The 44,679-nt window shown below is 37.4% G+C and carries 33 protein-coding genes; 22 read left to right on the top strand and 11 right to left on the bottom strand.

Features of this window, described 5'->3' with window-relative positions; all coding sequences use genetic code 11:
• Nucleotides 1-167: 167 nt before the first annotated feature.
• Together bamC and dapA are read right to left on the bottom strand one after the other, a co-directional pair.
• On the bottom strand, nucleotides 168-1,172 hold the full coding sequence (gene bamC, locus BKL49_RS10685) for an outer membrane protein assembly factor BamC (RefSeq protein ID WP_077425300.1): 1,005 nt from the start codon (nucleotides 1,170-1,172) through the stop codon (nucleotides 168-170).
• Between the two features lie 90 nt (nucleotides 1,173-1,262).
• Nucleotides 1,263-2,159, bottom strand: coding sequence for a 4-hydroxy-tetrahydrodipicolinate synthase (gene dapA, locus BKL49_RS10680; protein WP_077425298.1), 897 nt, complete (start codon nucleotides 2,157-2,159; stop codon nucleotides 1,263-1,265).
• A gap of 106 nt (nucleotides 2,160-2,265) precedes the next feature.
• On the opposite strand from dapA, the gene bcp reads away from it, so the two are divergent.
• From bcp to BKL49_RS10660, 4 genes are all read left to right on the top strand, one after another.
• Complete coding sequence (gene bcp / locus BKL49_RS10675; protein WP_077425296.1) at nucleotides 2,266-2,733, top strand: thioredoxin-dependent thiol peroxidase; 468 nt, start codon at nucleotides 2,266-2,268, stop codon at nucleotides 2,731-2,733.
• Nucleotides 2,734-2,910: 177 nt separating this feature from the next.
• The gene (gene exbB, locus BKL49_RS10670; protein WP_077425294.1) at nucleotides 2,911-3,363 is read left to right on the top strand and encodes a TonB-system energizer ExbB; all 453 of its coding nucleotides are present in this window, start codon (nucleotides 2,911-2,913) and stop codon (nucleotides 3,361-3,363) included.
• Nucleotides 3,364-3,365: 2 nt separating this feature from the next.
• Nucleotides 3,366-3,776, top strand: coding sequence for a TonB system transport protein ExbD (gene exbD, locus BKL49_RS10665; protein WP_077425292.1), 411 nt, complete (start codon nucleotides 3,366-3,368; stop codon nucleotides 3,774-3,776).
• An 8-nt stretch (nucleotides 3,777-3,784) separates the two neighbouring features.
• The gene (locus tag BKL49_RS10660) at nucleotides 3,785-4,561 is read left to right on the top strand and encodes an energy transducer TonB family protein (RefSeq protein WP_077425289.1); all 777 of its coding nucleotides are present in this window, start codon (nucleotides 3,785-3,787) and stop codon (nucleotides 4,559-4,561) included.
• A 138-nt stretch (nucleotides 4,562-4,699) separates the two neighbouring features.
• Here the strand turns inward: BKL49_RS10660 and BKL49_RS10655 are convergent, their stop codons facing one another.
• Genes BKL49_RS10655 through BKL49_RS10640 form a run of 4 tightly spaced genes read right to left on the bottom strand, consistent with a single transcriptional unit; the run spans nucleotide 4,700 to nucleotide 9,854 of the window.
• Complete coding sequence (locus BKL49_RS10655; RefSeq protein WP_077425287.1) at nucleotides 4,700-6,016, bottom strand: MFS transporter; 1,317 nt, start codon at nucleotides 6,014-6,016, stop codon at nucleotides 4,700-4,702.
• Nucleotides 6,017-6,072: 56 nt separating this feature from the next.
• Nucleotides 6,073-6,828, bottom strand: coding sequence for a 2-succinyl-6-hydroxy-2,4-cyclohexadiene-1-carboxylate synthase (menH, locus tag BKL49_RS10650; RefSeq protein WP_077425285.1), 756 nt, complete (start codon nucleotides 6,826-6,828; stop codon nucleotides 6,073-6,075).
• A gap of 33 nt (nucleotides 6,829-6,861) precedes the next feature.
• The gene (menD, locus tag BKL49_RS10645) at nucleotides 6,862-8,568 is read right to left on the bottom strand and encodes a 2-succinyl-5-enolpyruvyl-6-hydroxy-3-cyclohexene-1-carboxylic-acid synthase (protein ID WP_077425283.1); all 1,707 of its coding nucleotides are present in this window, start codon (nucleotides 8,566-8,568) and stop codon (nucleotides 6,862-6,864) included.
• Entirely contained in the window at nucleotides 8,559-9,854 is a 1,296-nt protein-coding gene (locus BKL49_RS10640; RefSeq protein WP_077425281.1) for an isochorismate synthase, read from the bottom strand. The genes menD and BKL49_RS10640 overlap by 10 nt, the downstream gene beginning before the upstream one ends.
• Before the next feature lie 147 nt (nucleotides 9,855-10,001).
• Between BKL49_RS10640 and BKL49_RS10635 the strand changes: the two genes are divergently transcribed.
• A complete protein-coding gene (locus tag BKL49_RS10635) occupies nucleotides 10,002-11,216 on the top strand; it encodes a pyridoxal phosphate-dependent aminotransferase (protein WP_077425279.1) in 1,215 nt (404 codons plus the stop codon).
• Nucleotides 11,217-11,303: 87 nt separating this feature from the next.
• Here the strand turns inward: BKL49_RS10635 and typA are convergent, their stop codons facing one another.
• Nucleotides 11,304-13,154, bottom strand: coding sequence for a translational GTPase TypA (gene typA, locus BKL49_RS10630; RefSeq protein WP_077425277.1), 1,851 nt, complete (start codon nucleotides 13,152-13,154; stop codon nucleotides 11,304-11,306).
• Nucleotides 13,155-13,421: 267 nt separating this feature from the next.
• On the opposite strand from typA, the gene glnA reads away from it, so the two are divergent.
• From glnA to ndk, 12 genes are all read left to right on the top strand, one after another.
• The gene (gene glnA, locus BKL49_RS10625; RefSeq protein WP_077425275.1) at nucleotides 13,422-14,840 is read left to right on the top strand and encodes a glutamate--ammonia ligase; all 1,419 of its coding nucleotides are present in this window, start codon (nucleotides 13,422-13,424) and stop codon (nucleotides 14,838-14,840) included.
• Nucleotides 14,841-15,009: 169 nt separating this feature from the next.
• Nucleotides 15,010-16,155: an LPS O-antigen chain length determinant protein WzzB gene (locus tag BKL49_RS10620; protein WP_143530843.1), complete on the top strand. Its 1,146-nt coding sequence runs from the start codon at nucleotides 15,010-15,012 to the stop codon at nucleotides 16,153-16,155.
• Complete coding sequence (locus tag BKL49_RS10615) at nucleotides 16,148-17,392, top strand: oligosaccharide flippase family protein (RefSeq protein WP_077425271.1); 1,245 nt, start codon at nucleotides 16,148-16,150, stop codon at nucleotides 17,390-17,392. The genes BKL49_RS10620 and BKL49_RS10615 overlap by 8 nt, the downstream gene beginning before the upstream one ends.
• Nucleotide 17,393: 1 nt before the next feature.
• Complete coding sequence (gene wzy, locus BKL49_RS10610; protein ID WP_077425269.1) at nucleotides 17,394-18,758, top strand: O-antigen polysaccharide polymerase Wzy; 1,365 nt, start codon at nucleotides 17,394-17,396, stop codon at nucleotides 18,756-18,758.
• A 24-nt stretch (nucleotides 18,759-18,782) separates the two neighbouring features.
• On the top strand, nucleotides 18,783-19,814 hold the full coding sequence (locus BKL49_RS10605; protein ID WP_077425267.1) for a Stealth CR1 domain-containing protein: 1,032 nt from the start codon (nucleotides 18,783-18,785) through the stop codon (nucleotides 19,812-19,814).
• Between the two features lie 8 nt (nucleotides 19,815-19,822).
• A complete protein-coding gene (locus tag BKL49_RS10600) occupies nucleotides 19,823-20,635 on the top strand; it encodes a glycosyltransferase (protein WP_244151995.1) in 813 nt (270 codons plus the stop codon).
• A 16-nt stretch (nucleotides 20,636-20,651) separates the two neighbouring features.
• A complete protein-coding gene (locus BKL49_RS10595) occupies nucleotides 20,652-21,863 on the top strand; it encodes a DegT/DnrJ/EryC1/StrS family aminotransferase (protein WP_077425262.1) in 1,212 nt (403 codons plus the stop codon).
• 1 nt (nucleotide 21,864) lies between these two features.
• Nucleotides 21,865-22,452: a sugar transferase gene (locus BKL49_RS10590; protein ID WP_077425260.1), complete on the top strand. Its 588-nt coding sequence runs from the start codon at nucleotides 21,865-21,867 to the stop codon at nucleotides 22,450-22,452.
• Nucleotides 22,453-22,479: 27 nt separating this feature from the next.
• The gene (locus tag BKL49_RS10585) at nucleotides 22,480-24,378 is read left to right on the top strand and encodes a polysaccharide biosynthesis protein (protein ID WP_077425258.1); all 1,899 of its coding nucleotides are present in this window, start codon (nucleotides 22,480-22,482) and stop codon (nucleotides 24,376-24,378) included.
• 5 nt (nucleotides 24,379-24,383) lie between these two features.
• A complete protein-coding gene (locus BKL49_RS10580) occupies nucleotides 24,384-25,634 on the top strand; it encodes an O-antigen ligase family protein (RefSeq protein WP_077425256.1) in 1,251 nt (416 codons plus the stop codon).
• Between the two features lie 1,444 nt (nucleotides 25,635-27,078).
• Entirely contained in the window at nucleotides 27,079-28,380 is a 1,302-nt protein-coding gene (gene pepB, locus BKL49_RS10575) for an aminopeptidase PepB (protein WP_077425255.1), read from the top strand.
• 13 nt (nucleotides 28,381-28,393) lie between these two features.
• Nucleotides 28,394-28,816, top strand: a complete 423-nt coding sequence (ndk, locus tag BKL49_RS10570; protein ID WP_077425253.1) for a nucleoside-diphosphate kinase — start codon at nucleotides 28,394-28,396, stop codon at nucleotides 28,814-28,816.
• Between the two features lie 71 nt (nucleotides 28,817-28,887).
• Here the strand turns inward: ndk and frdD are convergent, their stop codons facing one another.
• The 4 genes from frdD to frdA are packed head-to-tail and all read right to left on the bottom strand — an operon-like array spanning nucleotide 28,888 to nucleotide 32,227.
• Nucleotides 28,888-29,232 (bottom strand): fumarate reductase subunit FrdD, encoded by a 345-nt coding sequence (gene frdD / locus BKL49_RS10565; RefSeq protein ID WP_077425250.1) that lies wholly within the window; start codon nucleotides 29,230-29,232, stop codon nucleotides 28,888-28,890.
• Nucleotides 29,233-29,243: 11 nt separating this feature from the next.
• Nucleotides 29,244-29,654, bottom strand: coding sequence for a fumarate reductase subunit FrdC (gene frdC / locus BKL49_RS10560; RefSeq protein ID WP_077425247.1), 411 nt, complete (start codon nucleotides 29,652-29,654; stop codon nucleotides 29,244-29,246).
• 10 nt (nucleotides 29,655-29,664) lie between these two features.
• Nucleotides 29,665-30,435, bottom strand: a complete 771-nt coding sequence (locus tag BKL49_RS10555; RefSeq protein WP_077425245.1) for a succinate dehydrogenase/fumarate reductase iron-sulfur subunit — start codon at nucleotides 30,433-30,435, stop codon at nucleotides 29,665-29,667.
• Complete coding sequence (frdA, locus tag BKL49_RS10550) at nucleotides 30,428-32,227, bottom strand: fumarate reductase (quinol) flavoprotein subunit (RefSeq protein ID WP_077425243.1); 1,800 nt, start codon at nucleotides 32,225-32,227, stop codon at nucleotides 30,428-30,430. Before frdA ends, BKL49_RS10555 begins: the two co-directional genes overlap by 8 nt.
• A 309-nt stretch (nucleotides 32,228-32,536) precedes the next feature.
• On the opposite strand from frdA, the gene epmA reads away from it, so the two are divergent.
• The 5 genes from epmA to BKL49_RS10525 all read left to right on the top strand — a co-directional run.
• Complete coding sequence (gene epmA / locus BKL49_RS10545) at nucleotides 32,537-33,520, top strand: elongation factor P--(R)-beta-lysine ligase (protein WP_077425241.1); 984 nt, start codon at nucleotides 32,537-32,539, stop codon at nucleotides 33,518-33,520.
• 234 nt (nucleotides 33,521-33,754) lie between these two features.
• Nucleotides 33,755-34,984: an HAAAP family serine/threonine permease gene (locus BKL49_RS10540; RefSeq protein WP_077425238.1), complete on the top strand. Its 1,230-nt coding sequence runs from the start codon at nucleotides 33,755-33,757 to the stop codon at nucleotides 34,982-34,984.
• A 34-nt stretch (nucleotides 34,985-35,018) separates the two neighbouring features.
• Complete coding sequence (locus BKL49_RS10535; protein ID WP_077425236.1) at nucleotides 35,019-36,386, top strand: L-serine ammonia-lyase; 1,368 nt, start codon at nucleotides 35,019-35,021, stop codon at nucleotides 36,384-36,386.
• Nucleotides 36,387-36,879: 493 nt separating this feature from the next.
• Nucleotides 36,880-38,595, top strand: a complete 1,716-nt coding sequence (locus tag BKL49_RS10530; RefSeq protein WP_077425234.1) for a ShlB/FhaC/HecB family hemolysin secretion/activation protein — start codon at nucleotides 36,880-36,882, stop codon at nucleotides 38,593-38,595.
• Nucleotides 38,596-38,624: 29 nt separating this feature from the next.
• Nucleotides 38,625-44,679 (top strand): two-partner secretion domain-containing protein (locus tag BKL49_RS10525; RefSeq protein ID WP_077425232.1); only part of this gene is annotated, 6,055 nt, incomplete at its 3' end.

Raw genomic sequence — 44,679 nt, 5'->3', positions numbered from 1 at the left:
GTGCAAAGGCGATAAGGTGTCCGAAGTAAAGATGTTGGGGTTGATTGGAATAGGAGAGTTGATAATAACCAACCCAGAGTTGAGGTTCTGTCATGGTTTGTGTGCTCCGAAAAGTGTAGTGATGAAAAGTGCGGTTGAAATTTTAAAAGAAAATCAGCCGCACTTTTCTATTTGGCGAGTAAAGTACCTAATGCGGTATAAATCGCTTGAGCGGTTTCACCACTTAATGCTTTACCGTCCTCATCGGTAATGACAACGGCACTTTGTTTGCCTATGGCGGAAATTTGCATAAGATAAGTGCCTTTTTCAAGCTCCGGTTCGTTCACGCCTAAACGTAACCATTCTTCTTTCTCTAACGGTGAGTATTTTAATTCACGTTGTCCGCGGCCTGCGGTTTCCGATTTAATCTCAAAGCCGACTTTTGGTAATGCCGAACCTAATTTTTCCCAAGCGTGGTTAAAGCCGGCATTCATTCCTAATGCCATTCTGCCATTTGTGTCGGTGATCAAACCGGATTGAAAAGCACCGGCGGTGGTATTATTCAAATCCTGTTGTTGTTTGTTATAGTTAGATGTCAATGCAGAAACAAACCGGTTCAAACGATCGGAAGTATAACGTTGTTTTTCCACTACACTTGGCGTGAAAAGAATACCTTCACGGCGCATTTGATTAACGGAAACCGCTAATGCACTTGCTCCTTGAGCGGAAACCTGTTCAACCTGATAGCGGATTTCTGTATTGGCTTTGTCATCGGCACGACCGGAATTATGCCAATCGGTGGTTAAAATCGCCCCGTTGATGGTGGAATCAATCCCTTCTTCTTTTAATAAACGTTGGACTTGTTGTAAGTTATAAAGGGAGGCTTGGGATTCAGGATAGACAATTAATGCACGCTCGCCATCAAATTGTGTTAAGGAGTTTTTGATGAGTGCCAATGGGGTTGATGGTGGGCGAATATCCACGGTTTCGCCTTTTTTGATAGCAATGTTAGGTAATTCATAGGCGGTATCTTGTTTTGGCAGGGTTACGCCACCGCTTGCCAAAGGAGAAAAACTTGGTGTTGATGAATCTGATTTTTGATAGGTATCATTTGCCGTTTGCAATTTTTCAGGATCGCCGGAACAAGCGGATAATAGACTCATCGAGATAAATCCTAAGAGAAATTTTTTCATTGGTCATCCTTAAAAACAAATAAAAAATTGACCGCACTTTGACAGTCAAATCCATAAAAAGTTTGGGACTAAAATCAGCCCTAAACACAATTAAATTAATCCTGCGGTTTTTAATGCCGCTTCCACTTTTACTTGCGCGGTTTCACTGAGTTCCGTTAAAGGCAAGCGAAGGAATGAGGATTTAATTAACCCCAAACGGTATGCCGCCCATTTCACCGGAATCGGGTTGGATTCAATGAATAAATCACGGTGTAATGCCATCAAACGGGCGTTAATTTCTTCCGCTTTGGCAAAGTCTCCGGCACGTGCCAAGCGACACATTTCTGCCATCTCTTTTGCCGCGAGGTTATTCGTGACGGAAATGACCCCTTCCGCACCTAATTTCATCGCTTCCAAACCGGTCGCATCATCACCGCTTAAGACAATGAAATCCTTGCCTGCCAATTGCTTAATTTCGGTCACACGGTTCACTTCACCGGTGGCTTCTTTAATGCCTACAATATTTTTGATTTTTGCCAAACGAGCCACGGTTTCCGGTTTCATATCACTACCTGTTCTGCCCGGTACGTTATAAAGAATTTGCGGTAAATCGGTACATTCCGCAATTGCTTTAAAGTGTTGATACATCCCTTCTTGAGTCGGTTTGTTGTAATAAGGCACCACAGAGAGGCAACCGGCAACGCCACTATCACGCAACAGTTTGGTCATCACGATGGCTTCGCTGGTGGCATTTGCACCGGTGCCGGCAATCACAGGAATACGACCTTTTGCCAGTTCTACCGTCTTTTCAATCACCTTCACATTTTCTTCAATGCTTAATGTTGCGGACTCCCCTGTTGTCCCTACCGAAACAATAGCATCGGTGCCGGCTGCAATATGAAATTCAACAAGTTTTTCCAATGTTTCAAAATCAACACTGCCGTGGCTATCCATTGGCGTCACTAAAGCAACAATACTGCCGAAAAATAAAGGATTTTGCATAGACATAGAACCTCCGTTATAGAAATGACGATTAAATATGGGAAAATTGTTCATTAGGATCGCCAAAATGGTTAGAATTTGCAAATCATTTTTTCATTTTGAGGAATTTTCTATGAAAACACTACAAGCAGGGGATACCGCACCACAATTTACCTTAATCGATCAACATCATCAGTCGGTTTCATTGTCAGACTTTAAAGACAAAAAAGTACTGGTTTATTTTTATCCCAAAGCCCTTACCCCCGGTTGTACAACACAAGCCTGTGGATTGCGTGATAGCAAAACGGAATTAGAAAATTTAGGCGTGGTGATTTTAGGCATTAGCCCCGATACGCCTAAAAAACTGGCACAATTTAGCGAGAAAAAAGGGTTAAATTTCACCTTGCTTTCTGATGAAGATCATCAAGTGGCTGAGCAATTTGGTGTGTGGGGTGAGAAAAAATTTATGGGAAGAACCTATGACGGTATTCATCGTATTAGTTTCTTGATTGATGAACAAGGCAAGATTTTGCACGTTTTTGATAAATTTAAAACCGGTGAACACCATCAGGTGGTACTGGATTATTTACATTCTTTATAATTTTCTTTGAAAATCGACCGCACTTTTGCCTTTCATCTTTTTTGTTTTTAATCAAAGTGCGGTTGAAAATCCCGCCATTTTTGCCTATTCATTGTTTACGCCATAGGTTGCTTTTGTTAGAATTCGCCACCTAATTGAAACTAATTCTCAATTACTTTTCTCTTTTAAGGATAAAAAATGCCTCAACTTTTCGGATTTTTACAACAATACAGCGACTACATTATTATCGGACTTTTACTGTTTATGAGCGTGGTGATGCTCGCAATGGTGCTCGAACGCTTTATTTTTCTGAGCAAAATTAATGTGGGTAAATATACCAATATTCACGCTTTGGATATTGATCTGAATCGGAATATGACCATCATTTCCACCGTGGGGGCAAATGCACCTTATGTGGGGTTATTGGGGACGGTAATCGGCATTTTATTAACCTTCTACCAAATCGGACAAGGCGGTGGGGATGTGGACGCCGGTGAAATTATGTTACATCTTTCTCTTGCCTTGAAAGCCACTGCACTGGGTATTTTGGTAGCGATTCCCTCAATGGTTTTCTATAACGGCTTAAACCGTAAAATCGAAGTAAACCGCTTAAAATGGAAAGTGTTAAATTCGCAAAAAGATAAGGAATAATCGTGAAAAAATTTGATGAAATCAACATTATTCCTTTCATTGATATTATGTTGGTGTTATTGGCGATTGTGTTGATCACCGCTTCTTTTATTTCACAGGGAAAAATTCAGGTGAATGTGCCGAAAGCGAGTACGGCGGTTGCGTTTAAATCTGATGAATTGGCAAAATTATTGACGGTTACCGAAAAAGGTGAACTTTATTTCAACGATAAACCCATTTCTCACGATGCCTTAGAAGCCGAAATTAATCAATGGAATAAAGAACAAAAAGTAACATTAAAAATTGATGCGCAAGCAAGTTTCCAAGATTTTGTTTCTATTACCGATTTATTGGCAAAAAATGAAATTAAAAATGTTGCGATCGTATCAATGAAGGATAAAGGCTCGAAATCCATTTCGCCTGAAAGCAAATAGGAAAAGTTATGCAGCAAGCTAAACGATCATCTTTAGGATTGCTCCTTTCAGTTCTTATTCACGGTGTGATTGTTGGCGCATTGTTATGGAATTGGCACAAACCAAGTGAAAGTGCAAATAGCCATAGCGGTGAGATAGCGACAACCATTTCAATGGAAATGTTGCAGGGAATGCGTATGGAAGAACATACGCCCGATCCTGAGCCTCAAAAATCAGAACCTGAGCCTGAAAAGAAAGAAATCGTAGCTGATCCGACAAAAAAAGCGGAGACTGTGAAGAAAAAAGAACCGGAGAAAAAACCGGAAAAACCAAAAGATAAATCAAAGCCACCTAAAGAAAAACCTAAGAAAGAAGTCAAACCGACAGAAAAAGCACCGACATTGCCGAAAAATTTACCGGTAGGCGAACGCAATGTGAATGCGTCTTCTAATGTGAACGCAAAAGAAACAAGTGTTACCACGGCAAATGCGAAGGGCAATATGGTGGGAACGGGTTCAAACACAAATGAAATTTCAGCCTACAAAGCAGCGTTATATCGTGAAATTGAACGCCGAAAAACCTACCCGACACGTGCAAAAATGATGCGTAAGCAGGGCATTGTGCATATTTCCTTTAATGTGGCAAATGATGGCGCATTAAGCGGAGAACAAGTGGTGAAATCATCTGGCGATGAAAGTCTTGATAATGCCGCATTGAAAGCGGTGAGAAATGCGCAATCGGTTGGGCCAAGACCCGCAGGGTTTGCAAGCCTTGTATCCGTTCCGATTCGATTTAGTTTGCAGTGATCAATTAAGCAGAGGGAAATAAAACCTCTGCTTTTTGTTTAATGAAAGGAAATAAAAATGCCAAAAATTGACTTGGCATTTTCATTTGAACGTTAAATAAAGTACGGTCAGTTTTAACCGCACTTTTTAGCTATCCACTTAGATCTTGGTTAAATCCACATTTTTTGTTTCTTCTGAGGCAAGTAGGGCGAGCAATGTCATTAAGGCATTGATTGCCAAGTAAATCCCCACGCCCATTACACCAAAAGATGCATTGATTTTTAAAGAAATCATTGCGGCAACGGTTGCACCGATAATGGATGCCAAATTATAAGCGAGAGAAGCACCAGAATAACGCACTTCTGTTGGGAATAATTCCGGCAATAATGCCGCCATCGGCCCAAATGTCATTCCCATAATCGCCATCCCCACCACAAGGAAGGCAAAAACGCTAGTAGGCGTGCCGTTTTCTAAGAACACAGGCATTGTTAAACCCAAAATACCAATGGCGATGGTGACCCAAATCAACCATTTACGGCGACCGATTTTATCGGCATAAATACCGGAAAGGCTGATAAAAATCCCAAAAACAATCGCACTAATTAAAAGCAATCCGGTAAAAGTATTTGCCGGAATGCCTAAACCCAGCGGATACCCTGCTTCCGAAAGATTTGGCGCGGTGCGGGAATAGGCTTGGGCAAAGGCGGTCATAATATAGAACAGTGAATAGGTTGCCACCATAATAAATGTACCGATAATCATCGGTTTTAAATGTTTGGTGAACACAACGCTGACGGGCGCATTTAATTTTTTACCTTTTTGTTCCGCTTCCACGAAAACGTGGCTTTCGTGCAAGGTTAAACGAACATATAAGCCGACAAATACCAAGAGTATGGAAGAGACAAAAGGAATACGCCACGCCCATTCCACCAAGGCTTCGTGTCCCCAGAAATAGCTCACGAGGAAGAATGTGCCATTTGCCACAAATAAACCGATTGGCGCACCTAATTGAGGGAAAGTGCCATACCAAGCACGTTTGCCTTCCGGTGCATTTTCGGTTGCGACCAATGCCGCACCGCCCCATTCACCGCCAAGCCCAATGCCTTGTCCGACCCGACAGACACAAAGCAAAATAGGCGCCCAAATGCCAATTTGAGCATAGTTTGGCAATAAACCGATAATGACGGTTGAGCCGCCCATTAATAATAGTGAAGCCACAAGGGTTTTCTTGCGTCCGATTTTGTCACCAAAGTGACCAAATAATGCCGAGCCGATTGGGCGGGCAAAGAAAGCAAGGGCTAAGGTGGAAAGTGAGAGAAGATCATTTGAAAGGGGATCATCACTGCTGAAGAACTGGGTGTTGAAAACCAACACGGCGGCTGCTGCATAAATATAATAATCGAAAAATTCAATTGCCGTGCCGACCATTGAGGCAAGTGCCACTTTCATCGGATTGTTACGAAGTTGTGTTGTCATATTGCTTTCCTTAAGTGTTGATTTATCAGAATTTTATAAATGAAAACGCTTGAATCCTAGCATTTCCCTTTAGATTGAGCAATTTTTAAGATGAGATTTTCCAATTTTTCAGCAAAAAATAGGGGGGTTTCCGAATGGGCATTATGACCTGCCTGAGGAATCGTGGTAAGAGGCAAATGTTCCAAACGGGCAAGGGCTTGAAATTTCTGATCACGTTCTCCACAGAAATAGAAAAACGGCAAAGCATTTGACCGCACTTTTTCGCTAAAATCAGGTTGTTTGGCAAGGCTTGTGGCGAGCAACATTTTGCCGATATTTACGCCACAATTTGCTTTTCGTTTTTCAATTAATCCTTTTCTTTCAGTTGAGGTTAAATGGGCAAATACCGCTTGTTGATACCAATCCTCCAGCACAATTTCGGGTGCTTCATTGATAAATCGTTTCGCCCAGTGAGTATCGTTTTGCCAACGGGCTTGTTTTTCTTGCTCGGTTTTTAAACCTAAATTTGCCCCCTCCAAAATAACGGCTTGAAGTTGATCGCCTGTTGTATTGGCTTGTAAGGCATAATGTAAGGCAAGACGTCCGCCCAGCGAGTAACCCACAAGAAAATAAGGTTCATTTTTGACCGCACTTTGGATTTGTTCCGAAAGATATTTTGCCGTTTCGTCAAAATCTTTCACTTCAATTTTTTGGGCGTTTCCGTGGAAAGGTAAATCAAGGGCGATACAGCGAAAGTGCGGTAGATTTTCGATGACTTTTTGCCAATCTGCCGATGTGCCGAGAAGTCCGTGGAGAAAAATAACGTTAATCATAAAATTAAAGGGCGTGCCAATACGCCCTTATCCTTATGCACCAATAACGGCGTGGCTAATTTGTTCAATTAAACGTTTATAAATATTGCTGCCGTCAGTCGGGTTGGTTTTGATTTCGATAAGTGTTGTTTTGCGGCGTGTATAGGCTTGTTTTAGCACGCTGCTTAAATCTGCCCAAGTATAAGGGTGGGCGTATTTGATATCGAACATTGCGGCGATTTGTGAAAAATCACCATTGTGTGGTAAGCGATAAAAACGATCTTTTACACTTTCATCTACCGGCAACATATCAAAAATCGCGCCGCCATTATTATTGATGACAAAAATAACGGTAGGTTGCGTAACATTTTTGAATAAAGCAAGAGAATTGAGATCGTACAAAGTTGAAGTATCGCCAATCATCGCCACAACCGGTTGATTCGCCCCAACACCAATGCCGGCGGCGGTTGCCAATAAGCCGTCAATACCGCTCGCACCACGGTTGGTATAGATCGGATAGTTTTCCGGCAATTTTGTAAGGGCATCTACCAAACGCACAAACAAACTGTTACCAAGGAACAAAATACCATTGTAAGGTAACACTCGCTCAATATGGTGGGCGAGGGAGGCCTCGTTTAAGTTTCCGCCCACTTGCTGCTCAATAAAACCGGCACAGAATTTTGACAACGCAAGAGGTTCTAATAACCAAGGTTTTTGGCGAAGTGGTGGGTGCGCGCGAAGCCAATGATGTACTTTGGCATTAAAGCGGGTATGGGGGTGATGATAAGGATCGAGTGCTTTTTGTGTTTGTTCAACCAACCAAAATTCACCGTTAAAGGCCTGCAAGAATTGATTAATGCGTTTGCTGATAAAGCGTGCGCCAAATTGGATCACAATATCCGCGTCCAGTAGTTTTTCACGCACCGTTTGGTTGGCAAGCCAAATATCCGCATAAGGGGTGGTGGGTTCTACACCGGATTGAATATCGGTTAATAGCACCCAGCCCATTGTGGTCGCCCAAGCGTTGATCCCCATCGCTTGTTCGGCGGGCAGTTGGCCTACGACAATCACGCCACGTTTAGTCCGCCAGTGATCCCAATTTTCGTGTGGAATCACTTCTTGTTGCAATGCTTCGTGTTTGATCCAAGATTTTGTTTGTGCCAGCCAGCGTTGGATTGATTGTAACCAAGGGTGAGTGTCAATGGCGGCTTCATCGGCTTCATACAAGGGTTCGGCAAAAGGAACATTAATATGGACAACACCGTGCTGTTGATTTTGTTGGAAGGTCGCCTGTTCTAACAAAGACACAAGCCATTGGGCGGAATAATCCGTATTTGGTTTTGGCAAATTAACATTGGCAACGGGATAATCGCCAAACATATTTTGTTGCAAGATAGCCTGATTTGCCCCACATTCCCATAATTCAGGCGGACGATCTGCGGTTAAGACAATGAGATCAACACCGGTTTGGCGGGCTTCAATAATTGCCGGATAAAGATTGGCGGCAGCCGTGCCGGAGGTAACAATAATGGCAACAGGGGATTGGGTGGATTTTGCGATCCCTAGGGCAAAAAAGCCCAAACCCCGTTCATCAAAATGACTGTAGCAGGTGGCACGTTCGGCATTTTGCAAGCGTGCCGCTTCAAGGGTTAAAGGGGTAGAACGTGAGCCGGGTGCAATACAGAAGTGGGTTACACCTTGGCGTAGCAAGGTTTCTAAAATGACTTTTGACCAACAACGATTAAACACGCTTACAGACATTCTTTTTCTCCCTTATTATTTTCTGCAAACAGGGAAATAAGCCCTGCCGCTTTACGTTCAATTTCTTTCCATTCAATAAAAGGTTGCGAGCCTTCTACAATGCCCGCACCGGCAAATACGCGAATTCGGTTGCCTTCAATAAAGGCGGAACGAATTGCCACGCAAAATTCGGAATATGCCTCACTCATAATGCCTAATGTACCGGCATACCAACCACGCTCAAAGGTTTCAATTTCCGACAAAATCATTCTGGCTTCCTGTTGTGGCAAGCCGGACACCGCCGCAGTTGGGTGAATGGCTTTCAGCAAAGCCGAATCCCGATAATGTGCGGTCAAATTGGCTCGAATTTTTCGTAATAAATGCTGCACTTTTCGCAAAGGTTTGAGTTCTACCTCGCTCACATCAAACGTTTCCACCATCGATTTGATATTTTGTGAAATATCCTGCACCACCAACCAGTTTTCATTCAGATTTTTTTCATCCTTTAGCAGCCAATCGGCTTGTTGTCGATTTTCCTGTTGATCGCCCGTCATCGGTGCGGTGCCGGCGAGGGCTTCCGTTAAAAACAGGTTATATTCACGGGCAAAAAGTCGCTCCGGTGTTGAGCCGACAAAAGTGGAATATGGATTTTCCGCCCACAAAAAATGATAACAGCCGTGATTTTGTTTTTCACTTTCCGCAAGAAAATCATAGGGATTGATAGCCTGTCTTAAATGGAACGTGGTTTCATTTGCCAACACAACTTTGGTTAATTCGCCTTGCTTAATTTCAAATAGGGCTTGTTTTACCCAATCTTCCCAAGTTTGTTGATTGGCACGTTGTTCTGTCAGCAGTGGAATTTGTTTGGGGAGCGAACAAAGTGCGGTTGTTTTTGCCAGTGTTTTTATCAGCGATAAGGCAGACTGTGCAGAAGCCTCCCCTTCGACAAAAACGCTTAACATTGTAATGGCGTTGTTTTTCTGTTCTAACAAAATTTGCGGCAAAACAAATTGTTCGTAACCTTGAAATTGTAGTCCGCCCACTAAAGGAAAATCGTATTGTTCAATAAATTCCTGCGCTAAATTCAGTTGAGAAAATGACCGCACTTCTCCCATTGCGGCAAATTGATTGTTTTCATCACGAAGGTGTAAATAGAACTTAGGATAAGTGGTTTGAGCTTTCAGCCACGCCAACAAGTTGACATTGGCGATTTCCATTTGAAAACGCACAAGATCCGTTTGTTGTTGTCGCAAATAATTTTCGATTTGACGGCTTATTTGACTTGCTGCTTGCTCTAAACTACTCATCCGAAATTGTTCAAAATACACAAAAAATTGGGTCGTATTCTACCGCAGTTTGTTTGTTACAAAAAATTTTTTTATAAAATCTTTTCAAGATTAAAAATTCAGCGTAAATTACCCCCTCTTTTCCCTCAAAATAAAAGGATTTTTCTTATGCGATTATTCCCCAAATCAGACAAACTGGAGCACGTCTGTTACGACATTCGCGGGCCGGTGCATAAAGAAGCACTGCGCTTGGAAGAAGAAGGTAATAAAATTTTAAAACTGAATATTGGCAATCCCGCGCCCTTTGGTTTTGAAGCACCGGACGAGATTTTGGTGGATGTGTTGCGTAATTTACCTTCGGCACAAGGTTATTGCGATTCCAAAGGCTTATATTCCGCGCGTAAAGCCATTGTGCAATATTATCAATCCAAGGGTATTCAAGGGGCAACGGTCAATGATGTTTATATCGGTAACGGTGTGTCGGAACTCATCACAATGGCAATGCAAGCCTTATTAAATGATGGCGATGAAGTATTGGTGCCAATGCCCGATTACCCATTATGGACGGCGGCGGTAACCCTTTCCGGCGGTAAAGCGGTACATTATTTATGCGATGAAGAAGCAAATTGGTTTCCGGCAATTGATGACATTAAAGCCAAAGTGAATAAAAAAACCAAAGCGATCGTGATTATTAACCCGAATAATCCGACCGGTGCAGTGTATAGCAAAGCATTATTGCAGGAAGTGGTTGAAGTTGCCCGCCAAAATAATTTGATTATTTTCGCCGATGAAATTTACGACAAGATTTTATACGATAATGCCGTTCATCATCATATCGCCGCCCTCGCACCGGATTTATTAACAGTAACGTTAAACGGTTTATCCAAGGCTTATCGTGTGGCAGGATTCCGTCAAGGTTGGATGATTTTAAACGGGCCGAAACATCAGGCAAAAGGCTATATTGAAGGCTTGGATATGCTGGCTTCTATGCGTTTGTGTGCCAATGTGCCGATGCAACACGCTATTCAAACGGCATTGGGGGGGTATCAAAGTATCAATGAATTTATCTTACCGGGCGGGCGTTTGTTGGAGCAACGCAATAAAGCCTATGAATTGATTACCCAAATTCCGGGCATTTCTTGCGTGAAACCAATGGGTGCAATGTATATGTTCCCGAAAATCGACACGAAAAAATTCAACATTCATAGCGATGAAAAAATGGTGCTTGATTTACTTCTCCAAGAAAAAGTATTGTTGGTTCACGGCAAAGGGTTTAACTGGCATTCACCGGATCATTTCCGTATTGTTACCCTACCTTATGTAAATCAACTGGAAGAAGCCATTACTAAGCTCGGACGTTTTTTGGAAAATTATCGTCAATGAAGTGAAAGTGCGGTCAAAAAACAGTGAGAATTTTGACCGCACTTTGGGAGATAAAATAAATGGGATCATTGTCGATCCCATTTTTTATTAGTGAGTACTTGTACTGGTTGTCGTGCGGTTTGCACGTTTACGATCGTTTTCCGTTAAGAGTTTTTTACGGATACGGATCGATTCCGGTGTAACTTCCACTAACTCATCATCATCAATAAATTCAATCGCCTGTTCAAGAGAGAATTTCACCGGTGTGGTTAGCACGATGGCATCATCTTTACCTGAAGCACGCATATTGGTGAGTTTTTTACCTTGCAGGCAGTTTACGGTTAGATCGTTTGAGCGACTGTGAATACCGATGATTTGACCTTCATAGACATCAACGTTGGCATCGATCATCAATTTACCGCGTTCTTGTAAACCAAATAGGGCGTATGCCAAGGCTTTACCTGTTGCGTTAGAAATGAGTACGCCGTTTTTACGCTGACCAATTTCGCCGCCTTTGATTTCATCATAGTGGCTGAAACTGGAATAAAGTAAACCGGTACCGGAGGTCATTGTCATAAATTCACCACGGAAACCGATTAAACCGCGACTTGGGATAACATATTCCAAACGCACGCGACCTTTGCCATCCGGCAACATATCACGCACTTCACCTTTGCGGATACCTAAGGCTTCCATAACCGAACCTTGGTGTTGTTCTTCCACATCAATGGTCACTTGTTCGTATGGCTCTTGTTTTTTGCCATCCACTTCACGATAGATAACTTTTGGACGGGAAACGGCTAATTCGTAGCCTTCACGGCGCATATTTTCAATTAAGACGGAAAGGTGTAATTCGCCACGGCCGGATACTCGGAATTCATCCGGATTTGGCGTTTCTTCTACGCGTAATGCCACATTATGAACAAGTTCTTTATTTAAACGTTCAAGAATTTGGCGTGAGGTGACGTATTTCCCTTCTTGACCGGCAAATGGTGAAGTGTTTACGCAGAAGAACATTGTAACGGTTGGTTCATCTACAGTTAATGAAGGGAGGGCTTCAACCGCATTAATATCACAAATTGTATCGGAAATATTGAGTTCACCCAAACCGGTAATTGCCACGATATCGCCTGCATAAGCCACATCTTCTTCATAACGTTGTAAACCAAGATGACCAAGTACCTGACCGATACGCCCTTGACGGGTTTTCCCGTCACTATTGATGATGGTAACCGGTTGATTTGGTTTGACTGAACCACGTTTGATACGCCCAATGCCGATAACACCAACATAGTTATTGTAGTCTAATTGGGAAATTTGCATTTGGAATGGCGCGTCTAATTCCACTTTTGGCGGTTCAACGTGTTTTACGATGGCTTCAAATAACGGGGTCATATCTTCCGCTAAATCTTCGTGTTCTAAACCGGCTACACCGTTTAAGGCTGAGGCGTAAATAATTGGGAAATCTAATTGTTCGTCAGTTGCGCCAAGATTAACAAATAAGTCGAATACTTGATCTACAACCCAATCCGGACGCGCACCGGGACGGTCAACTTTATTGATGACAACAATTGGTTTTAAACCGTGAGCAAAGGCTTTTTGTGTCACAAAACGGGTTTGTGGCATTGGGCCGTCAAAGGCATCGACCACCAAAAGCACGGAATCTACCATTGAAAGTACACGTTCTACTTCGCCGCCGAAGTCTGCGTGTCCCGGGGTATCTACGATGTTAATGCGGTAGTCATTCCAATTAATTGCAGTATTTTTGGCAAGAATGGTAATGCCACGTTCTTTTTCAAGATCGTTAGAGTCCATTACGCGCTCATCTGCATCGCCACGCACAGCATCAAAGGTGCCGGATTGCTGAAGAAGTTTATCTACAAGGGTGGTTTTACCGTGGTCAACGTGCGCAATAATGGCAATGTTGCGTAGTTTGTTAATATCGATTTCGTTTTTCATTGTGTATATTGAACTGATTATGTTGGGAGTAGGAAAAATTCCTGCTCGGCGATAAAAGTTTATTATTTTCGTCCATAAACTTTGGCAATTTAGCCGCAGTACGAGGTAAATTGAGGTTATCTCGGCACGAAAGGGCAAAAATTATACACGACTTTCATTTTGCCCGCTATGCCAATTTGGAAAAATAAATCCAATGAAAAAAGCCGACCATTGGGCTATAATGCGCGCTTATTTTAATCAGACCACATAGAAAAAATAGAGGCTCCTATGTCAAACACAAATGCAATTTCTAACGTATTCAAATTAATTGAAGAAAATGAGATTAAATTCGTTCTTCTTCGTTTCACTGATATTAAAGGTAAAGAACACGGTGTCTCAATTCCCGTTAGCCTTGTGGATGAAGATATGTTTGAAGATGGCAAAATGTTTGATGGCTCATCGGTGGAAGGTTGGAAAACCATTAATAAAGCAGATATGCTTTTAATGCCAATGGCAGAAACTGCCGTGGTTGACCCTTTTGCTCAAATCCCAACACTTTCTCTGCGTTGTAGTGTTTATGAACCGACAACAATGCAAAGTTATGATCGTGATCCCCGTTCAATTGCCATTCGTGCGGAAAATTATATGCGTTCAACCGGTATTGCCGATCAAGCCTTTTTCGGACCGGAACCTGAATTTTTCTTATTTGATGATGTACGTTTTGATGTTTCTATGAATCGTGCTTCATTTGCCGTTGATGATATGGAAGCCGCTTGGAATACCAATAGAAAATACGAAGGTGGCAATAATGGCTATCGTCCATTAAAAAAAGGTGGATATTGTGCCGTTGCACCGATTGATACAGCGCACGATATTCGTTCTGAAATGTGTTTAATTTTAGAAGAGATGGGCTTGGTGATTGAAGCACATCATCACGAAGTGGCAACCGCAGGGCAAAATGAAATCGCCACAAAATTTAATACCTTGACTTTAAAAGCAGACGAAACACAGATTTATAAATATGTCGTACAAAATGTCGCTCTTGAACACGGCAAAACCGCCTGTTTTATGCCAAAACCGATCACCGGTGATAACGGCTCCGGTATGCACTGCAATATGTCATTAAGCAAAGACGGAAAAAATATTTTCCAAGGTGATAAATATGCGGGACTTTCTGAAACCGCACTTTACTATATCGGCGGCATTATCAAACACGCTAAGGCGTTAAATGCTTTCACAAATCCAAGCACCAATTCATACAAACGCTTAGTACCGGGGTATGAAGCGCCGGTATTACTGGCCTATTCTGCAAGTAACCGTTCCGCTTCAATTCGTATTCCGGCTGTAACCAGCCCGAAAGCAATTCGTGTTGAAGCACGTTTCCCAGACCCAATGGCAAACCCATATTTAGCCTTTGCTGCATTGCTAATGGCAGGCCTAGACGGTGTGATAAATAAAATCCACCCAGGGGACGCAATGGATAAAAATCTTTACGATCTACCACCGGAAGAATTAAAAGATATTCCGGCAGTAGCTTCTTCACTTGAAGAAGCATTAGATTCATTAGAAAAAGATTATGAATTTTTAACGCAGGGTAATGTGTTTAGTAAAGAATTTGTAGAGGCATTTATTTCCATTAAACGCAAAGAGGTAGAACGCCTCAATATGACCCCACACCCGGTGGAATTTGAAATGTATTATGCGTAATTTTTTGTAAGGTATTATATTGGAACGGAAAAGTGAGGTTGGTTTTTGCCGTATTTTTCCGTTCCATTTTTCTTTAGACCTTCTTTACATTTTCTCATTTGTTCTTGAATGGTATATGGTTTAGAATACCCAATCGGTATTTAGGTGAAATTGATAAGAGGGATTAATTGTGAATAACGATATTGCTAAGCAAGATGAAATAGATCTTGTTGAATTAATTAAGGTTTTATGGAATAAAAAAACTTGGATTATTTTATCTGCATTTATTTTTACTGCAATTGCAGGTGTTTATGCTTTTACGGCAAAGGAGCAATGGACTTCGAGAGCAGTGGTAATTGCTCCAAAAACCCCCGCGTTTTCTAGTTACTATAATCTTCGCCAAGAATATGCACGTATCTTAAATCTATCTGATGAACAAAAAGATAAAGTTTCGAGAACCAAATTGTCTGAACAATTATTCACCAACTTTAGCTTGTCTTCAAAATCATTAGATGTTCGAAATACATTTTTTGTTCAATCTGAATATTATAAAAAATTGACTGAAGGAAAATCGGACCCTGAGCAACGTAGAATCTTAGCAGATTTAACCACTAGATATATGACAGTGGTTAAAGCTGATACTAAAAAAGATCCTGATGCAGTTGGTACAATAATTAGTTTATCTGCTGAAACGGCAAGTGAAGCGCAATCAGAACTACAGCAGTTTATTGCTTTTGTCAATAATTCAGCATTAGGGACAGAATTAAATGACTTCACCATTAGTTTGAATCAAATGATTTTCGATTTACAGCATGAAAAAATAAAATTTGAAACGGATCTTCAAATCCAAAAAAATGTACAATTGGCTAACTTAGAAAATGCGTTAGGAATTGCAAAAGAAGCCGGGATTCAAGATTATACTAAATCATTTAGCGTCGCTAGTAGCAGTTCGGCTCAAACTATAGCTATGTCTGAAGCAAGAATCCCGCTTTCGGATTCTAAATTAAGCGATAGTTCATATCTCTTTATGTTAGGTGAAAAATATTTAAAGGCACAAATTGATACTTTAAAACAAAGTGAGGTTGTTTATCCACCAAGATATTATGAGGTTTCAAGTTTATTATCACAGTTAGAGCCTTTGCTTGCGAAAATAAAAGAAGTAAAAGCAAGTACTTTTAGTTATCAGGCATCACCAAGTTATCCTGTTTCAAAAGATAAACCTAATAAAATGTTAATTCTTATAATTGGTTTCATTTTTGGTATATTAATTTCTATCTTCTTTGTTTTAGTTCAATTTTTTTGTACTCATCTTCTCAAAAAAGTAAAAAATGCTTAGTTATTTTTATCAATATAGAATACAAATAAATAATTTTTTGTATTTGTCTATTGTTCAATTAGGAAATATGATACTACCATTGGTTGTGTTGCCTTTATTGTTAAATAGATTAGGGGTTGAGAAGTATGGGGTGATTGTTTTTTCTCAATCAGTTTCGAGTTATTTTGCTGTATTTATTAGATTTGGATTTAATACATATGCAACTCAGCAAGTGAGTTATTTTAGGAATGATAACAATAAGCTAAGTGAAATCTTTGCTAATGTTATATTTTTGGAATTAATATTTTTTATAATTTCTATTACATTCATTCTTTGTTATTTTTTTTTCACAGGTATAATAAGTGAATCTAGAATATACCTTTATTCTCTATTGGCTACGTTTTTAGAGATTTTATTGCCTATTTGGTACTTCCAAGGTATAGAAAGAATGAAATATATTACTCTCATCAATCTTGGTGCTAAAATTATCTCACTAATTTGTATTTTCTTATTTGTAAAAAATGATTCTGACTATTTATTTGTTCCTATATGTTATTTGATTGGCTCATTAACTGTTTTTTTGATATCTATATTTATTTTAATTCGAAATAAGATACTTAATTTTAAATTACTAACATCAAAAACTCTTATCCTCTATATGAGGAGTAGCGTAGTTTTTGTTTTTTCGGATGTCATGGCAATTTTAAAAGATAAAACTAATATCATGCTATTAGGTAATTTTATTGGAATGCACGCAGTGGCATATTATGATTTGGCAGAGAAAATAGTTTGGGCATTTAGAAGTGTTTTTGCTAATATCAATACTGCTTTTTTTCCTTACTTTTCGAGAAACGGACAGTCAAAACAAGTAAAACACATTTTGATTGGTGTTCTTTTTCTCAGCTTATTAAGTTATATATTTATTCTTGAATTCTCTGATTTTATTATTCTATTATTGTCTAATCCTGATATGTTGGTTATTAAAGATTTCTTATGGATAATGGCAATGTATGTGATTTTAGCATCTGTAAGTTCTTCTATAGGATATTTTGTACTTATAGCTAATGGTTACAATAAAAGTTTCTTTAAAAATATGATGATTTCGTTATTGTCATATTTTTTTATCTGTATATGGATATATTGCTTTTCAGAAATATCCATATTTACTTTAGTTTTGGCTTACAATTGTTCAATACTTATTGAATTGTTACATAGGGTGTATTTATGTAAAAAGTATAGATTGTTGTATTGGGTGTGATATGTTCTACTTTATCTATAATATATTTGCTATAATTTTTTTCTTATTACTGTCCTTTTTAGTAGAGGTCCTAGAGATACATATTGAGTTGATATATCTAGAGCTTATCCTATTTCTATTTTATTTTATTAATTTAAGTTGGAGTGCTCTAAAATTTAATAAACATCCTTTATTTTTACTTACGTCTATTGTTTTTGGGTTGTTTATTTATTCCAGATTTATATTAGATCTTTTTGGATTGCTTCCATATCCGGTTAATTTAGCAACAAGATTTATTGGAAATTTGTTTGAGCAATCTACTATGCAAGAAACAGTTCTTACATATATTTTATCTATAGTATCATTGACTTTCTCCTATTCTTTTATTTGTTTTTTTCATGAAAGAAGCGGGTTTAAAAATAATACCTACGCTTTTAAGAAGTTAGGTTATTACATAATATTACTATCTTTACCTGGTGTCGCTTTTAAACTGTTTGTAATGCTAAAAAATGTAATGTCTTCAGGGTATCTTTCTTTATATCTTGAGAATTCTATTTCTGGTGTAGAACGTGTTATTGAATTTATTAGTTATAAACTATATTTAGTAGGCGTGTCTTTTTATATTTCATCAAATTTGAGTAAGAAAGATTTTATTAAACTATCTAGTTTTACTTTACCGGTTGCTTTAGCATATTTATTTTCAGGTAAGCGTGGTGATTTTGGTATTACTATTCTGTTTCTAACATGGTATTGGTTTTCTTTTGTAAGAACATATGATCTTTCTTTGAAAAGATTATTTGGTATTGGATTTTTAATTGTTGTACCATTTGCTTTAATTTCTCAAAGTGTAAATAATTCTAGAACTAATGGAAGTAATCAGAACTCTAGTCTTATTTTTGCGTTAAGTAGCTTTTTGGCTCAACAGGGTGTTTCTGGAACAGTATTGCCTTATTATATAGAATATAAGAATAATTTATTTAAAGAATATCCTTATCTTATTTCACCTATTATAGATAGAATAAATCGAGGAGGGCAATCTTTGGATTTGCTGAAGAAAACTAATTACCTGGGTTATGAGTTAACAGCAGTTTTGGATTATGAGGCTTTTTTAAGGGGAGAAGGAGTTGGAACAACTTATATTGCGGAATTGTATAGTATTGGAAATACTAAAATATCTGTGTTTTTAGGTGTTTTTTTATTAGGTTTTGCAGTTTTATGTTTTGAGTTAAATAAAAATAGACCTGTTTTGAAATATCTATCTTATTTGACTTTGTCAACCTTATTTTTTCTTCCTAGAGGGGAATTGTTTGAGTTATTCTATGAGTTTGTTTTTTTAATAATTATTTGGAGTATAACAAAGTTATTCTTAAAGAGTAAATATAGTTGAACAATAAATATAGAAGGAGTTCACATGTCTGCTAGAGTTGATTTTGTATTACCCTGGGTAGATAACCAAGATCCGGAGTGGCAAAAGTTAAGACAACAACATTCAGGAAATGAATCGTCATCAGATGCAAATGCAAACGCAAGGTTTCGGGATTCAGGTACATTAAAGTATGTATTACGCTCAATAGAAAAGAATTGTCCTTGGTACAATAAAATTTATTTAATTACTTGTGGACATTATCCAGATTGGTTGAATATTCATTCATCTAAAATTGAGCTGGTGAAACATAGTGATATTTATGGTAGTAAAGAACATTTACCTGTGTTTAACTCAAGTTCAATTGAAATGAATTTACCTAATATTCAAGGATTGTCAGAACGTTTTATTTATCTGAATGATGATATGATTATCTTTTCAAAAACAGATATTGAACGTTTTTTTGTGGAAGGAATGCCAGTTGACTTTTTATGCCATGGATGGTTTCCTCGTAATAAAGTTTTTGGAATGATTAAGAATATTGACTCTTGGGTTAATTCACTGAATAATAACATTGATTTAATAAATGAGTTTTTTAAACCATTAGAGCTTAATAATGAATTCCTTTATCATAAAAGTTATTCACCGTTAAATAAAATTAGTAATTTCCTACTGAAAAAAATATACAAAAAATATTTTTGGTTTGAGCATTGGCATCTTCCTCAACCTTATTTGAGAAAAACTCTGCTTGAGGTAAAAGATAAATTCTATCTAAATATGCAGATTTGTTCAAAAAACCGTTTCAGAGCTGACACTGATTTAACTCAATATTTGTATCGATACTGGCATCTGGCAAAAGGTGATTTTTTCCCATTTAAGTATAATGACGGTATTGAAGATAATATTTGTTCAATTGATGACTTAAATAATATGATTAAGAAGTGTGATAAGTTGCAACCTAATTTTGTATGCTTTAATGATTCGCCAACATTATCTGATTTAGATTATGAAATTATAAAAAACAGAATCACAGAATATTTAGACAGAAGATTTCCTGAAAAAGGATCTTTTGAAGTATAGGAGAAATTATGCTATCTGTATTAATGTCCATTTATCATAAAGAAAAACCAGAGTATTTTAAACAAGCAATGGAAAGTGTTTGGACTGAACAAACTTTAAAGCCTGATGAGATTGTTTTGGTTCAAGATGGTCCCTTAACAAAAGAATTAGATGTGGCTATTGAGGAATGGAAGTTAATTTTAAGGGATAAATTAAAAATTATTAAATTAGATAGAAATATTGGTTTAGGTAATGCATTAAGTATTGGATTCAAGGAGTGTAGTTATGATTTTATTGCTCGGATGGATACTGATGATATTGCGATGCCTGAACGTTTTGAAAAGCAAGTAGCTTTTTTGAAAATGAATCCTAATGTTCATGTCGTTGGGACTTGGATTGCTGAGATTGATGATGCGGGGCTGCTTACAAGGAAAGTTGTAGAGTATCCTCTTTCTCATAAAGGAATGGTATCTTTTTTTGAGAAACGCGATCCAATACCACATGTAACTGCTATGTTTCGAAAAACTTTTTTCTCAAATAATGTGACTTATAGTGGGAAATTGCGAATGGCAGAAGATACACTTTTATGGTACCAAGGATTATTAAATAATCGTATTTTAGCAAATATTGATTATGTTGGAGTTAAGGTAAGAACAAGTCGAGATTTTTTTGTGAGGCGAGCAGACTATAAAAAGTCTATTGACTTGTTAAAATTTAGATTATTCCATATTAATCGGGATTTAAATTATGGTCTAAAAGCCGATGTTTATGCACTTGCTTATTTTATCATGTCAATTTCACCAAGTTTTGTAAAAAGGTTGTTGTATAAATTATTTAGATAAAAGGATAAATTATAAAATGAAAATTCTATTCTCCCCTCCATATATTAATGATGATGTCATTAACGAAGTGCTTGATTCCCTACGCTCCGGTTGGATTACAACAGGTCCCAAAGTAAAAGCGTTAGAGGAAGAAATTAAAAAATTCTCAGGGGCAAAAGAAGTGCTTTGTGTTAACTCTTGGACTTCTGCTGCGATAATGATGCTTCGTTGGTTTGACGTAAAAGAAGGTGATGAAGTGATTGTACCGGCTTACACTTATAGTGCTACTGCTTTAGCGGTGCTTCATGTCGGTGCAAAACCAGTAATGGTAGATTCTTCGGAAGATTTTAATATTTCATTAGATGCGATAAAAAAAGCAATTACTCCAAAAACAAAAGCTATTATACCTGTGGATATTGCTGGTTTTCCCTGTGATTATGATGAAATAATGGATTTAGTAAAATCCTCAGAAATTCAACCGCTCTTTGTTGCTGAAAGTGAAAATCAAAAAAAATTAGGGCGAATTTTAGTATTAAATGATGCCGCGCATTCTTTAGGGGCTTGGTACAAAAAAGATACTCGAACAGGCAGCGAGACTGATATTGCCATTTTTTCATTACATGCAGTAAAGAATGTAACTACGGCTGAAGGTGGTGCAATTTGTATTAATTTGCCCAAACCTTTTGATAATGCAAAACTTTATGCTGAACTTCGACAAATGGCATTAAATTGTCAAACAAAGGATGCTTTCTCTAAGAGTAAAGCTGGCGGTTGGCGTTATGACATTACGGGATTAGGAATGAAGATCAATATGGCAGATGTGAATGCTGCAATTGGTTTGGCTCAAATTCGTATGTATGAAGATTTATTAAAAGAACGTAAACGGGTGTTTAATACTTATGGCGAAGCCTTTAAGCAGCACGATTGGGCAATTTTACCTCCGTCAAAACAGGGGGGAAAAGAAACATCCTATCACTTATATGCGTTACGTATTAAAGATTTCACTGAAGCACAGCGTGATGCTATGATTGATGAAATTGCGAAAAGTGAAGTCGCTGTGAATGTTCACTTTATTCCAATGCCGATGTTAACCCTATTCAAAAATTTAGGATATAAGATTGAGGATTATCCTCAGGCTTATGTTAATTATAAGTCTGAAATCTCCCTTCCAATTTATCCGCAATTAACAGATGAACAAGTTAAATTTGTTATTGATTCGATAGTTAGTGCCTATAATAAGGTTAAATAGAGTGATCCGTTTTTTTGATTTTATTTTAAGTTTAATTGGATTAATTATTCTTGCTCCTGTTTTTGTTATTTTAGCCATCTGGATTAAATTAGATTCAAAGGGCGGTGTTTTTTATAAGCAAATTCGTATTGGACAAAATGGTAAAGAATTTGGTTTATTTAAATTTCGTTCTATGGTGGTTAATGCTGACAAAAAAGGATTGATTACTGTAGGGGGGAGAGATCCACGTATTACTCGCTCTGGTTATTTTATCCGCAAATATAAATTGGATGAACTTCCTCAGCTTATCAATGTATTGATTGGGGAGATGAGTTTGGTTGGACCTCGACCTGAGGTGGGAAAATATGTTGGTCTTTATAACAATGAACAAAGACAAGTACTCTCGGTGAAACCAGGTATCACCGATTATGCATCCATTGAATATATGGATGAGAATGAAATGTTAGGGAAATCTAGTGATCCGGAGAAAGTTTATATTGAGAAGATTATGCCGGAAAAAATACAGTATAATATGAAATATATTCAAAACAAGAGTTTACTTGAATATTTCAAAATTATATTTTTGACAATACTAAAAATTATCCGTTAAATAATTATTGAAATTAAGGATATTATTATGATTTATTCCCTTATATTTGAAATGTCTAGATCTAAGAAAAGAGCTATAAGTCTTTTTGTCGATGTTATTTTACTTACATCAGCTTTCTTTCTTGCCTATTGGACTCGATTAGGTGGAATAGTTGCTTTTGATAATACGAAAATTTGGGTAACCTTGTTTTGTACTATTGCTATAACTTTACTTACTTTTGTTAAGCTGGGACTTTATCGTGCAGTATTACGTTATATTTCTTTTAAAGCATTAGCGATGGTTGCTGGTGGCGCTTGTGTTTCGTCTATAAGTCTAATTTTCTTCTCTTTTTTTATTGGTTCTGATATTCCAAGAACAGTACCGGTTATTTATTTTTCTTATGTATTTTTACTATGTGGTAGTGCAAGAATGTTAGTTCGCTACTATGTAAGTTTAATTTTAGATAAAGATAACGAATCTGTTTTAATTTATGGTGCAGGTTCAACTGGGCGACAGTTAGCAGTAGTACTAAAACATGCTTATCGTTATCGTATTCGTGGTTTTATTGATGATAATGCTAAATTACATGGAACTTACCTTTTAGGGAATAAAATCTTCTCTCCTAAAGATATTTTAAAACTTGTTCAGAAATATAACATTAAGGTTATTTTGCTAGCCATTCCAAGCGCTTCACGTAGTGAGCGTAAAGCCATTATTGATAGCCTTATTCCTTTAAAAGTAAAAGTACAAACCATTCCCGATATGGAAGATATTTTACAGGGAAATGCGAAAATTGATGAATTACGTGAAGTGAAAATTGAAGACTTATTAGGGCGTGAATCTGTATTACCCAATCAAGTGTTATTACAAAAAAATATACTTGATCAAGTCGTGATGGTAACAGGTGCTGGTGGTTCTATTGGTTCTGAATTATGCCGTCAAATTATATTGAATAATCCTAAAGTATTAATTCTATTTGAGGTATCTGAGTTTTCACTTTATTCCATTCATCAAGAATTATTGGAAATTACGAAGAAAAATAGTATTCAGAATATTAGGATTTACCCTATTTTAGGAAATGTGCAAGATATTGAACGATTAGATCACGTATTATCTAGATTTGACATTGATACAATTTACCATGCTGCAGCTTATAAGCATGTTCCTCTAGTTGAGTACAATATGATTGAAGGAGTAAGAAATAATATTTTTGGAACATATAATGTTGCAAGATGTGCTATGGAGCATGGTGTTAAGTCTTTTGTCTTAATTTCAACAGATAAAGCAGTTCGTCCAACAAATGTAATGGGAGCTAGTAAACGTATGGCAGAGCTCTGCTTACAAGCATTGTCTGAGCAATTAAAAGATTCTTACACTTGCTGCTTTAGTATGGTTCGTTTTGGTAATGTTCTTGGTTCATCAGGTTCTGTAATTCCACTATTTAGAAAACAAATTATAAAAGGTGGACCAATTACTGTTACACATCCAAACATTATCCGTTATTTCATGACAATTCCTGAAGCAGCTCAACTTGTGATTCAGGCCGGAGCAATGGCAAAAGGAGGTGAGGTCTTTATTTTAGATATGGGGGATGCAGTTAAAATTGTTGATTTAGCTAAAAACTTAATTCAATTATCGGGATTATCTGTGAAAGATGAAGATAACCCTAAAGGTGATATTGAAATCACTTATACTGGCTTGCGCCCTGGCGAAAAGCTTTATGAAGAGTTATTGATTGGTGATGATAATATTCGTAAAACTGATCACTTACGTATTATGGCAGCGGAAGAAAAGTATTTACCAATTGATCAATTATCTGAGGTATTAGCACAATTAGAGCAAGCTTGCACAACAGCGGATTATATTTCTATCCGTCAAATATTATTAGAGGCTCCGACAGGTTTTAAACCAACAGCAGAAATTGTTGATGTTCTATATAAGGGCTAATATTTATGATTAATGTAAAGTATCATCAAATATTTGTTGCTGTGCCGGTATTTCTATTTTTTACATTGCTTCTGGTTTTTCCAAAAGGATATAACTATGGTTCCACTATACTATTAGTTGTTAGTGTGTTATTCCTATTTTATGCTCTGTATAAGAAAATCTCTATTGGAAAAATTATTAAACAGAATAGAATTATCTTTTTCGCGATAGGATTTTATTTTTTGATATCACTATGCTTTATTTTATTTCATGGTGAAAAAATTAAGCTAATAGATAACCCATTAAGAGCATTTTTATTTCTTTCAGTGATTGTTTTTATTATTTACAGCGCAGCAACATTTGATATATTGCTACATAGTATACCACTTGGTTCTTTTATTGCAGGGGGGGTAGCGATTTATCAGTATTATATTTTACATTTGCCTAGTGCATTTTATGAGCAAATGAAAATTCAATCAGGTGATATTGCAATGTCACTTGGGGTATTTAGTTTTGTTGTTGTACTTTATTTGTATGATATAAAGAAATATAAGTTGGCCTTGTTAGCTGTTGTTACAGGTTTATTCGGTGTTTTTGCAAGTATACTTTCTTTTGCGCGCGGTGGGTGGATTGGGGTTCCTATTCTATTTTTAATAGCCATTTTTTTATACAGGCATTTATTGTCTAAAAAGTTGTTATTTACTATTTTAACGACCTTAGTCATTAGTCTTTCATTATTAACGATGAATGATAAGTTTATTGGTCGTATTTCTGAAGCTAAACAACAACTTGATAGTTATTATTTAAATGGTAGTAATGACGTTAGCTCAGTTGGAGAACGTTTAGATATGTGGAAAATTGGCTATAATGCTTTTAGAAAACGTCCTGTTTCAGGTTGGGGCTTAGATGAATTATATAATTATAAAGAAGAGTTAGCCCAAGAAGGAATTGTTGGTAAAACATCTATTTTGTATGTACATCTACATAATCAGTTTATAGATGATTTAGCTAAAAAGGGAGTTTTGGGTGGATTTGCTATCCTAGGAATTTTTATCATTCCGCTCTATATTTTTTATAAAAAACAAAAAAATGCTCAATATAATAAAAGAGTAAGATTTATTACAACTTTGGGAATTATTCATATAGTTTCTACAATGAGCTATTGTCTAACTCAATCGTTTCTAATTCATAATTCGGGGAATATATTTTATTTTTTCCTGATAGGATTATTTTATTCATTTACCGTTAATGAAGAGAAACGTCAAATTAGCTTTTAATATTTATTTAGTTCAATAGATTTGGATACTTCATTAAGAATGTCTAACACGAAAGCCTCTAGTTGTTGAAGAAATAGTTTTTGTGGGTATGGCTCGTATTTTTTACTGTGTCAGGCGTAATGAGTAGATAATTAATCTGTACTGGTAATTCAGATTTCTTAGAATCCATAAAAACGAACCTTCAGTGGTTTTTCAAAACCATTTGTTCGCCTATTTAAGCAATATAAGATATTGGCTGTGGAAAACTATACGGGTTATTGTATTTATAATTTTAGTAAGTTGAAATTAATCATATTATGACCTTGATAGACTATCATAATAGTATTAAATACGAAAAAAAAGTAACCTTTATTGCCGTTTTGATGCATGTTTTAGGGCAAAATTAAATGATTAACAATTTTTCCATGCTCTCACTATGGAGGGGCTTCTCCTCCGCCTTATCTTTGGCGATGAATTAAATGTTTGCTTGTTGGAACGGTCGATAGGACTGAGAGTATTGACCACCGTTGTTCCCTCTGTGTAGCAAGGTTTTTGCCCATACCCCTTACTCACATTATTGATAGTATAATAATCCTAAGTGATAAAGCAATGTTTTCATTAAAAAAGCTTGCTAATTCATTAAGTGAGAATACCTGCATGTTGTTCACTCCTTATGTTTTTAATCAATTAGACTTTATCTTGAAAAACCCCACCTTAATCGTTAATATCATGATTAAATAAGACGATAAGTTGGTTGAGCCAATATTTTTTAGTAAGTATCCTGTCGAGAGGTGTAAATTTATATTGTAGTCGATTAAGTGAGATAACCCGAATATTTATCAATTACGGTGACTAAGCACAAGTTCTTCATATTCAATTAGTGGGATAAATAGCAATTCTCCTTTTCGTTGGTTAACTCTAAATTTAGCTCGTAGTGGAAAAAAGGTTGTGATCATTAATCCAATCTCGGCATATTGACACCAGCCTCCAAAAAACATTGTTGGCCTGGGAGGTTGTCGTAGGTAGTTCAATTTCCTTGATTTCTTCAAGAACCAAAGCTATGAATATTTTGATAAAACGTGCATATTTTAGGTTATTAGTTCCTATTTTTGTACGTTCGGGAGAGGAAAGCATATCACAAAGATATTTTTAACAAACAATGCTGCAATAAATAGGATTATTGTTCATCAGTAACTGGTTTGTATTTGGATTGCCTGAGTATAACTGTTTGGTTTTGTTAATGAAATTATCTAAGCATTCACTTCAAGCGAGCTTAAAGCTCTATCTAGGACGGTAGATATAGACTATGAATAATGGCTTTGATTTTATTATATCGTACTATAAAAGGGACATATGCCAAATATTTCAAAGTGTAATTGATAGCAAGTGTGATGTTTATTAATGGAAATATTGATAAGATACATTTTACAAGTAACCATTGTAGCTTTTGCATGGAGACCATAAAATGGAAATTATTCTTTCAACCCGCCCCGCTTCAGACAGTTGGGGAAAAAATGCAATTTTAAGTTTTAATGGTGATGAAGCGGTGATTCACTTAAAAAATAATGAAAAAAATGACCGCACTTTGGTGCAGCGTGCGGCACGTAAATTGCGTGGGCAGGGCATTAAAGATGTTGAGCTTATAGGTGATGAGTGGGATTTGGATTTTTGTTGGGCGTTTTATCAAGGGTTTTATACGGCAAAGCAGGACTATAGTATTGAATTTCCACATTTAGATGATGAGCCACAGGATGAATTGTTAGCACGTATTCAATGTGGTGATTTTGTTCGAGGTATAATTAATGAACCTGCACAAAGTTTAACACCGGTGAAATTGGCGGAGCGTGCGGCTGAATTTATTACGGCACAGGCGGAAAATTATGCAGAAAAAAGTGCGGTCAATTTTCAGATAGTTTTGGGTGAGGAACTGGAAAAGCAAGGTTATCAAGGGATTTGGACGGTTGGGAAAGGCTCAGATAATCTACCGGCGATGTTACAATTGGATTTTAATCCGTCACAAGCTCCAAATGCACCGGTTTTAGCTTGTTTAGTGGGTAAAGGCATCACATTCGACAGTGGTGGTTATAGTATTAAACCGAGTGAAGGAATGAGTACGATGCGTACGGATATGGGCGGTGCTGCCTTATTAACCGGTGCATTGGGACTGGCGATTGCTCGTGGGTTGAATCACCGTGTAAAACTTTATTTATGCTGTGCAGAAAATTTGGTAAGCGGAAATGCTTTTAAATTAGGCGATATTATCACTTATAAAAATGGTATTACGGCAGAGATCCTCAATACTGATGCAGAAGGTCGTTTAGTACTGGCTGATGGATTGCTTGAGGCGGATAGTCAACATCCTGAATTTATGATTGATTGTGCCACCTTGACTGGTGCGGCTAAGGTTGCTGTGGGAAATGACTACCATTCTGTTCTGGCAATGGATGAAGAATTAGTAGAGGATCTCTTCCATTCGGCAAAAGTGGAAAATGAAGCATTTTGGCGTTTACCTTTTGAAGAATTTCATCGTTCACAAATTGGCTCTTCTTTTGCTGATATTGCCAATATCGGAACTGTACCGGTGGGCGCAGGGGCAAGTACGGCAACCGCTTTCTTATCTTATTTTGTGAAGAATTACCAACAAAATTGGTTGCATATTGATTGTTCGGCAACTTATCGCAAATCAGCAAGTGATTTGTGGGCCGTGGGGGCAACCGGAATTGGCGTACAAACGCTTGCAAATTTATTATTATCAAAATCAGCATAATAAAGGAGAAAATATGATGGAAAGAACGCTTTCAATTATTAAGCCGGATGCAGTAAAACGTGATCTTATTGGCATGATTTTAGCGAGGTTCGAGCAAAATGGTTTCAAAATTCTGGCGACTAAGATGGTGCATTTAACACAAGAACAGGCAGAAGGCTTTTATGTAGAACATCAGGGGAAGGCATTTTTTGAATCTTTGGTCGGGTATATGATGTCTGCACCTGTTGTGGTTTCTGTGCTTGAGAAGGAAAATGCTGTAAAAGATTACCGCACTTTGATTGGTGCAACAAATCCGGAAGTGGCTGCGGAAGGAACAATTCGAAGAGATTTTGCATTAAGTCAGCATGAAAATTCAGTGCATGGCTCTGATAGCGTGGAAAGCGCTCATCGCGAAATTGCTTATTTCTTTGCAGATTCAGAAATTTGTGAGCGTTAGTTGTATTAATCAATAACTTGTAGATAAAAAATAGCGGGCATAAAACCCGCTATTTTTGTTTCTTTATTTTTTTATAGAGCAATCACTGCAAATAATACCCAAATGGTATAAATGGTGGCTAAACCGTAGAAGATGAAGCCTCCTGCAGGAACATGGATTTTTAGATCGTGCATACCGTGATGAATACGGTGTAATCCGCACCACATTGGGAAAATAGTAAGTACAAGAATCACTAATTTACCAATCCAAGAATAGGCAAAAGCGACTAAATTTGCCGGTTCGATTAAGCCAAACGGTAATAGCAGACCTAAGATTAAAATTACCACAGGGAAGAAAATAGCACTTACTGTACCACCTGCACCAAACATTAACCATACAGGTGGTTCGCCGGAGCGTTTTGGATTTTTATCAATCATTTTTTTCTCCCTTAGATATAAACTAAAACCAAAGCAACCACACTAATGAGAGCAGTGACTGCCCAAAGTGAATTTCTTACAACAGCGTGTGGTAAACGTTCATTTTTTACAATGATGTTCATCACTTTTGGTGTCATTAAGAAATAAGTTACCGTATGGTAAAGGGTTGCTACTAGGGTGATGATATTAAGTAGCATGACAATTGGATTTTTCAAAAATTCAATAAAGTTGAAAATACCTAACCCAGGCATCGGATTGCTTGCAAGGCAAAGTACGCCGTAAAGCAATACGATACAGAACCATACTGCAAAAATTGAAGTGGCTTCACGAAGCATATAAGCTTTGTAGAAATCCAATTTTTGCCACCAAGTAGCCGTCATTGGGCGGACATATTTTTTGCGTTTACTAACAGTTACTGACATTCCTTCCCCCTTAGCCTTTTGGTTTCAGCATAGAGATAACATAATCTTTGGCACTTTCCACTTTGCCTTGGTTAATTGCCGCCGCCGGATCTACGTGTTTTGGACAAACTTCGGAACAATAACCCACGAAAGTACAAGTCCATACCCCGTTTTTACCATTTAATAGTGGCATACGTTGTGCTTTACCGTGGTCACGGTTATCAAGGTTATAACGATGAGCCATTGTAATTGCGGCAGGGCCTAGGAATTCAGGATTTAAACCAAATTGTGGACAAGCCGCATAACATAAACCACAGTTAATACACATTGAGAAAGTACGATATTTCTCAAGTTGAGCCGGTGTTTGTTTCGTACGACTTTTTGCAAGTTCTGCTGAAGGATGTGGTTTACCGTCTAAAGCCGGAGCTTCGTTGCCAATAATATATGGCTTAATTGCTTCCAAGCTCTCGATAAAGTGGCTTAAATCAACCACCAAGTCCCGCTCAATCGGGAAGTTTGCCAACGGTTCAATGCGCATATGACCGCTATAATCCCGCAAGAAGGTTTTACAAGCCAATTTAGGTTTGTTATTAACCATCATTCCGCAAGAACCGCAGATTGCCATACGGCAAGACCAACGGTAGGAAAGGGAAGGTTCAAGTTTATCTTTAATATAACCTAACGCATCAAGTAAGGATGTTTGGTTATCATAAGGCACTTGATAAGTGCTTAAATGTGGTTCTTTATCGCTTTCAGGATTATAGCGTAATACTTCCACATTCATTACCGGTGAATTAGCCATTTGCTTGCTCCTTAGCTTTAGCCGCCGCTTCTTGAGCTTCTGCTTCCGCGCCGTAAACACGTTTTGCAGGTTGAGATTTAGTGATTTTTACCGGGCTATATTCAATGCGCGGCGCACCATTCTCATTATAGAAAGCAAGAGTGTGTTTTAAGTAATTTACATCGTCACGTTCAGTGTAGTCTAAGCGTTGGTGTGCACCACGAGATTCCTTACGTTCAATCGCTGAGTTCGCAATTGATTGTGCCACATCAAGGATGTAACCTAATTCTATGGTATAAAGCACATCAGTGTTGAATACGCTTGAATTATCGGCAACACGAATACGTTTATAACGCTCTTTTAATTCCGTAATTTTATCAACGGCTTTTTGCATACTAGCTTGATCGCGGTAAATACCACAACCTTCTTCCATTACGGTTCCCATTTCATCACGGATTTCAGACCAGGATTCATTACCTTCTTGTTTATGAAGCGCTTTTAAGCGCGCCACTACATCTTTTGCCTGTGCATCAACGGCAGTTTGGTTTGCCGGCTGGGCTTCAACCGCACGATGTGCCGCATATTCACCGGCAACACGACCAAGGACAACAAGTTCAGCCAAAGAGTTAGAACCTAAACGGTTTGCACCATGTAAGCCTGAAGATGCACATTCACCCACAGCGAAGAGACCTTTAATACGGGTTTCACTGTTGAAATCCACTTCAATACCGCCCATGGTATAGTGAACAACAGGACGTACCGGAATCGGTTCATTCACCGGGTTCACACCTTCATAAGCACTTGCTAATTCACAAATGAATGGGAGACGTTCGTGTAAATATTTTTCACCCAAATGACGTAAATCAAGGTGAACGACATCCACACCTTTTGCAGTTTTTAAAGTGTTACCTTTTTTCCATTCTTGCCAGAACGCTTGAGAAACTTTATCACGTGGACCAAGTTCCATATATTTATTTTGTGGTTTACCGATTGGGGTTTCAGGGCCTAGACCATAATCTTGCAGATAACGGTAACCGTCTTTGTTGACTAAAATACCGCCTTCACCACGACAACCTTCGGTCATTAAAATACCGGTATTCGGTAAGCCGGTTGGGTGATATTGAACAAATTCCATATCGCGTAATGGTACACCGTGGCGATATGCCATAGATAAGCCATCACCGGTAACGATACCGCCATTTGTATTAAATTTGAAAGCACGGCAACCGCCACCTGTTGCAATCACCACGGCATTGGCATTAATTTGAACCAATGTGCCTTCCATCATATTCATCGCAACCATACCACGGGCGTGGCCATCGTCCACTAAAATGTCTAACACAAAGTGTTCGTCAAAGCGTTGAATTTGAGGATATTGGGTTGAAGTTTGGAAAAGTGTATGCAATAAATGGAAACCGGTTTTATCCGCCGCAAACCAAGTACGCTCAATTTTCATTCCACCGAAACGGCGAACGTTTACATCACCATCGGCTTTACGGCTCCAAGGGCAACCCCAGCGTTCAAGTTGTGTCATTTCCACCGGAGAATGTTGTACAAAATATTCTACAACATCTTGTTCACATAACCAGTCACCACCGGCAACGGTATCTTGGAAGTGTTTATCATAAGAGTCTTCCTCTTTGATAACGGCTGCTGCACCGCCCTCTGCTGCCACGGTGTGGCTACGCATTGGGTACACTTTTGAGACTAATGCAATTTTTAAGTTAGGATTTGCTTCTGCTGCGGCGATCGCTGCACGTAAACCGCCACCACCAGCACCAACAATTGCAATATCGACATTAACAGTTTGCACGATATTCCTCCAATCGTAGAAAGTAAAAACAAAACACCCATAAGGGTGGATTACCTCATTTTGCCACTTTTTTTATAAATTAATAACTTTTTTTCAGCAGTATTGAGGATAAATTAGTAATTTTGTGATCTACCTCAAAAAAGTTAATTTATAGAGGAAAAATAAATGCGAGAGGTTATTATTTCGCATAGGAATGAAAAGATACTTAGGCGAAAAAAATAGCCTAGGAAAAAGTAAGTTGAGTTGAAAAATCGGCTCGTTTACAATGCACAAACTAAAAATCATTCAGTACAAAAAATAAGAGAAAAAATGACCGCACTTCCCCCTCAATCTCCTGCTTGGCAACCTTCAGCGTCTATTGAAAACTTACTTGAACGAGCAAAAATTATTGCCGAGATTCGCCGTTTTTTTACTGATCGCGGTGTGCTTGAAGTGGAAACACCGGTATTGAGTGAATTTGGCGTAACGGATCTTCATCTTTCAACGTTTAACACGGAGTTTGTTGCCCCTTTTGATGAGCAATCAAAAACGCTGTGGCTTTCAACCAGCCCTGAATACCATATGAAACGCTTGTTGGCGGCAGGAAGTGGGCCGATTTTTCAAATCAGTAAAGTATTCAGAAATGAAGAAGCCGGCAATCGCCATAATCCGGAATTTACGATGCTGGAATGGTACCGGCCGCACTTTGATATGTATCGCTTAATTAACGAAGTGGATGATTTATTGCAACAAGTGTTAGATTGTAAACCTGCCGAAAGTATGAGTTATCAATTTGCTTTTCAAGAATATGTGGGGCTTGATCCCCTTTCTGCCGATCGTAAAGAATTGGTGGAAGCCGCCCGCCGACATCATTTTATGGCAAGCGAAGATGAAGATCGTGATACCTTATTGCAGTTTTTATTTAGTGAAGTCGTTGAACCGCAAATTGGACAGGATGCACCGGTCGCCATTTATCATTTTCCTTCTTCCCAAGCCGCACTGGCACAATTAAGTCCGGAAGATCAACGGGTGGCGGAACGTTTTGAGTTCTATTATAAAGGGTTGGAATTGGCAAATGGTTTTCACGAACTAAAAGATGCCCGAGAACAAGAACAGCGTTTTGAACAAGATAATCGTCAGCGTGAAAAAGCAGGCTTACCTGTGAGAGCGATTGACCGGCGTTTTCTAGGCGCATTAAAAGCAGGCATTCCAAATACATCGGGTGTTGCACTAGGGATCGATCGTTTAATTATGATTGCATTGAATGCAACAAGTATTAAAGAGGTGATTTCTTTCTCCATTGAAAATGCCTAATTCGCCAAAAATTCCAAAAGAGCGGTCAAAAAAAACGATATTTTTTGACCGCTCTTTGATCCAAATAAATATTTATGCAATTAAAGCACATAAAAATGTTATCTAGATCACATTTCTTAAAATATCTCTTTGAATTTGATTCCCTTCAAGCATATTATTCGCGCCCAATTTATAGGCTAAGTATTTGTTTAGCCTGATGGATATTTGATCTTTTTCTTTTTTAAGGTGTTTACTATGAAAAATCCAAAATGGAATAAATTTGATGCCGTATGGATGCTGAATCTGTTTGGCACGGCGGTGGGCGCGGGTGTCTTGTTTTTACCGATTAACGCCGGTATGGGCGGTTTTTGGCCGTTAGTGATTATGGCAATTATTGTGGGGCCGATGACTTATTTCGCCCACCGGGGGTTAGCCTATTTTGTGCTTTCCTCTAAAAATCCGGGCAGTGATATCACCGAGGTTGTTGAAGAACATTTCGGCAAAACGGCAGGTAAATTGATTACGCTACTTTATTTTTTCGCTATTTTCCCAATTCTTTTAATTTACGGGAATGGTATCACGAATACTGTAGATTCTTTCATTATAAATCAGCTTGGAATGGCATCGCCAAATCGTGCGTTGCTTTCTTTTGTTTTGATTGCGGTATTAATTTCAGTGATGCTTTTTAATGAAAAAGTAATGTTAAGAATTACGGAATGGCTGGTGTATCCGTTAGTCTTTATCTTGTTTGCAATGTCGATTTATCTTATTCCGGAATGGAATGGCTCAATGTTGAACGAATTTCCGACCGTAGGCGGTTTTATTACAACATTGTGGGTAACGATTCCAGTGTTGGTTTTTTCCTTTAATCATTCACCGGCAATTTCCTCTTTCACTTGTTCACAATATCGTGAATATAAAGAGTTTGATCGTACAGAACGTCATATTGGGCTTACGGAAAAAGGCACTTCGGCTATTCTACTTTTCTTTGTGATGTTCTTTGTGTTTAGCTGCGTATTGACCTTAACACCGGAAGAATTACTCGCTGCAAAAGCACAAAATATCAGTATTCTGTCATTTTTAGCGAATAAATTTGATAACCCTTATATCTCTTATTTTGGGCCTTTGGTCGCTTTCTTAGCCATCACCAGTTCTTTCTTTGGACACTATATGGGCGCGCGTGAAGGGCTGGAAGGGCTTTATGTCAAAATGAAAGGAAAAGCGGTTGATCGTAAAAAGCTAAACTATGGTACGGCATTATTTTTCTTGCTTACCTTATGGGGCGTGGCAATCATTAATCCGAGTATTTTAGGTTTGATTGAATCATTAGGCGGCCCAATTATTGCTATGATTTTATTCATTATGCCAATGTATGCTATTCGTAAAATACCGGCGATGAAACGTTATCAAGGACGTTTTAGTAATGTTTTTGTTACCGTAATGGGGTTAATTGCTATCTCTGCCGTGGTATATGGATTGTTATAGTTGGCTTTGCGTTTAGCTTATTGACGAGAAATCTATGATTAGCGTATTTGATATGTTTAAAGTGGGAATTGGGCCTTCCAGTTCCCATACTGTCGGACCAATGAAAGCTGGCAAACAATTTGTGGATGATCTTATCGCAAAAGGTCAGTTTGAACAGGTTGCGGAAATTCACGTGGATGTGTATGGCTCGCTCTCGATGACCGGACGCGGACACAACACAGATATTGCCATTGTTATGGGATTAGCGGGCTATTTACCCCACGATGTGGATATTGATTTGATCCCCTATTTCATTGAAAAAGTAAAAGAAACGGCAGAATTGTTGATTGCTCAAGGCAAGAAAACGGTGAAATTTGATTTTGAAAATAATCTGATTTTTCACCGCACTTTTTTAACGTTGCACGAAAATGGGATGACGATCACCGCATTGAATGCCAATCGTGAAATACTTTATCGTCAAACTTATTATTCCATCGGTGGTGGTTTTATTGTAGATGAAGCGCATTTCGGTGAAGAAGAAAAGCATTCTGTTAACGTGCCTTATCCTTATAAAAATGCGGAAGATATTTTACGCCACTGCAGTGAAAATGGCTTAATGCTTTCTACCGTTATGCTTGAAAATGAAATTGCATTGCACGGTAAGGAGGCATTAAAAGCACATTTGGCAAACGTATGGCAGACGATGCAAGCCTGTATTGACCACGGTTTGCATACCGAAGGGATTTTGCCCGGCCCTTTACGGGTCGCACGCCGTGCCGCTTCCTTATATCGAATGTTGCAAGCCAACACCAATTTATCGAACGATCCAATGCGTGTTATCGACTGGGTAAATATGTTCGCCCTTGCCGTCAATGAAGAAAATGCAGCAGGTGGACGGGTTGTTACCGCACCAACCAATGGCGCGTGCGGTATTATCCCTGCCGTGCTTTCTTATTACGATAAGTTTGTTTCACCGTTAACGCAGGAAATTGTAGAACGCTATTTATTAGCCGCCGGTATGATCGGCTCGCTTTATAAAATGAATGCTTCAATTTCCGGTGCGGAAGTAGGGTGTCAAGGTGAAGTCGGGGTTGCCTGCTCAATGGCTGCGGCAGGCTTGGCGGAAATTCTCGGCGGTAACCCAATGCAAGTCTGTATTGCGGCAGAAATTGCGATGGAACATAACCTTGGCTTAACTTGCGATCCTGTGGGCGGACAAGTCCAAGTGCCTTGTATTGAGCGTAACGCCATTGCTTCGGTAAAAGCCATTAATGCCTCACGTATGGCACTGCGCCGTACCACCAATCCTCGCGTAACACTTGATAAAGTCATCGAAACGATGTACGAAACCGGCAAAGATATGAATGCAAAATATCGCGAAACCTCACAAGGCGGTTTGGCGGTGAAAGTGGTTTGTTCTTAATCTTTAAAAAGTGCGGTTAAAATAATGATGGAAATAGTTTATTGGTTGAAACCAATATCTCAAAATTTTTGACCGCACTTTTTCTTAACTTTTTCTTATAGCTGTGTTCAATAGCTACTCTAAATTCTGTTTGATTAAAATATTTGTGTAAGAAAAAATATCTAAGTCAGTCTAACAAAGCAAAGTCATTGAGCTCTGTGTGTGTGTAGAAAAATAAAATTCTATACATGAAATTAAGAATTTTTGAAATTAATCGAACATTATTTATACAAGTTTAATATTTTCTTAATTCTATTCAACGGATAGAATGTAAATAATGTTTTAATTAGAGTTGTTTAAACTTATTTTAAAACGATTAGTTAAGGGGAGTTTATTCTAGTTATTTGAATTGCCTTCAAAAATTAAAGAAGAGCTGGCTTAAGTCAGAGATTAAATTTAGCTTATTGCTAATTACATTATTTTTTAACTTACAATATAAAAAGGAGAAAAATTGATGAAAACATCAATTAAGGGAACTTCTATAAGTTCTCTAGTTTGCTTTTCTTTATTATCCAATCCAGCCCATTCGAATGACGTTTTAACACAAGAGATCCAACAATTAAAACATCAAGAGACGCTTAATGAAACAAATAAAGCTTTTGAGAGAGCGCAAAAGTTCTTGTTTGAAAAACAGCCGGAACATAATGGCAAAGATAGTTCTTTTAACAGCGATATAAAAACTAATACAGAAAATAGAATAAGCCTGATTACCATTGACGATGGGGGGAAAGCTACAAATTTAGATTTCACATCTGTGATTAAGCAGTATCAAAATAAACCACTTACAACAAACCAAGTGCTTAATTTAGTCAAAGATTTGACCGATGTGTTATATCAGGCTGGTTATGTTACCAGTGCTATAGGTTTAAAAGAGAATATTACCCATAAAAATGAGTTACATTTCATTATTCATTGGGGATATGTAAGTGACTATTTAATAAATGGAGTACCGCCTAAAAATTTTAGAGATAAGGCGATGGTTTCTGTTTTACCAAATATTAAAAATAATATTTTAAATGTACACGATATTGATCAATTCATTGAGATTTTAAATACAACCAATAAATCTGCCGAGATTAAAGTTACTGCTGCAGAAAAAGTAGGAGAGTCTAATTTAAATATTATTACAAAAAGAACGTATTTACCTCACTTTACATTGGGTTTTAATAATTCCGGTGTGGAAAATAATGCTAACGGACGTAATCAATTAACAGCAAGTATGAGTTGGAGTGATTTATTGGGTACAAATGATAGCTGGTATTTATCTACCGGATATCGACTTTATAAACACCATAATCAAAATAATCAACAAAATTATTCATTAAGTTATAGTCAACCATTTTCTTTTTATACGTTAGATCTACGTCTTTCGCAATCTGATAATGAAAAAGAACTCAACGGCATTAATTCTTACTCTTCCAGCGGAAAAATTCAAACTGCTAATATTAAGCTATCTAGAGTATTAACTCGTAGTAAAACTTCTATTTTTTCGGCTTACAGTGAATTAGAGTTTAAGAAAAGAAAGAACTATATCGGAGAACGATTAGTCAGCCTTTATCATAATAATAAATTAACCATCGGTTTATCTCATATTACTAATTTTCTTGATGGTAAGTTATACAGCGATATTTCCTATTCCAATGGTTTAAATTGGTTCCATTCAGATAGCTTAGCTTATAATCGGAAAACAAGTAAAACATTAAAATTAATTTCGGGAAGTATAAGTTGGTATAAGCCTTTCATTATTAAGCAACGCTATGTTAACTATCAATTTCGCTTAGGTTTTCAATATTCTCCTTATGCGTTGTATTCGGATAATCAATTTTCTATTGGTGATGAATATACTGTAAGGGGATTTAAGGGCGGGATTAGCTCAGGAGAAAGCGGCTATTATCTTTCTCAAACTTTAGAATTACCATTCTATCCGAATAAAACTTATCTTTCACAGATAAAACCTTTTATTGGTATTGACTTTGGTAGAACATTTAAGCGTATTGAGAATAAAAGTGAATCTATTGCTGGTTTTGCAATAGGCGGAAAGACTCAGATAAAGCAATTGGCATTATCTTTTACTTATGCTAAGCCATTAAAAAATATTAAATGTGATAATAAATGTAATAAGGCAGATAATGCAGGCGTCTATTACGTTAATACTTCGATTTCGTTTTAATTTATTATTTACTTAGATAGGAGAAAACAATGAACAAAGATAGATACAAGCTTATTTTTAGCAAAGCCAAGTCCTGCTTAATTCCGGTTGCAGAATATATTAGTTATGCTACGGAAAATTCTAAGGATAATCCTCATAGAGAAGTTGGCTTAGATTTAGAAAAGAATGAAATCATTACAGGTGCATTTCCTTTTTCGATAGTATCAAAATTTATCAATCAGCTACTAAAACCGGCAACATTAACTTTATTTATTGTGCTTCCAAATGGTGTTTTTGCACAGGGTACTGTTTTGGATAAAAATAATAATGAAACAAAGATTTCGCATACACAAAATAACGTATTAGTGGTTGAAATTGCTAAACCGCAAAATGATGGGATTTCCGATAATAAATTTGAACGTTTAAATATTCACAATGGTGCCGTATTTAATAATAGTCTAAAAGAAGGGTCTTCTCATTTAATTGGCTATTTAGATAAAAATACAAATCTCGACGGTAAAACAGCAAGAGCGATTTTAACTCAAGTTACGGGTAACCAAATGAGCCAAATTCAAGGTGGGCTTGAAGTATTTGGGGATAAAGCCGATTTGCTGGTGATTAACCCAAATGGGATCAATATTAATGGCGTTCAAACCTTTAATACTGATCGTTTTGTCGCTTCTACAAGTAATGTTATTGATCCAAGTAAAGAATTAAAGCTAAATGTTGATAAAGGCCAAGTCACCATCGGTGAAAATGGTATTGCGACAGATGGTTTGAAATATCTTGATATTGTCGCCAAGAAAATAGAACAAAAAGGTGCGATTCGCCACGTTGGAAAAGATAATAATCAATCAAAAACCGATATTAATTTTGTGGCAGGTTCAGCAGAATATGATGTAATTAATCGTATTGCAACCTCAAAAAAACAAACATCAACAGAAGTTGCCATTACGGGTACGGAAGCAGGGGCAATGTATGGTAACCACATTCAATTTATTACTACAGATAGCGGAGCTGGGGTTAATCATAAAGGTATCATTTTATCGGAAAAAGATATTCAAATTAATAGCCAGCAAGGAAATGTTGATATTTCAATCTTACAAGCCAAAGAAAAGGTAAAAATTAACAACGCAAATAAGTTAAATGTTCATTCACAAATTGCTGCCGAAAAAGAAACTGATTTGATAGGTGATGAAATTGCCTTGGCTGATAATGCTCAAGTTAAGAGCAAGAAGGTTAATGTTCAATCTAAAAAATTATCAACTAAAAATAAAGCTAAAATCAGCGGTACTGAAGTTAATATAAAAAGTAATGTTACCAATGTCGGTGAAAATTCTACACTTCTTGCAACAACTTTAACTCTTGATGCAAAAGAGATCACCAATAACGGTACCATTGCCGCTCGTTTTAACACAATTGAAACGGATACCCTAAAAAATAATAAGGATATTCTCGCCAAGAAAACCCTAAATATCACAACGAAAGGGAACACGGAAAAAGCGGAAAGTGGAAAGCGCGGTCAAAATTATTATCAAAATAATGGAACCATCCAAAGTGAGGGCAGTGCTACTCTTACCTTTAAAGATAATACCCATTTCCATTCACAATCACATAAATTACCTGAAGCAAAAGATGAATTAATCCTTGCAACCAATGAAGCTTATTTTGATAAAGATTCAGAAACGCAATTAGCCAATTCATTTACGATTAAAAGTAATGAATTTAAGAATAAAGGTCTTTTAACCAGCGGCAATATTTTATCTATTACTAGTAATCAAAGTATTCGAAACGAAGGGGTGTTAGGGGCTAAAAACGCACTAAATCTCACTTCATTAACTTCATTTATTAATAATGTAGAGTCAGGTGTATTGCATTCAGATGGAAGAATGAATTTAGATGCAAATAGCTTTGTTTATAATCTTGGTGATATTTTATCAAAAGATAAACTAACAGTTTCTGCAGAAAACTTAACTAACGATGTAAAATTAAGAGGTAATGTTAATACAGCCTTTAAAAAAATCAAATTAACACGCAGTGATTCTGGGTATACATATACTTATTACTATACCATAGAGGGTGATTTACCTGAGTTTGATGGCTCTTCGTTAGATGTTGCTAAAACAGCTAATATTCGCGGAGAAGGAGATTTTGAATTTATCCAAAAACCATCAAATAATTACGACGCAGGTATTGTCAATGCAGGTGTTATTAATGTACAAGGAAAATTTATTTCAAATGGTACTAAGGCTATTCAAAATAATATGCGCTCTATCAAGAAAGAAATTGTTTTAGATTATTTGAAAAAGCCTATTAATTTACAATTTAGTTTTTTGCCTAGATTAAATATTCTTGGAACTGGTCTACAGTCAGCTAAGAAATATACTGTCCATTCATTGGATGAATTATTTAGTAGCCATTTCTTATTTGGAAATTCAAATGAATATTCTAAAGAAGGAAATTATTCGGTTACTAAGAGAGAAGTATTGAAATTATTAAAATCTATAGATTCTCCAGATTTCCAACAAACCTTAACGACGATTTTTGGCCCTAATTGGGAAGCTCAATCTATTAACCAATTAAGAACTCAATATTTGGATTATGTAAAAGATCAGCATTCTCGTACATTTTATCCGAATCAAAAAGCCAAATTCTTAGCGGGCAGTTTTGAAGGAGAAGCTAAGGTATTAATCAATGGTGAAGCAGGCGAAGAAGGAAAATTTGAACATAATGTTGCTGTTGGTAAACATCAAATTACCTCACCAAATGTAGAATTTAAACCTTTTGTTGCGCCATCACAACATAATAGTGATAGTGAAATTGATCTTTCTGTATTATTAGAAGTGTTGGCTAACCCACATTTATTTATTGATCGTTCATTACAAAATAAAAAAGTAGAAAACGAGAAAAAAGAGATTGTTGTTCCTGATGACGGTTTATTGGCCGAAACAGAAGAAGAAAAACGCCAACGATTAGAAAAAGAGCGTTTAGAACAAGAACGTTTAGCAAAACAACGTGAAGAAGAGCTTAAAAAGCAACAAGAGCTTTCTGAACAACAGAAAAAAGAGCTAGAAGAATATCAGCGAAAACTTGAAGAAGAAAAACGTAAAGCAGATGAATTAGCGAAACAACGAAAACTTGCGGAAGAAAGCCAGCGTCCTCATATTGAGGTTGATCCGTTATATCAAACCAGAGTGAACTATATCAATCAAAAAGATTATGTGGGTTCAGATTACTTCTTTAATAAGCTTGGCGCTAAAGTTGAAGGCGATAAAGTCAGTGTAATTGGCGATAGTTATTTTGAACATCAATTAATTACTCGCAGCATTGAGAAAAAGGTCGATAACCATTTAGCCCTAAAATACGATTTAACTAACGTAAATTTAGTTAAACGTCTAATGGATAACGCATCTTATGTTTCTAATGATTTGGATTTAACTTTAGGCAAAGCACTCACTAAAGAACAGCAAGAAAATCTGAAAGAAGACATTATTTGGTATGTGAAATCAAATGTAAATGGTAAAGAAGTTTATGTACCACAAGTTTATTTCGCTAAGAGTACCTTAGAAGATGCTGAGAAATATAAAGGCTTAGGTCAAGCGGTGCTTAAAGCTAGAGAACTGCGGTTAAAAACTAAAGATGTTTATAACCAAGGAACGATTGCTGGGCGAAAAGTTGATATTGAAGCTGACAATAAAATTAAAAATCAAGGTAGTGTTTTAGGCGAAGAATTGGTTAAATTGAAAGGTCATAAAGGTATTGAGTCTTCTTCTACATCTTATGCAGATGAAAAAGGGAATACTGAAGTACAAAAATCCCAAATCACCTCTGGTGAACATATGCATTTAGAGACTGATTTGGACAGTTCCATTGATATCAAAGGTTCAGATATCAAAGCTAAAACAGGTTTTGCCAAAACAAAACAACTCAATATGACTGACACTCACAAATTTAGTAGTCAACATAAACAAAAAAGCATTGTGGCGAACAGTCTTTTCTATACAGATGAAGTGGGTAGTGAAAGCGAAAGCCATTATAAAGCTGAATCAGTAGGTTCTGATGTAACCTTTGATCATTTGCACCTTGCAGTTGAAGAAGATGTAAATCAAGTGGGCAGTAAGCTTAATGCCAAACGTATTACTGGGGTAGTAAAAGGAGACTACAATACTGAAGCAGGGAAAAATGTTGAGCATAGTGAAAAATCAAAAGCTTATTCACAATTAGCAACTGGTATTTCCTTTAATGGTGGCGGTTATTCAAAATCCTTTGAATACGGCACTGTTGATGGGGCATCAACACAAACTACCGAAAGCACACATACTGGCGTAAATGGTGAAGTTGGCTTGAAAATGGTTTCAGAAAAAGAGAGCAAAACGGACCTGAAGCATTCTAATAGCCAATTAAATGCTGAAACGGGTGATTTACACGTTTTAGGTACGTTAGATATTGGCGGACTAGATATTAATAAATCTGATACTGCAGTTGAAGATCATACTCCAGCCTCTGCAATGGCAGAAGGTTCAGTGTCGCCAAATCATAGTGATAATGCTTTAGCCAAAAAGCAAGAAGGGAGTAAATCTACACCAACTGGTGAAAAACCTGAATTGAGAAAATTATCTCAGGAAGAAATTGATGAATTAATGGCAGAAAAAGATCAATCATTCTTTGAACAACAAGCGAATGAGCCGACCGAAGGTTTGAACTTAACTGCGAAAAAAATCATCTCTACAAAGCAAAAGGATGAAACCGACTACCAATCCAGAAAAGATAATGTTACCGCAGGTATTGTGGGCGAAGCACATTCAGCAATAGCGGATGCGATTAGCCATGCCGTCAAACAGGCAGAAGATGCCAAAAAAGGGGTTAAACAAGATGGTACAGCGGCATTACAAGTCGCCAGCGATGTTGCGAATTTAGCTACCGGTGATCTGGTTGGTAGCTCAGTGAAAAGACAGATAGGTTACTCTTCATCATCCTATAAACTTAATGAGAAATCTGATAATAGAACGCAGCTTAACGGTAATTTAACCTTAACGGCGACTGACGGTGGCGTTGAATTAAATAACGTAGAACGTAATAAAAAATCAGGTAAATTAAATATTAATGCGAAAGATGATGTCAATATTAATGCGGGTAAAACAGAAAGAAGTGAATCCGAATCCTCGGCTGGTGCTAAATATTCTGAAGGAGTGAGTGTTTCTTGTGGTCTTATGGTGCAAGGTTGTGCAGTGGGTTCTTCAGTATCTGTTGAAACCAATGGAAGCACTATGAATTCAACTTCAACGAGCTACCAAAATAGCGAATTATCCGCTGAACAATTGAGTATCAAAACGGATAAAAATCTTAATTTATCGGGGGCAAATCTTGAAGCGGATATTTATCGCTCCAAGATCGCTGGAAAAACAAATATTGAGTCAAAACAAGATAGCTATGACAGAACCAGTCAGCATTTTGATGCCTCAGCTTCTGTAGGTATGTCTATTTCAACCACAACGGCGATTACGCCTACGGGAACCGTTGGTGGCGGTTATGGACGAGAGACCGAACAAAGCCGCAAGGTCAATAAACAATCGGGAATTGCCGCTAATAGAATGGAAGGCGAAACTAAAGGGCTTGACTTAAAAGGCGGTTATTTTGTAGATAAAAGTAATGGTAAATCATTTAAGATTGACGGTGATGTAACGCATCAATCTCTTGCAGATTATCATCATCAAGATGGTGGTGAATTTGGGTTATCTATTGGTCGTAATGAACGTGGAACATCACAGGCAACCGTGCGTGGCGGACGTTCTGCACAAAAACATTATGAAGCAACCCAAGATTCAACATTATCTGGTGTTAATGCGGGAAATGTGCAGGGAGAGATTAATCAAGATCTTGAAAAATCCAAAACTGTTCAGCGTGATGATAAATACGCAAGCACAAGTTTTAGTTTTGAAGTATTAGATTTAGCGGAATTAGCACAAAAAGGCAAAGAGAAAGCAAAACGTTTTACCTCAAAAGAAACAGAAACTGATGTAAATACAAACCGTCTATCTCGTGCAACAGAAGAGCCGATTTACAGCGAGGTGCAAGAACCGAAAGGTAATAAAGCAGGTAGCGAAC

Origin of the sequence: Rodentibacter myodis, from assembly GCF_001999305.1 — a bacterium.
Classification (GTDB): Bacteria; Pseudomonadota; Gammaproteobacteria; order Enterobacterales; family Pasteurellaceae; genus Rodentibacter; species Rodentibacter myodis.
The sequence above is the reverse complement of the archived record's forward strand: the minus strand, read 5'-3'. Positions and strand labels throughout refer to the sequence as shown.

Excerpts from the sequence above, each read along its gene's own strand:
- bamC (WP_077425300.1), bottom strand. The coding sequence starts at position 1,172 with ATGAAAAAATTTCTCTTAGGATTTATCTCGATGAGTCTATTATCCGCT.
- dapA (WP_077425298.1), bottom strand. The coding sequence starts at position 2,159 with ATGTCTATGCAAAATCCTTTATTTTTCGGCAGTATTGTTGCTTTAGTG.
- bcp (WP_077425296.1), top strand. The coding sequence starts at position 2,266 with ATGAAAACACTACAAGCAGGGGATACCGCACCACAATTTACCTTAATC.
- exbB (WP_077425294.1), top strand. The coding sequence starts at position 2,911 with ATGCCTCAACTTTTCGGATTTTTACAACAATACAGCGACTACATTATT.
- BKL49_RS10660 (WP_077425289.1), top strand. The coding sequence starts at position 3,785 with ATGCAGCAAGCTAAACGATCATCTTTAGGATTGCTCCTTTCAGTTCTT.
- BKL49_RS10655 (WP_077425287.1), bottom strand. The coding sequence starts at position 6,016 with ATGACAACACAACTTCGTAACAATCCGATGAAAGTGGCACTTGCCTCA.
- menH (WP_077425285.1), bottom strand. The coding sequence starts at position 6,828 with ATGATTAACGTTATTTTTCTCCACGGACTTCTCGGCACATCGGCAGAT.
- menD (WP_077425283.1), bottom strand. The coding sequence starts at position 8,568 with ATGTCTGTAAGCGTGTTTAATCGTTGTTGGTCAAAAGTCATTTTAGAA.
- BKL49_RS10640 (WP_077425281.1), bottom strand. The coding sequence starts at position 9,854 with ATGAGTAGTTTAGAGCAAGCAGCAAGTCAAATAAGCCGTCAAATCGAA.
- BKL49_RS10635 (WP_077425279.1), top strand. The coding sequence starts at position 10,002 with ATGCGATTATTCCCCAAATCAGACAAACTGGAGCACGTCTGTTACGAC.
- typA (WP_077425277.1), bottom strand. The coding sequence starts at position 13,154 with ATGAAAAACGAAATCGATATTAACAAACTACGCAACATTGCCATTATT.
- glnA (WP_077425275.1), top strand. The coding sequence starts at position 13,422 with ATGTCAAACACAAATGCAATTTCTAACGTATTCAAATTAATTGAAGAA.
- BKL49_RS10615 (WP_077425271.1), top strand. The coding sequence starts at position 16,148 with ATGCTTAGTTATTTTTATCAATATAGAATACAAATAAATAATTTTTTG.
- wzy (WP_077425269.1), top strand. The coding sequence starts at position 17,394 with ATGTTCTACTTTATCTATAATATATTTGCTATAATTTTTTTCTTATTA.
- BKL49_RS10605 (WP_077425267.1), top strand. The coding sequence starts at position 18,783 with ATGTCTGCTAGAGTTGATTTTGTATTACCCTGGGTAGATAACCAAGAT.
- BKL49_RS10600 (WP_244151995.1), top strand. The coding sequence starts at position 19,823 with ATGCTATCTGTATTAATGTCCATTTATCATAAAGAAAAACCAGAGTAT.
- BKL49_RS10595 (WP_077425262.1), top strand. The coding sequence starts at position 20,652 with ATGAAAATTCTATTCTCCCCTCCATATATTAATGATGATGTCATTAAC.
- BKL49_RS10585 (WP_077425258.1), top strand. The coding sequence starts at position 22,480 with ATGATTTATTCCCTTATATTTGAAATGTCTAGATCTAAGAAAAGAGCT.
- BKL49_RS10580 (WP_077425256.1), top strand. The coding sequence starts at position 24,384 with ATGATTAATGTAAAGTATCATCAAATATTTGTTGCTGTGCCGGTATTT.
- pepB (WP_077425255.1), top strand. The coding sequence starts at position 27,079 with ATGGAAATTATTCTTTCAACCCGCCCCGCTTCAGACAGTTGGGGAAAA.
- ndk (WP_077425253.1), top strand. The coding sequence starts at position 28,394 with ATGATGGAAAGAACGCTTTCAATTATTAAGCCGGATGCAGTAAAACGT.
- frdD (WP_077425250.1), bottom strand. The coding sequence starts at position 29,232 with ATGATTGATAAAAATCCAAAACGCTCCGGCGAACCACCTGTATGGTTA.
- frdC (WP_077425247.1), bottom strand. The coding sequence starts at position 29,654 with ATGTCAGTAACTGTTAGTAAACGCAAAAAATATGTCCGCCCAATGACG.
- BKL49_RS10555 (WP_077425245.1), bottom strand. The coding sequence starts at position 30,435 with ATGGCTAATTCACCGGTAATGAATGTGGAAGTATTACGCTATAATCCT.
- epmA (WP_077425241.1), top strand. The coding sequence starts at position 32,537 with ATGACCGCACTTCCCCCTCAATCTCCTGCTTGGCAACCTTCAGCGTCT.
- BKL49_RS10540 (WP_077425238.1), top strand. The coding sequence starts at position 33,755 with ATGAAAAATCCAAAATGGAATAAATTTGATGCCGTATGGATGCTGAAT.
- BKL49_RS10535 (WP_077425236.1), top strand. The coding sequence starts at position 35,019 with ATGATTAGCGTATTTGATATGTTTAAAGTGGGAATTGGGCCTTCCAGT.
- BKL49_RS10530 (WP_077425234.1), top strand. The coding sequence starts at position 36,880 with ATGAAAACATCAATTAAGGGAACTTCTATAAGTTCTCTAGTTTGCTTT.